The following is a 57,671-nucleotide window of genomic DNA, read 5'->3' as shown; positions in this document are numbered from 1 at the left end:
TGGGACCCGTCGATCCGCTACCTCACTGAACTGCCGTCCAAGACCGATCCGGTCGAGATCGTCGTGATCGCGTCGATGGCGCTCGTCTTCTCTTTCCTCGCCACGCTCTACCCCGCCTGGAAGGCGGCGAGCACGGACCCGGTTCAGGTGCTGCGCTATGAATGATCCGATCATCCGTATGGGAACGATGGCCCAGCCCCACGCCGCCGAGCCGGTGCTCGCGACCCGAGGATTGTCGCGCAGCTTCACGCAGGGCGGCCAGACGATCGAGGTACTGCGCGGCGTCGACCTGGCCATCGCGCCGGGCGAGATCGTGGCGCTGCTCGGGCCGTCGGGTTCGGGCAAGTCGACCCTGCTTCAGGCGGTTGGCCTGTTGGAGGGCGGCTTCTCCGGTTCGATCCGGATCGCGGGCGAGGAGGTGTCGAAGCTCGACTCGCACGGGCGGACCATCGCGCGGCGCGACCATCTGGGCTTCGTCTATCAGTTCCACCATTTGCTGCCCGATTTCAACGCGATCGAGAATGTCGTCCTGCCGCAACTCGTGCAGGGCAAACTGCCCGCCGAGGCCGAGGCGCGCGCCAAGGGACTGCTGACCGCGCTGGGACTGGGCCACCGGCTGACCCACCGGCCGAGCCAGCTGTCGGGCGGCGAGCAGCAGCGTGTCGCCGTCGCCCGCGCGCTCGCCAACCAGCCGCCTCTGGTGCTGGCCGACGAGCCGACTGGCAATCTGGACGAGCATACCTCCGAAATCGTGCTCGCCGAGTTCCTGCGGCTGGTGCGCGGCGAGGGCTCGGCGGCGCTGGTCGCGACGCATAACGAGCGGCTGGCGCTCAAGATGGACCGGGTGGTTCGCCTGCACGAAGGCCGCCTGCAATGAGCGTCTGGACCGAGACGCCGACGCTGACCGGCCGACATGCGACGTTGCGCCCCTTTGTCGAGGCGGACCTGCCTGCGCTGGTCGAAGCGGCGCGCGAGGGCGATCTCTGGAACATATTCTACGCCAATGTTTCGATGATGAAGGCTCCCGAGCGCTGGCTGGCGGCGGCGTTGAAGGAGCGAGATGTGGGCCGCGCGCTGCTCTTCACGGTCGAGACGCCGGATGGTGAGGTGGTCGGCACGACGCGCTACATGCGTATCGCGCCGCAGCATCGGCGGCTGGAGATCGGCGGCACCTTCTACGCCACCCGGGTCCAGCGGACCGGCGTCAATACCGAGGCGAAGCGGATGCTGCTGGCCCATGCCTTCGAGGTGATGGAGTGCCAGGCGATCCAGATCCGCACCGATGCGCTCAACAAGCGCAGCCAGACGGCAATCGAGCGGCTTGGCGCGAAGAAGGACGGTGTGCTGCGTGGGCATCAGGTGATGGCCGACGGGCGCATCCGCGACAGCGTGGTCTATTCGATCATCGACCGCGAATGGCCGGGCGTCCGCGCCAATCTCGACTATCTGCTGGGGAAGCACGCATGAGCGGTATCGCGGATTTCACCGTCAAGGCGGCGGATGGCTCGCCGGTCGACTTGGCGGCTTTTTCGGGACGCGTGCTGCTGATCGTCAACACCGCGTCCAAATGCGGCTTCACCCCGCAATATGAGGGGCTGGAGGCGCTGTACCGCCGTTTTGAAGGGCAGGGGCTGACCGTGCTGGGCTTTCCGTGCAACCAGTTCGGCGCGCAGGAGCCGGGCGATGCGGCGGAGATCGCGAACTTTTGTTCGCTGACCTATGATGTCAGCTTCCCCGTCATGGCAAAGATCGACGTCAATGGCGAAGACGCCGATCCGCTGTTCCAGTGGCTCAAGTCGGAAGCGCCGGGCGTGCTGGGGACGAAGGCTATCAAGTGGAACTTCACCAAGTTTCTGGTCGGTCGGAATGGGCAGGTGGTCGGTCGCTATGCGCCGACGACCAAGCCCGAGGATATAGTGAAGGATATCGAGGGGTTGCTTCGATAGGTCGAAGCATGCGCTTCGGCCTTACTCGGTATGAACGGAGCGAGGTATCAGGCCTAACCTCCGTTCAGCCTGAGCGAAGTCGAAGGCCAAGGGCAGCGGTGCCCTATTGGCGGATGTCGGGGCGTGGGCTTCGACTACGCTCAGCCTGAACGGGACTTTGCTCCCTTCTCAAACCGAAAACGCACTCGCCCCCTTCTTGTGGTCCAGCGCCGAGGCGATGGCGGTGATCCCGCCGAACAGGAAGCTCAGTCCCAGGATGAAGCCCGGCAGCGTCATCGCGCTCCACGGCAGGGTCGCGAGCACGAACAGCGCCAGAATGATGTTCAGCACACCCAGCGCGATCATCAGTCCGCGCCGCCGCCGCATCCGCGCACCCAGCCCGATCTCCAGCGCGCCGCGAAGCCCCAGCCACACCGCGACCAGCAGCGTGATCGAAATGGCCCCCGTCGCAGGCTCGAACGCCATGACGAGGCCGATAATGAGCGACACCAGCCCGAACCCGATCGCATAGCCACGGCCTTCATGCCCCTTGCCGAAAATGCCTGCGCCGATCGAGACGATGCCCGACGCGATGAAGAAGGCCCCGATCACCAGGGTCGCGGCCAAGGTGGCGGGTACGGGAAACAGGAAGGCCGCCAGCCCCAGCAGCGCCGACAAAATGCCATAGGCGAGGATCCATCCCCAGCCCGCGCCGGGACGGAGAGAGGTGGCAAAGGAACGGTCGGTGTCGGTCATCGTCGTTCGCCCTGATCTCGATTGGTCCTTCTGTTGGCGTAACGACTAGCTTTTGACCGGGTTCCGAGGCGGGCTTCCGCACTGGTCGAATCACGCACGGTCGGGTAGGGATGGGTGATGCATTCCGGATATGTGCCGCTTCGCATCTTTTCCTCCTTCACGATGCTCGACGGCGCGATCGATCCCAAGGCGATTGCGGCGCAGGCCAAGGCGAATGCCTTTCCCGCCGCCGGGTTGACCGATCGCAACGGTCTTTATGCTGCGATGGCCTTTTCGGACGCCGCGAAGAAGGCGGGCGTGCAGCCGGTCATCGGCACGATGCTGGGCATCGCGCGTCCCGACATGCCTGATAATGTCGGCGCGGTGGTCGACTGGATCGCGCTCTATGCGCAGGACGTGACCGGTTATGACAATCTGTGCGCGCTGGTGTCGGCGGCGCATCTGGATCGCCCGATCGAACTCGCCGCGCATGTCGGCTTCGACACGCTGGAGACGTTCAGCAAGGGCCTGATCGCGCTGACCGCCGGTGGCGAGGGCGGCATCGCCCGCCTGTTCGCCGAGGGGCAGCCGGATCGGGCAAAGGCCTATGCCGACCGGCTTCAGGCGATTTTCGGCGACCGGCTCTATGTCGAACTCGCCCGTCGCGACGATCCCATCGAGATGGCGGCCGAACAGGACCTGATCGACCTGGCCTATGATCGCGACCTGCCCCTGGTCGCGACCAACCCCTGCTGTTTCACCGATAGCGGTTTCCGCGACGCGCATGACGCCATGCTGTGCATCGCCAATTCGACCTATGTAGAAATGGACGATCGCCCCAAAAGCTGTCCCGAGGCATGGCTCAAGCCCGCCGAGATGATGAAGCAGCTGTTCGCCGATCTGCCCGAAGCGATCGAGAACACGTTGGTCGTCGCCCAGCGCTGCGCGGTGATGGCGCCGTGGCGCAAGCCCATCCTCCCCAGTCTTGCGGGCGACCGCGAGGGCGAGGCGGCAATGCTCCGCCGCGACGCGACCGCAGGGCTGAACGCCCGGCTCGACCGCATCGCCGAGCTGGAAGGGGAGGGCGAACCCGGCTGGCGCGAGGCCTATCACGAACGCCTGACGTTCGAGGTCGACATCATCATCCAGATGGGCTTCCCCGGCTACTTCCTGATCGTCGCCGACTTCATCAAATGGGCCAAGGATCACGACATTCCCGTCGGTCCGGGGCGTGGTTCGGGTGCAGGCTCGGTCGTCGCCTGGGCGCTGACCATTACCGATCTCGATCCCCTGAAGCTGGGCCTGCTGTTCGAGCGCTTCCTCAATCCGGAACGCGTGTCGATGCCCGACTTCGACATCGACTTTTGCGAAACCCGGCGTGGCGAGGTCATCCGCTACGTCCAGGAGAAGTACGGCCGCGATCAGGTCGCGCAGATCATCACCTTCGGTAAGCTGAAGGCGCGCGCCGTGCTCAAGGACACCGGCCGCGTGCTCCAGATGAGCTATGGCCAGGTCGACCGCCTTGCCAAGCTGGTGCCCAACCACCCGACCGACCCCTGGGACCTGAAGCGTGCGCTGAACGGCGTGCCGGAGTTGGCAAAGGAGTACGCCAACGACAACCAGGTCCGCCGCCTGCTCGACCTCGCCACCAAGCTGGAGGGCCTGCCGCGCCACAGCTCGACCCACGCCGCCGGTGTGGTGATCGGCGACCGGCCGCTGGCGCAGCTGGTGCCGCTCTATCGCGATCCGCGCTCGGACATGCCGGTCACGCAGTTCGACATGAAGTTCGTCGAAGGCGCGGGGCTGGTGAAGTTCGACTTCCTTGGCCTGAAGACGCTGTCCGTCCTGCAAAAGGCGGTGCAGCTGCTCGCTAAGCGCGGGGTCGAGGTCGATCTGGGCGCGCTCGCCTGGGACGATGAAGCGACCTATGCGCTGCTCCAGAAGGGTGACACGGTCGGCGTGTTCCAGCTGGAATCCGAAGGCATGCGGCGCACCCTATCGGCCGTGCGGCCGTCGAACTTCGGCGACATCATCGCGCTCGTGTCGCTGTACCGACCGGGTCCGATGGACAATATCCCCAGCTTCGGCCGCCGCAAGCAGGGCACCGAGGAGATCATCTACCCGCATCCCCTGCTCGAACAGATCCTGTCCGAAACCTACGGCATCTTTGTCTATCAGGAACAGGTGATGCAGGCCGCCCAGATATTGGCGGGCTATTCGCTGGGCGGCGCCGATCTTCTTCGCCGCGCGATGGGCAAGAAGGTCAAGGCGGAGATGGACGCGCAGCGCGCCATCTTCGTGAAGGGATGCCAGGAGGTGAACGGCATCCCCGCGCAAAAGGCTAATGAGCTATTCGACTTGATCGACAAGTTCGCAGGCTATGGCTTCAACAAGAGCCACGCGGCCGCCTATGCGCTGCTCGCCTATCAGACCGCATGGCTGAAGGCGCATCACCCGCATGAATTCTACGCCGCGTCGATGTGCTACGACATGGCGCTGACCGACAAGCTGGCCATCTTCGTCGACGACGCGCGGCGTCTGAGCGTGACGATGCTGCCGCCCTGCATCAACGCCAGCCAGGCCGAATTCGATGTCGAGGCGCATGAGGATGGCCTGGCTGTCCGCTACGCGCTGGGCGCGCTGAAGTCGGTGGGCGAAGGCGCGATGGAGAAGCTGGTCGTCGAGCGACAGGCGGGCGGTGCCTTCGCCTCGCTCGATGCGCTGGCCAAGCGGGTTGATCCGCGATTAATGAACAAGCGGCAGTTGGAGACGCTGGCCTCGGCGGGCGCTTTCGACGGCATCGAGCCCAACCGGGCGGGTGTCCATGCGGTGGCCGAAACCGTGCTCGCCATCGCCGCGCGCACCCATGAGGGGCGGACGAGCGGGCAGGGCGGCCTGTTCGGCGAGACCGAGGTGGCGGGCGACGCGATCAAGATGCCGACCGGCACCCGCTGGACCCTGTCGCAGCGAATGGAGCAGGAGAAGGAGGCGTTCGGCTTCTATTTCTCGGCGCACCCGGTCGATCGCCACGCGCATATCGCTAAGATGCACGGCGCGCGCACCTATACCTCGCTGACCGAGCTGATCATCCCCGATGACGGGGCGCGGATTGGCGCGACCATGGCGGCGCTGGTCGAGGATGCGCGCTGGCGGACCTCGGCACGCGGCAAGCGCTACATGATGGCGCAGCTATCGGATGCGACCGGGCAGTTTCTGGCAACCTGTTTCGACGATTCGGTGGCGGCCGATCTGGAAAAGGCGGCCAAGGAGGGGCATTGCGCGCTCATCACCGTCGAGCTGGATCGCCGACCGGGCGAGGAAGCGCCGCGCGTCAGCATCAAGCGCGTCCAGCTGTTCGACGGCCTGGCCAGCACCGCCAAGTTCGTGGTGGAAGTGACGGTGACCGACAAGGTGGCGTTCAAGGCGTTGCATGCGATGCTGGACCCGCTGCGCAACGGCCGGGGCGAAGTACGCGCGCGGATCGAGGGGCAGGACGGCGAGACCTTGCTGACGCTCGGCCGTAACTTCCTGTTCGACGCCGAACTGGCCAGCCATATCGAGGATCTGCCCGGCGTGAAGGCGGTAGCGATGAAGTCGTCCGAGGCGCGGTTGGCCTTGGTGGGGTAAAGAGGCGGAGGTTCCGCAAGCCCGTTACAGCAAAACCTTGACTCCATTCCTGCGAAGGCCGGGATGGAGTTGGGGCAGGTGTCGCCAAACAATTCCAGCCGCGTCGCAACTGGACCCCGGCCTTCGCCGGGGTGGTATGGATGGGGGAGCCGACTTTTGCGATTACGCGATCCGTGTGCGGCGATAATGTCAGCCGCCGACTTCGCGGCGATCCTGTTCCTCTTCGCCGGCCTCACCGTGGTTGCCGTAGCCGCCGCCGGAGGTGTCGGCCTCGTCCTCATTGGGCAGGTTTTCCGAGTTGGTCTGTTCGGGATCGGTCATCATGGCATCTCTCCTTCCATCGCATAACGCCTTGGATAGGCTGGGCGATCCTCAGAATAGCTCACCCTGCGGGCCTCTGGGCGGACGGAACAGGCTTGTATCGAGCCGGGGCCGATCCAAGTTCAGCCCATGCAGCCGACAGGCGCGGTGAAAGCGGACCCGAAGCAACTCCGCCCATGGCCCTTGCCCCTTCATGCGGGTGAAGAAATCGGGATCATTGTCCCGCCCGCCCCGCAAGGACCGGATGATCGCCATCACCTTGCCCGCCCGCTCGGGATAGTGGGTGTCGAGCCAGGCGCGGAACAGCGGGGCGACCTCGTGCGGCAGGCGTATGGGGATGAAGAAGGCGTGCCGGGCACCCGCCTGCGCCGCGCGGGCGACCAGATGTTCGATCTCATGATCGGTGATCGCGGGAATGACGGGCGCGATCGAGACATAGGTGGGGATACCCGCCGCCGCCAGCGTCGCCACGGCCGCCAGCCGCCGCTCGGGCGTGGGCGCACGCGGTTCCATCGTCCGCGCGACCTTGGCGTCGAGCGAGGTGACCGAGACGCAGACGGTTGCCAACCCCTTCGCCGCCATCTGCCCCAGGATATCGATATCGCGCACTACCCGGTCCGATTTGGTCGTGATCGCCACCGGATGATCCGTCTCCGCAAGTACCTCCAAGATCGAGCGGGTGATCCGCCACTCACCCTCAATCGGCTGATAGGGGTCGGTGTTGGTGCCCAGCGCGATTGGCGCGACCCGATAGCCGGGCTTGGCCAACTCGGCGCGAAGCAAGGCGGCGGCATCGGGCTTGGCAAATAACCGGCTCTCGAAATCCAGTCCCGGCGACAGGTCGTGATAGGCATGGGTCGGCCGGGCAAAGCAGTAGATACAGCCATGCTCACACCCGGCGTAAGCGTTGATCGACTGGCTGAACGGCACGTCGGGCGAGGTGTTGCGGGTCAGGATCGTTCGTGGCGTCAAGACGGCCACGCTGGTTCGCAGCGGCGGCGGCGCGCCGTCGACCAGCGACTGGGCGTCGAGCCAGTCGCCGTCCATCTCGCGCTCCGGCAGGGCGAAGCGTCGGCTCGTCGCGTTATGGGTGGCTCCTCGGGACGCGATCTTCGACATGGCTGGAATGGAACATAAATGGAACAAATAGGCAAGCAGAGGACGCTTGCTACGCCGCAGCCATTCGATCATTATCGGAACGTATTAAGAACGGAGGGTCGAATGGCGCGTCTGGAATATCTCGAATTGCCGGTCGGCGATCGGGCGGCGGCGAAGCATTTTTATGCAGAGGCGTTTGGCTGGACCTTCACCGACTTCGGGCCGGATTATGCCGCGACGATGAGCGGTGATACTGATGTCGGACTCGATGCCGCATCGGACAAGGTGAAGGCCCCGCTGCCGGTCATCCGTGTCGACGATCTTGAGGCGACGCTTTCCGCCGTGGAGGCGGCGGGCGGGTCGATCGTGGTGCCGATTTTTGCTTTTCCCGGTGGGCGGCGCTTTCACTTCCGCGATGTCGACGGGCATGAACTGGCGGCGATGCAGGCGGACTGATCAGCGCTCCAGCAGGCGGGGCATCAGCTCGACGAAGTTGCAGGGGCGGTGGCGGTTGTCGAGCTGGTCGCGCAAGATGCCGTTCCAGGCGTCCTTGACCGCGCCGGTCGAGCCCGGCAGCGCGAAGATATAGGTGCCGCGTGCGACGCAGGCGCAGGCGCGCGACTGGATGGTCGAGGTGCCGATCGTCTGGAAGCTCAGCCAGCGGAACAGTTCGCCAAAGCCGGGGATCATCTTGGTCGCGACCCGCTCGACCGCCTCGGGGGTGACGTCGCGACCGGTCACGCCGGTGCCGCCGGTGGTCAGAATGCAGTCGATGCTGGCGTCGTCGATCCAGCGGTTGAGTTGGGCGACGATCTCGTCCGCGTCGTCGCGCAGGATGGTGCGGTCGGCCAGTTCATGACCCGCCTCGGTGAGCAGGCCGACCAGCGTGTCGCCGGACCGGTCCTCGGCCAGCGAGCGCGTGTCGGAGACGGTCAGCACGGCGATGCGGACGGGAGTGAAGCTGCGGGTCGTGTCGATGGGCATGGTTGGTGGAACGTCCGATCGCGGGTTTCGGGGGCGGCTTGGCCGGTGGTGGGGCGTGGCCTTCGACTTCGCTCAGGCGGAACGGGGCAGGGAGTTGTTATGCGGCCGGGCGCGTCTCGCATTCAACTGCCGCTGGGGCGTGCGCTTCGACTTCGCTCAGCGTGAACGGAGGTTGCGGTACGGCCAAATCTCCATCCGCCGTTCAGCCTGAGCGAAGTCGAAGGCCAAGGGAATGCCCTGGCTTCGATCAGTTCGCCTGAGGCATCGTCGTATTCGACTGCGGGCTGACCGTCGCATTCAGAGCGATGGTGGTCTTGGGCGTCACGCTCACCTGTGCGACGTTCGGCCGTTGCAGGCGGATCGCGGAAGCACCCGGCAGGCCCGGGAAGCGCGGCCACAGCCCTTGCGCCAATGCCGCGCGGCTGGGCGACTTCGGCTTGCCGGTCTGGCTCTCGTACATCCAATAGTTGCGCAGGACCATGGTGACGTAACCGCGCGTCTCCCAATAGGGAATGCTTTCGATATAGAGCAGCGGATCGCCATTGTCGCGGACCAGGCTGTTCCATTCGCCGACCGGCTTCGGCCCGGCATTATAGGCCGCGATCACCTTGGGCAGCAGGCCGCCGGTCACGCCGGTCATGTCGCGCAGGCGCTCCAGATGGCGCTGGCCGATGTCCATATTGGTCGACGGCTTGGTCAGCGCGCTGCGATCGATCGACACGCCACGCTCGCGCGCGAAATCGGTCGCGGCGGCGGGCATGATCTGCATCAGGCCATAGGCGCCCGCCGGGCTGACCACCTTGTTGCGGAAGCCGCTTTCCTGAAGCGTATGGGCATAGACCAGTGCCTTTTCGACGCGCCAGCCGCTGTCGGGCGCCCAGTTTGGCGTCGGATAGCGTGCCTCGGCGGTGGCGGTCACGCCTGCCGGGCAATTGTGCGCCAGCCAGACCGTGGTCGCGGGCAGGTCCAGCGATTCGGCGAGGCGGACGAGGCTACGGAACTCGGTCGGCTGGCCGATCCGCGCCTGTTGGCGGATGACCTGATCGGCGAGGTCGGTCTCGCCGACTTCGACCAGCGCGGCGGCGACCAGGATATTGGGGCGGCGATCCAGCGCGGCCCAATCGGTGGCGACCAGCTGTCCCTTGGGCTCGCGATCGCCGCGCATCCCCAGCGCCTGGCGGGCGAGCTGGCCATAAAAGCTCTCGCGGAATTGCGAGGCGGAGCGCAGGCGGCCCTCGATCTTGTCGGGACGGCCGCAGACCATGTCGGCGCGCGCGGCCCAATAGAGCGCGGCGGCGCGCAGATCGACATCGGTGGCGCGCGCCGCCGTGCCCTCGAAAGCGGTCGCGGCGGCCTGGCAGTCATTCTGTCGCCATGCGGACAGGGCGACGGTCCAACGACCTTGTACGGCCCAGTCGCCCGATCCTTCGGCGGCCTGCGCCGCCAGCATGCGGGCATTGGCGTCGTCGCCGCTGAGGAAATAGATCCAGGCGACCTTCTGCTGCCACTCGGTCAGCGCCTCGGGCGACAGACCTTGCGTCGATTCGAGCAGCGCGCGCGCGGAGGGGCCGTCATCCGCTTTGACGAAGGGCTGCATCTTGGCGGCCAGATCGGCGGCGATCTGGTCGCTGCGCACACTCTTGGCGCGGGTGCGGCGGGGGGCGCCATCCTGCCAGATCAGCGTGTGCGCCTCGGGCAGCGGCGGCAGGTCATGCGCGCCGCGCGAGCGGGCGAGGCGGGCCAGCTGCTCGGCCTGGGGCAATTCGGGCGCTTCGTTCAGCAGGGCGACCAGCCGCTCGACCTCCACCTTGGGCGAACCCTTGGCGGTGTAGAGTTCGGCGCGCGCGATGGCGTGGAGCGGACCGGGCTTGAGCGCGTCGAGTTCGAGTTGCGCGTCGGTCCAACGGCTATCCCGGATCGCCGCGAAGACGCGCATATAGCCCGCTTTCTGATCGGCATCGAGCAGTGCGGGGATGGCGGGTGGAGCCTTGAGCGCGGCGGGGCTGCGGACGTCGGCGTTTGGGACGGGCTCGGCGGCAAGGGCTGCACCGCTAACGACCGTCAACAAAGCCCCGATGGTAGTGCCCTTCGCGATCGTCCGGCCCAGCTTCATGCGCGCAAATCCCCCATGACCCTTTGCAAGTCTTTCCAGCTTTCCGCCTTCGCCATCGGCTTCTCGATCAGGAAGCGCGGGTGGAACGTGGCGACGACGTTCGTTTTTCCGCTTTTATGGTCAATGACATGTGAATGTCCGCGCGCGTCGGTCAATTCGGTCCCGAGCACGGCACGGCTCGCCGCATTGCCGAGCAGCAACAGGCCGCGCGGGGCGACCAGACCCACATGGTGCAGCGCGATCTCGGCCAGCCGCGTCTCCACCCCGGCGGGCGTTCTTCCCGCGATCGGCCGCCGCGCGCAGACCGAGGCGACATGGACGGTCTCGCGCGACAGGCCCATGGCGGCCAGCATCCGGTCGAACAGCCGCCCCGGCGCACCCGACAGAATCTGACCGGCATCGCCGTCATCGCGGTCGGGACAGTCGACCAGCACCATCAGCGCGGCATCGGCGGGCCCGGTCGCGGTGAGCGAAATGCCGTCCCATGTTGCCTCCGGCGCGGCATCGGACAGCCGCCAGGCCAGGAACGCCTCCAGCGTGTCGGGCAGCGATGTTGCCGGAGCCGGGATGGGCAGGGCGGCGGCGGGCGCCTGGCCAGGCATGACGAGCGGCGCGCGCACCGGCTCCGGCGCCATCCAGTCGCGGGGGTCGTCCTCGACCAGCACGTCGACGCCCGCATCATGCCACCAGTCCAGGGCACTGGCGGCCAGGGCACCGTTGAGCGGTACTGTGTCGAACGTTGAGAGAGCCCCCATATGGGGTAAGCCCATGCTGCAAGGTTGACGTGCGCGTCAATCTGTCGGATCGACGGTCGGGACAAGATGTTTCCCGTCCGCGCCCGGACGAACCCGCCAGGCGGGACGCTACGGCAGCGGCGCGGTCAAAAAGCGAGGGTGCCATGAGCGAACGCGAATCGATGCCTTATGACGTGGTGATCGTCGGCGCGGGTCCGGCGGGCCTGTCGGCGGCGATCCGCCTGAAACAGCTTGCGGTCGAGCAGGGCGGCGAACTGGCCGTCTGTGTCCTCGAAAAGGGATCGGAGGTCGGCGCGCATATCCTGTCGGGCGCGGTGATCGATCCGATCGCGCTCGATGAGTTGCTGCCCGACTGGCGCGAGGATGGCTGTCCGCTGGCCGAGGTGCCGGTGACGGAGAATCTCCACTGGATTCTGAGCGCCACCAAGCAGCGCAATCTGCCGCACGCTCTGACCCCGCCCTTCATGCACAACAAGGGCACCTATACCGGAAGCCTCGGCAATCTGTGTCGCTGGCTGGCGGGAAAGGCCGAGGAGCTGGGCGTCGAAATTTTCCCCGGCTTCGCCGCCGCCGAGATCCTGTTTCATGAGGATGGTCGGGTAAAGGGCGTCGCGACCGGCGACATGGGCGTAGCGCGCGACGGCACGCACAAGCCCGATTACCAGCCGGGCCTGGAGCTGCACGCCAAATACACCTTCTTCGCCGAAGGTGTTCGCGGGCATCTGTCCAAGGAAATCATCCGCCAGTTCGATCTGGCCCGCGACAGCGATCCGCAGGTCTATGGTCTCGGCATCAAGGAGCTGTGGGACATCGATCCCGCCAAGCATGTGCCGGGCCGCGTGATCCATACCCAGGGCTGGCCGCTGGGGCATGACGCCAATGGCGGCGGCTTCATCTATCACCAGGCGGGGGGCCAAGTCGCGCTCGGCTTCGTGACGTGGCTCAACTACACCAACCCCTATATCTCCCCGTTCCAGGAGATGCAGAAGTGGAAGACCCACCCGGTCATCGCCGAGTTGCTCAAGGGCGGCAAGCGCGTCTCCTATGGCGCACGCGCGATCAATGACGGCGGGCTTCAGGCGATCCCGAAGCTCACCTTCCCGGGCGGCGTGCTGGTCGGCTGTTCAGCTGGCTTCCTGAATGTGCCGCGAATCAAGGGCACGCACGGCGCAATGAAGTCAGCAATGCTGGCGGCCGAGGCGGCCTTCGCCGCCGTGCAGGCCGGGCGGGAGGGTGACGAACTGACCGATTATCCGGAGGCGTTCCGTGCGTCCTGGCTTCACAAGGAGCTGTCGACCGTCCGCAACGTCGTGCCGCTGGTCAAGAAATATGGCGACACGCTGGGCTCGGGTCTGGCGGGCGCGACCATGTGGGCCGAGCATTTCGGCCTGAAGATGCCCTTCACCATGAAGCACAAGCCCGATCACGAAAGCCTGTGGCGCAAGGATCAGGTGAAGAAGCCGGACTATCCCAAGCCCGACGGCGTGCTGACCTTCGACCGCCTGTCCTCGGTGTTCCTGTCGAACACCAATCACGAGGAGGACCAGCCGGTCCATCTGACGCTGAAGAACGCGGATGTGCCGATCGCGCACAACCTGCCCTTGTTCGACGAGCCCGCGCAACGCTACTGTCCCGCCGGTGTTTACGAGGTGGTGGGCGTGGAAGAGGGCGATCCGAAATTCGTGATCAACGCCCAGAACTGCGTCCACTGCAAGACGTGCGACATCAAGGACCCGACCCAGAACATCAACTGGGTGGTGCCGGAAGGTGGCGGAGGACCCAATTATCCCAATATGTAAGCGTCCGTTTTCCCGTGCCCTGACCGGAGTGATGCTGGTCGGGGCCTGCTGGTCCGCGCCTGCGCTGGCGGCAGTCGAGATACCCCGCTCGCCGCTCTCGGCCTATCTGGCGGCGCGGGTCGCAGCGTCGGAGGGGCGATCGGCGGCGGCCAGTGACGATTATGCCGTTGCGCTGGCCGGATGGCCCGACGACCCCGCCGTCGCGGTGCGCGCCTATCGCGAGGCGATGATCAGCGGCGACGTGCCGCTGGCGCTGAAAGCCGCGCGCGTCATGGAAGCGGAGAATGTCGCGCCGATCGACGTGGCGCTGCTCGATCTGGCGATCGCGGCGCGTAAGGGCGATCGGGCGGGCTATGACGCCGCGCTGAAGCGGATCGACGGCGGCGCTTTGCGCATCCTGTCGCCGACCTTGCGTGCCTGGGCGGCCTGGGACCGCAAGCAGCCGGTCGAACCGGGCCTGGAGAGTGCGGGCAAGGAACCGGTGGCCAAGCGGCTGGCCGACGAGCATCGCATCCTGCTGGCGCTCGCGAGCAAGCGGATCGATCCAGCCTCGGCCCGCGTCCTGCTCGAGACGATGCGCGCTGCCCCCGATACCCGGATCGCGGCGGCGGAGATGATCGCCGGGCGTGGCGACGAGGCCAATGCCCGCGCGCTGCTCAGTGATCCGCTGGTGTCGTCCGACCGCAAGGCGCTGGGGGCCAAGCCCGATCTCGGTTTCGGGGTGTCGCAACTGCTGGTGCGGATCGGCGGCGAGCTGGCGAGCGAGGGGCCGCGCCCGCTGGTCATCGCGCTGACCCGAACCGCGCTGATCGCCGACCCGGACAATGACCGCGCGCGGCTCATTATGGCCGAGGCCCTGTCGAAGGACGAGGCCTGGGACGCTGCGATCGCCGCCATCAAGGACGTGCGTCCGCGCGGCGCCTTTGCGCACCGCGCCGCGATCGTTCGCATCGGTCTGCTCGCCGCAGCCGATCGCAGCGGAGAAGCGCTGATGCTGGCGCAGGGTCTGGCGACCGCGAAGGACTCCGGCATCGACGATTGGCAGGTCTATGCCGACCAGTTGATCGCCGCCAAGCGTCCGGCCGACGCCGTGCCCTGGTATGAACGCGTCACCCGCGCCGACCCGGCGCTGCCCCGGGGGGCATGGCTGCAATATGGCGGGGCGCTGGATCAGGCGGGCCGCAAGGACGAGGCCGACGTGGCGCTGGCCAAGGCGGTCGAACTCGGTCCCGACGAACCGCTGGCGCTCAACTATCTGGGCTATGCGCGGATCGAGCGGGGCAAGGACGTTCCCGGCTCGCTCGCGCTCCTCGAAAAGGCGAGCAAGCTGGCGCCCGACGATGCCTCGATCACCGATTCGCTGGGTTGGGCCTATTTCAAGGCCGGGCAGACCAAGCGCGGCCTGCCGCTGGTCGAGCGCGCCGCCATGGCCGAACCCGCCAACGCTGAGATCAATGATCATCTTGGTGACATCTATTCGGCCCTCGGGCGGCATTACGAGGCGCGCTATGCCTGGCGGGCGGCGGCGCTGACGGCGGACGATAGCGAACAGGCGAGGTTGGCGGCGAAGATTGCGGGCTGACCCGCCTTGCCGTGTCGGGCGGCGCGACGCATGGGATGGGCATGACCGTTATCGTCGAAACCGCCCCGGCCAAGATCAACCTGGCGCTCCATGTCCGCCGCCGTCGCGATGACGGCTATCACGAGCTGGAGACGCTGTTCGCCTTTTGCCGCGATGGCGATGTCGTGACGGTGGAGCGGGCGGACAAACCCAGCCTCACGCTGACCGGCCCGTTCGCCAGCGTGCTGGCGGGCGAGTCGCAGGACGATAATCTCGTCATGCGCGCGGCGCGTGGTTTTGGCGCTCGGTTCGGGGTGAGCGCTGCCCATGCGATCACTCTCGACAAGCATCTGCCGGTCGCTTCGGGCATCGGCGGCGGATCGGCGGATGCGGCGGCGACGTTGCGGGCGTTGGCGCGCTTGCACGGCGTTGCGACCGACGATCCCGCATTGTTCAGGCTGGCGGCCGAACTGGGCGCGGATGTTCCGGCCTGCCTGCTCGGCCGGACCGCTCGCGGCGAAGGAAAAGGCGATGCGCTTCAGCCGCTCGAGCCGCTGGGGGAGAAACCCGTCTTGCTGGTCAATCCAGGGGTTGGCGTTTCGACGGCGGCGGTGTTCGGGCGGTGGGACGGTGTCGACTGGGGCGCGCTGGAGCAGGGTGACGCGATGGCGGTCGCGGCGGCGGGGCGCAACGACCTGGAGCCGCCCGCGCGCGCCATCGCGCCGCAGATCGATGCGGTGCTCGCGTTGCTTGCGCAGGCGCCGGGCGTGGAACTGGCGCGGATGTCGGGATCGGGGGCGACCTGCTTTGCGATTTTCGGCGATACCGGGACGCGCGATGCGGCGGCGCAAGCGGCGAGAGAACAGGGCTGGTGGGCGCTGCCGACTTTTTTGCGATAGGCTTTGTTCGCATCTTGTTCTCATAGAACAAAACACATACATTGCAGATGCGTTGAATGGACCACAAGGTTGGTCTAGCGAGGGAAGCATCTGATGGCCGCCAATCTGAAAGTGATCGAAACAGGCATGGCAACCGCAAACGCAGACCGGCAAAAGGCGCTGGACGCCGCACTCGCCCAGATCGACCGGGCATTCGGCAAGGGCTCGGCGATGAAGCTGGGCCAGAAGGAAGCGATGCAGGTCGAGGCGATCTCGACCGGCTCGCTCGGCCTCGACATCGCGCTCGGTGTCGGCGGCCTGCCGCGCGGCCGCGTGATCGAGGTCTATGGCCCTGAATCCTCGGGCAAGACCACGCTGGCGCTGCACGTCATCGCCGAGGCGCAGAAGATGGGCGGCACCGCTGCCTTTGTCGACGCCGAACACGCGCTCGACCCCGTCTATGCCAAGAAGCTGGGCGTCAATATCGACGAACTGATCGTGTCGCAGCCGGATACCGGCGAGCAGGCGCTGGAGATCACCGATACGCTGGTCCGTTCGAATGCGATCGACGTGCTGGTGGTCGACTCGGTGGCCGCCCTTGTACCGCGCGCGGAAATCGAGGGCGAGATGGGCGACAGCCATGTCGGCCTTCAGGCCCGTCTGATGTCGCAGTCGCTTCGCAAGCTGACCGGCTCCATCAGCCGTTCGCGCTGCATGGTGATCTTCATCAACCAGCTGCGCATGAAGATCGGCGTGATGTACGGCAACCCGGAGACGACGACGGGCGGCAACGCGCTGAAATTCTATGCCTCGGTCCGGCTCGACATCCGTCGCACCGGCGCGATCAAGGATCGCGAGGAAGTGACCGGCAACGCGACCCGTGTGAAGGTCGTGAAGAACAAGGTTGCACCGCCGTTCAAGCAGGTCGAATTCGACATCATGTACGGCGAAGGCATTTCCAAGATCGGCGAAATCCTCGACCTGGGCGTCAAGGCGGGTCTGGTCGAGAAGTCGGGCAGCTGGTTCTCCTACGACTCGGTCCGCATCGGGCAGGGGCGTGAGAATGCCAAGAATTACCTGCGCGACAATCCCGACATGGCCGATCGTCTGGAACGGGCGATCCGCCAGCGGACCGAAAAGGTCGCCGAGGAAATGATGACCGGCCCGGATGCCGAGGACGACATCTGACGACACACGGCCCGTCAGCAATGGCGGGCCGTTTTGTATCAAGGTGGCGTGATTGGACGAGGCGGGCAATGACGTGCGGAATGGATTGGCGCGGCCGCGTCGGAGATGTCTGGGCGGCGGAATGGCGTCGCACCGATCGCAGTCTGGCGGATATTTCTCGGCACCTCGATGCGGCGATCACCTCGGTCGCGCCGGAAACGGGCCATGCGCTGGACATCGGTAGCGGCGCGGGTGCGACGAGCCTGGCGTTACGGGCGGTCCGGCCGGGGCTGCGTGTGACGGGTGTCGACCTGTCGTCGGAGCTGGTGGCGGTGGCGCAACGGCGGGCAGTCGAGGATGCGGGTGATGCTCTGCGCTTCCGATGCGGCGATGCGCTGGCCGTGGCGGCTGACGAAGGACCACTCGATCTGTTGTGCTCGCGTCACGGCGTGATGTTCTTTCCCGATCCGGTGGTGGCTCTGGCCAGCTTGCGGCGGGCCGTGCGTGATGGGGCGCGGCTGGTCTTCTCCTGTTTTGCGGAGCGAGCCGCCAATGGTTTCGCGACGCTGGCCGACTCGGCGATCGGCCTCGCGCCGCCGCAGGACGAGGGCTATGCACCCGGTCCCTTCGCCTTTGCCGATATGGACCAGGTCGGGGCGTGGCTTACGGAAAGCGGATGGCACCCCGACAACGTCGCGCGCGTGCCCTTCGACTATATGGTGGGAGAAGGGGACAACCCGGTCGAGGACGCATTGTCCTTTCTGTCGCAAATCGGCCCCGCCGCGCGCGCGATGGCGCAGGCCGCCCCGCCGGAGCGCCAGCGCATCGAAGACGCCCTACGCATGGCTCTGGAGAAATACCGTGCGGGGAACCGGATCGCACTTCCCGCAACAGCATGGATTTGGCGGGCGACGACTTAGCGCCATCGACGTTCAGCCGTTCCTTTCCTCTGGGGTTTGATCCAGCCATGCTGAAGCACCACCCCGGCGGAAGCCGGGGTCCAGTTGTCAAGGCTTTATCATTGGAGCACGTTGGATCATCACGACCGTACCCCCAACTGGACCCCCGCCTCCACCGGGGTGGTAGGACATTAGTTCAGGTCAGGTGGATCAAACTCTAGGGGCTTCGTGTGCGAAACTCCCCTTTACCATCCCGGCGAAGGCCGGGATCCAGTTGCGGGGCCATCGTAAGTTACTCTAATCGCTTTCCAGCAGGATCCGGCCTCCGCCGGGGTGATGCATGGTCTCAGGCGACTTGCTAAGTTTCGCAGAGCAGGCCTTACAGGGATGTAACAGGCCCGATGGGGGCGTATCAAAAGATCGAACTGGCTAAATGATCGTCGGTTCAGAGCCTCTCCGGCCATGACGAGAGTATCGCTTCAGCGCTATCCAGTCCCCTGATCTCTCACAGTAAAACACGCTGCCCCCACACACGGACGGCAGCCACGCTGCACCCCGACCCGCGCCTGACGCGTTGTCGCGCCCGAATATGGGGAACAGCCATGACGATCATCGTCCATCATCTCGAAAACAGCCGGTCACAGCGCATTCTATGGATGCTTGAGGAACTCGGCCTGCCCTATGAGGTCAAGCGCTACAAACGCGACCCGAAGACCATGCTCGCTCCGCGCGAGCTGCGTGCCGTGCATCCGCTCGGCAAGTCGCCGGTGATCGAGGATGACGGGCTGGTGATCGCAGAGACGGGTGCGATCATCGAATATCTGGTCGGCAAGGGCGATGGCCGTCTTGGCCCGCCCGCGCACCGGGAGGCGATGCAGCGCTGGCGCTTCTGGCTGCATTATGCCGAAGGCTCGCTGATGCCGCCGCTGTTCGTCACGTTGGTGCTCAGTCGTATTCCGGTCATGGGCAAGGTGGCGATGAAGCGCTTCCAGCCGATGGTCGACCGGCATCTCGATTATGTCGAAAGCGAACTGGCGCGCTCGCCCTGGTTCGCGGGCGAGCAGATGACGGCGGCCGACATCATCATGAGCTTCCCGCTGGAGGCCGCGCGGTCCCGCGCCGGTCTGGACGAGCGCCGCCCCGCCACCATCGCCTGGTTGGAGCGTATCCATGCCCGCCCGGCCTATCAGGCGGCGCTCGCCAAGGGCGGACCCTATGCCTATGCGTGAGGCATAGGGTCCGACGGTCAATGCCCCCCGATCTGGCGGAAGCTGTCGGGGGCATCCTTCGGAGGCGTGCCCGAGGGAGCGTGGAGCGACGCCACATCCACCGGCTCGGGCGGATCGAGCGGACCTTCCCACTTGGCAATGACCGCACTCGCCACCGCATTGCCGATCACGTTGGTCGCCGAACGCCCCATGTCGAGGAAATGGTCGACCGCCAGGATGAGGAGCAACCCGGCCTCGGGAATGTTGAACATCGGCATGGTCGCCGCGATCACCACCAGCGAGGCGCGGGGCACGCCCGCAATCCCCTTCGACGTGACCATCAGGACCAGCAGCATCGTGATCTGCTGCCCGATCGATAGATCGATGCCGTACGCCTGCGCGATGAACAGCGACGCGAAGGTCATGTACATCATCGAGCCGTCGAGGTTGAACGAATAGCCCAGCGGCAGCACGAAGCTGGCGATGCGCGGCGGCACGCCGAACCGGTCCAGCCCCTCCAGAATGCGGGGATAGGCGGCCTCCGACGAAGCGGTCGAGAAGGCGAGGATCAGCGGCGCGCGGATATGCGCGATCAGGTCGCGAACGCGCGGGCCGATGAACAGCGCGGCGATGCCGAGCAGCACGCACCACAGCAGGATCAGGCCGAGATAGAAGCTGCCCATGAAGATGGCGAGCTTGCCGATCACCGACGGCCCCTGCTCGGTCAGCGTGCCCGCGACCGCGGCAAACACCGCGATCGGGGCGACGCGCATCACATAGTCCGTCACCTGCAACATCACCGCGACCAGCGCATCGACCGCGCGGACCAGCGGCGCGGCACGCTCGCCGACCGCGGTAATCGCGACGCCCAGGAACAGCGATCCGATGACGATCTGGAGCACTTCGTTGGTCGCCATCGCCTCGATCAGCGAGGCGGGGACGAGATGGGTGACGAACTTCTGCAGATCGAACCCGGCCTTCACCACCCCGCTATCGGCGGTGACGGCGGGCAGCGGCAGGTTCAGGCCGACGCCGGGCTGGAGCAGGTTGACAAGCAACATGCCCAGGCTGAGCGAGACGAGGCTGGCCGAGATGAACCAGGCGAGCGAGCGCACCCCGATCCGCCCCAGCGCCCTGGTATCGCCCATCTGTGCGATTCCCGACACCAGGGTCGCGAAGACCAACGGCGCGATGATCATCTTGATCAGGCGCAGGAACAGGCCGGTGACGATCGCGAAATAACTTGCGATCGTCTTGAGTTGCGCGGTCGCTTCCGCGCTGCCGTCATTCAGCGAGAGGTTGAGCGAGAGGCCCACGATCAGCCCCAGGACGAGGCCGATGAAGATGTACAAGGTCAGCCGCTTGGCCATGCATACCCCAAATTAAAATCCTCGGGCGAGCCAAGGGCATTGCGGCGCTCAGGTCAAGAATTCTATCGTACCCGTCATGCAGACCCTGTTGTCCCGCCGCGCGATGATCGCGGCCGCCGCCCTGCCGTTTCTCGTCCGGCCGGGCCTGCTGCGCGCGGCGGAACCGGACCTGTCGGCGCTGTCCGACATCACCGGCGGGGCGGTGCCGATCGGCCCGGAGGAACGCGCGCGGCGGCTTGCACGGGCGCAGGCTTTGATGAAGGCGAACGGGATCGGCGCGATCCTGATCGAGCCCGGCTCGACCATGGTCTATTTCACTGGTGTCCAATGGTGGCGCAGCGAGCGGCTGACCGCCGTGGTCATCCCGGTTGAGGGCCAGCCGTGCATCGTCACGCCGTTTTTCGAGGAGCCTTCGGTCCGTGAGACGCTGGCCGTGCCCGCCGAGGTGCGGGTGTGGCAGGAGGACGAGAACCCGCTGGCCGTCGTCGCGGGGTTCGTGCGCGACCGCAAACTGGCGAACCGCGCCGTCGGGGTCGAGGAGACGGCGCGCTTCTTCGCATTCGACGGCATGCGAAAGCTGTTGCCCGACATGCGACTGGTGTCGGCCAATCCGGTGGTGCGCGGATGCCGGATGGAGAAGAGCCCGGCCGAGATCGCGCTGATGCAATTGGCGACCGACGTAACTCTGGCGGCCTATCGCTGGGTCTACCCCCGCGTCGAGGCGGGCATGACCGGCGCGGAGGTCGGCGCGCTGATGAGCGCCGCAACCCGCAAACTCGGCGGCGCGCCGGAGTTCAGCATGGCGCTGATCGGCGAAGCCTCGGCCTATCCGCATGGCAGCAAGCAGGTGCACCGGGTTGCGGAAGGCCAGGTGGTGCTGATGGATTGCGGCTGCACGGTGCAGGGCTATCAGTCGGACGTATCGCGAAGCTGGGTGCACGGCCAGGCGAGCGCGGAGCAGCGCAAGGTCTGGGACACGGTGGCGAAGGGGCAGCAGGTCGCGCGCTCGGCAGCGCGGATCGGCGCGCCCGCGGGCAGCATCGACGATGCCGTGCGGCGTTTCTACGAAGGCCAGGGCTATGGTCCCGGCTATCGCTTGCCCGGCCTGTCGCATCGGACCGGGCACGGCATCGGCATGGATGGGCATGAGCCGGTCAATCTCGTGCATGGCGAAGCGACGCCGCTGGCCGCCGGCATGTGTTTCTCCAACGAGCCCGGGCTGTATCTGCCGGGCAAGTTCGGCATCCGGATCGAGGATTGTTTCCACATGACCGATAGCGGTCCGCTCTGGTTCTCGACGCCACCCAAGGGGATCGAGGCGCCGATCGGATGATCGCCGAGCTGGACTCGCGCGGCTATGCCCTGTGGCCCTCGCGGCTGGACGACGGAGGGTTGGTCGAGCTGGCGGCGCTGTTCGGCGACTGGCCCGACGGTCGTCCGGGATGGCGGATCGATCCGGCCCGCGCCGCCAGATTGTCCGCCGTGGACCGGCTCTGCACCGCGATGAAGCCGGTCGTCGGCGAAGGCGTGCGGCCGGTCCGCGCGATCCTGTTCGACAAGCAGGACGATGCGAACTGGGCATTGGGGTGGCATTAGGACCGAACCATCGAGGTGGTCGAGCGACGCGAGGTTGCAGGGTTCGGACCATGGACCGTTAAGCAGGGGCGCGTCCACGTCGCGCCGCCGGTGTCGGCGCTGGAGCGCATGGTCACGGTCCGCCTCCTTCTCGATCCCGTCGATGCGGACAATGCGCCGCTGTTGGTCGCACCGGGATCGCCCCGGCTGGGCCTGATCGCCGAGGATGCGATTGAGGGCGTCGTCGGTCAGCTGGGCGAGGCGGTTTGCCTGGCCGAGGCGGGCGAGGTTCGGCTGTACCGCACGCTGATCCTTCACGCCTCGGCCCGCGCCGGACCGGGGCGGCACCGGCGGGTCTTGCAGATCGATCTCTCGGCGGATGACTTACCGGGTGGTTTGCGCTGGGGCACGGACGGGCAGGGGAGACTATCATGACCATCGATCTCGTGATTGAACTGCTGGTTGGCTTTGCCAACGGCCTGCTGAATGCCGTCATCATCTGTGGGCTGGCCTATTGGCTCCTTGGCCGTGTTTTCGGCGTGACCGAGCCGCGATTGCCCGCCATTCTGTTCGCCCTGGGCCTGACGCTGGGGCGGTTCGAACATGCCGCCGACATGGTCGGGCATCCCGTCGGCCGGTTGGTTGGCGATGGCCTGGGGTTCGTCCTGATCCGGTATCTCTGGTGGCGTCGTCCCGCTGCTCACGACGATGCGACGGAACGAGCCGAACGCGCGGGCGCTTGAGCGCGCGCGAAACCTCGCCTAAGCCCGCGCTTATGACCTCGACCAACGACATCCGCCGCGGCTTTCTCGACTATTTCGGAAGCGAAGGGCACCAGATCGTGCCCTCCGCGCCGCTCGTGCCGCAGAACGACCCGACGCTGATGTTCGTGAATGCGGGCATGGTGCCGTTCAAGAACGTGTTCACCGGCCTGGAATCGCGCCCCTATTCCACCGCGACCAGCTCGCAGAAGTGCGTACGCGCGGGCGGCAAGCATAACGATCTCGACAATGTCGGCTATACCGCGCGCCACCATACCTTCTTTGAAATGCTCGGCAATTTCTCGTTCGGCGACTATTTTAAGGAACAGGCGATCACCCATGCCTGGACCCTGCTGACCAAGATCTGGGGCATCAATCCGGAGAAGCTGACCGCCACCGTCTATCACACCGATGACGAGGCGTTCGACCTGTGGAAGAAGATCGCAGGCCTGCCCGAGCACAAGATCATCCGCATCCCGACCAAGGACAATTTCTGGGCGATGGGCGAGAATGGGCCGTGCGGTCCGTGCTCCGAAATCTTCTACGATCACGGCGACCATATCTATGGCGGTCCTCCCGGCAGCCCGGAGGAGGATGGCGACCGATTCGTCGAGATCTGGAACCTGGTCTTCATGCAGTTCGAGCAGGAAGCCAATGAGATCGTCGGCGAACTGCCCAAGAAGTCGATCGACACGGGCATGGGGCTGGAGCGGATCGCCGCCGTCCTTCAGGGCGTGCACGACAATTACGACACCGACACCTTCAAGGCGCTGATCGCCGCCTCGTGCGAACTGACCCATACCAAGGCGGAGGACGGCCAGAAGGCGTCGCACCGGGTCATCGCCGACCATCTGCGCTCGGCCGGGTTCCTGGTCGCGGACGGGGTGCTGCCTGCCAATGAGGGGCGCGGCTATGTGCTTCGTCGCATCATGCGCCGCGCGATGCGGCATGCGCATCTGCTGGGCGCCAAGGAGCCGTTGATGCACCGGCTGGTCCCGGCGCTGGTCGCCGAGATGGGTGCGGCCTATCCCGAGCTGGTCCGTGCGCAGCCGCTGATCGAAGCGACCCTCCGCCAAGAAGAAACCCGCTTCCGCCAGACGCTCGACAAGGGCCTGAAGCTGCTCGATGAGGCGACGGCGGGCATGGCACCCGGCGCGACGCTGGCAGGTGAGACGGCGTTCAAGCTCTATGACACCTATGGCTTCCCCTATGACCTGACCGAAGACGCGCTGCGCGCGCAGAACCTGTCGGTCGACCGCGCAGGCTTCGACGCCGCCATGGCCGAGCAGAAGCGCGCTGCACGCGCCGCCTGGAAGGGCTCGGGCGCGAAGGCGTCGGACGATGTGTGGTTCGACATCGCGGAAGAGACGGGCTCGACCGAATTCCTCGGCTATGCCTCCGACACCGGCGAGGGCGAAGTGCTCGCGCTGGTCAAGGACGGGGCGCGGGTCGACAGCGCTGCCGCTGGCGATACGGTATCGGTCATCGTCAACCAGACGCCCTTTTATGGCGAGAGCGGCGGCCAGGTCGGCGACAGCGGCACCATCTCCAGCGATACGGGTCTGAAGGCGGTCGTCACCGACACCTCCAAGCAGCTCGGCCGCGTGTTCGTGCACAATGCCGAGATCCAGGAAGGCGGCATCAAGGTCGGCGACAGCGTCAAGCTGGCCATCGACACCGCGCGCCGCGCCGCGATCCGCGCCAACCATTCGGCGACGCACCTGTTGCATGAGGCGCTGCGTCAGCGGCTGGGCACCCATGTCGCGCAGAAGGGGTCGATGGTCGCCCCCGAACGCCTGCGCTTCGACTTCTCGCAGCCGGTCGGCATGACTGCCGACGACATTGCCGAGGTCGAGACGAAGGTGAACGAGCAGGTGCGCGGCAACGGCTCGGTCGTCACTCGTCTGATGACGCCGGACGAAGCGATCGAAATGGGCGCGATGGCGCTGTTCGGCGAGAAATATGGCGACGAGGTGCGCGTCGTGTCGATGGGTGAGGATGCCGACGGCACCTACTCCCTCGAACTCTGCGGCGGCACCCATGTGAATGCGCTGGGCGAGATCGGCGTGTTCAAGATCGTGTCGGAAGGCGCGGTGTCGAGCGGCGTGCGCCGTGTCGAGGCGCTGACCGGTGAGGGCGCACGCGCCTATCTGTCGCACCGTGACGACATGCTGAAGGCCGCCGCCGCGACGCTCAAGACTACCCCCGACGAAGTGCCCGCGCGCATCGCCGCGCTGGTCGAGGATCGTCGCCGTCTGGAGCGCGAACTGGCCGAGGCGAAGAAGGCGCTCGCCATGGGCGGCGGGGCCGGTGGTGCGGCGGCCGGGCCGGAGCAGATCGGCGACGTGGCGTTCATCGGCCAGGTGCTCGACGGCTTCGAGGCCAAGGGGCTGCGCGGCGCGGTGGACGATGCCAAGCAGCGTCTGGGCGGATCGGGCGTGGCGGTGATGGTCGCGGTCAATGACGGCCGCGCCTCGGTCGCGGTCGGCGTCACGGACGATCTGACGGCCAAGCACAATGCGGTCGAACTGCTGCGCAAGGCGGTGGCGGCGCTGGGCGGGCAGGGCGGCGGTGGTCGTCCCGACATGGCTCAGGGCGGCGGCCCCGACGGCACCAAGGGCGCCGAAGCGCTCCAGGCGGTACGGGACGCGCTGGCGGGCTGATCTTATCGACGAAAAAGGGGGCGAGCGATGCGAGGAACGGTTGTTACGGCTTTGGCATTGCTCGCGTCTTTCGGCGTCGGTCAGGCCGCGTCGGCGCAGGCGGGGGCCTCTTCTCCGTCCGACCCGATCGTGGTCACGGCGCGCCCGCTGCCCCCCAAGCGGGAGACGCTTCGCTGGTTCCGCGGAATCTCCGGCTATCCCGATGGCAACGAGCCGCTCTCCCGCATGACACAGCCGCTTTGCATCGGCGGTGTCGGCCTGCCCCGTGACACGATTCTCGGGATCGCCGACCGGATCATGGGCAATGCGGTCCGCCTGGGGATCAGCCTCGGCGGTGAGAAATGCCGCCCCAATGTGCTGGTCCTGTTCGTCGACAACGGGGCCGATCAGGTGAAGTGGCTGGCAGATCATCGACCCGGCATTTTCGGTCGCCTGCAATCCGCCGACGTCACTGCGATGATCCGCGACAAGGGACCGGTCCATGTCTGGCACATGACCGCCATCACCAGCCGGGACGGCGATCAGATCATGCAGTTCGGCAACGAGCTGCCGACGCTCACCATCCCCAGCGCCAGCCGCATCAACCTGCCGATCAAGTCGCAGATCGCCGCCGCCGTCCTGCTGATCGATCGCAACGCGGTGTTGGGCAAGTCGATCAACCAGATCGGCGACTATGCCTCGATGCGCCTGCTGGCCGAGGTCCGCCCAAGGAAGAACGAGGCCGTGTCGAGCATCCTGTCGCTGTTCGATCCGGAGGGCGGTGCGCCCGAGGCTTTGACGCCGTTCGACTGGGGCTATCTGCGTGGGCTGTACGCCGGGCAGGGTAACAAGCCGCCCGCATTTCAATTTGCGGACATGGCGAAGTTCGCCGACGAGGAGATCATGAGCAAGGCGGCCAAGCCATGAAGGCTCCAAATGGCCGTCGTGATCTCACTGCCGGTCCGATCGGAAAGACGCTGTTGCTGTTCGCGCTGCCGACCCTGGGGTCGAGCGTGCTGCAATCGCTTAACGGGTCGATCAACGCGATCTGGATCGGCCAGTTTCTGGGCGAGCGGGCGCTGGCGGCGACGACCAACGCCAATATCATCATGTTCCTGCTGGTTGCCGCGACCTTCGGCTTTGGCATGGCGGCGACCATTCTGATCGGTCAGGCGATGGGACGGCGCGACGTGGAGGCGGTGCGCCGGGTTCTGGGATCGGCACTGGGGCTGTTCGCGGTGATTTCGACCGCGACCGTCGGCGTCGGCTGGCTGGCGGCGCCCGCGATCCTGCGCGCGCTGGCGACCCCGGCCGAGGTGTTTCCGCTTGCGCTGGCCTATCTGCGGGTGATCTTCGCCGCGATGCCGCCGGGATTTGTCTCAGTGCTGCTGACCATGGCGCTGCGCGGGGTGGGCGACTCGATCACGCCGTTGAAGTTCATGGCGTTGGGTTCGGTCCTCGACGTAGCGTTGAACCCGCTCTTCATCCTAGGGCTGGGACCTGTCCCTGCGCTGGGGATCGAGGGGTCGGCGATCGCGACGCTGATTGCCAATACCGGCTCGCTGCTGGCGCTTGTCACCTATCTCTATGCCAAGGATCTGGTCATCCGGCTGCGGGGGGCGGAGTGGCGCTATCTGTTCCCCACTGCCGAGTTGCTCAAGACCATCGTGGTGAAGGGCTTTCCGATGGGCCTCCAGATGCTGGTCGTCTCCACCTCGGCGCTGGCGATGATGGGGCTGGTCAACCGGCACGGTACCTCGACCACGGCGGCGTACGGCGCGGCGAACCAGCTTTGGACCTATATCCAGATGCCCGCCATGGCGGTCGGCGCGGCGGTCAGCGCGATGGCGGCGCAGAATATCGGTGCCGGACAGTGGGACCGGGTCGACCGGATCACCCGTGCCGGTCTGCGCATGAACCTGTTGCTGACCGGCGTGCTGGTGCTGGCGGTGACGCTGCTCGACCGGCATGTGCTGTGGCTGTTCCTGGGGAACGAAGCGGGGGCGATCGACATTGCGGCCAAGATCAACCTGATCGGCGGGTGGAGCTTCATGCTGTTCGGCGTGTCGATGGTGTTGGCGGCGACGGTACGTGCGAACGGCGCGGTGGTGGGGCCGCTGGTGATCCTAGCGATCTCGATGTTTCCGGTGCGCTTCGGCCTCGCCAATCTCTTGGAGCCGAGCCTGGGCGCGGATGCCATCTGGTGGAGCTTTCCGGCGGGATCGCTCGCCTCGATGCTGATGACGATCGGCTATTACCGGCATGGCGGCTGGCGCAAGGGGCGGATGGCCCCGGCGGCGGGTAAGGAGGAATGCGAGGAACAGGCGCTGGCCGAGGGGCAGCCGACGAACAAGGCGATGCCGGTCGGGTAGGTGCGGTTGAGCGTGGCCGAGCCGCCCGACGCCTGACTACCCTCACCCTTCCGGCACTGTGCGCCTCCCTCCCTCTCCCGGTGGGAGAGGGAAGGGGCCCGCCCGCTGCAAGCGGGTGGGAAGGGTGAGGGCGGTCTAGGCGGGCGCGATGACCTCAATGATCCCCGGTGCAATTCGCGCGGTTACCGGCGTCCGCGCCAAAACCTCGCCGTCGATCGAGATGGGCAGCGGCGGAATGGTGGTCAGCTTGATCTCGCGCCCCCGGAAGTCACGGACCTTTTCCTTGCGATAGTCGCTGCGCAGGATGCTGGCCGCCCAGTTGACGATCAGGCGGCGCTTCACATGGCCACACACCGCTTGGACGACGATCTCACCGGAGTCGACCGCGGCTGCGTCCACCAGCTCGGTGCCGCCATGATAGGGGCCGTTGGAGATGCGGACTTCTACCACGCGCAGCCGTTCGCGCTTGCCGTCCTGCTCGACGATCAGCGTGAAGGGGCGGAAGCGCAGGAACTGATAGGCAGCCCAGGCCAGATAGCCCAGCCGTCCGCCCACGCGCTTCAGCCCGTGCGGGACCGTCTCGGCGATCTTGGGGCTGATCCCCATCGCGGCGCAATTGGCGTAATAGTCCTTGTCGATCATACCCAGGTCGATGCGGCGCGGACGACCGTTGCGGATGACGTCCACCGCCCCCTCGACGGTCAGCGGGATGCCGAGAGATCGGGCAAAGCTGTTCGCGGTGCCGAGCGGCAGGACGCCCAGCATTACGTCATGCCCGACCATCAGATCGACCAGCCCGCTGATCGTGCCGTCGCCGCCGCCCAGGATCAACAGGTCGGGCTTGGCCGCCAGCAGCTCGCGGACGGTCGGCTCCAGATCCTTCGGGTCCTCCACTGCGCGGGCGTCGACCGGAAAGGGAAGGTCGGACATCGCCGCACAGGCCTGCTGAAACAAAGCCTGTCCGCGCCGCGATTTGGCGTTCACCACCATCGCTGCCGATCGAATTACTCGCACCCGTTAATTCCTTTCGCCCCCGGAACGCTTTGCACGCAACGCTTGGCAAGCGCGGTACGATCCCGCAAAAGCCCTTTTGATGACCGCATCTTATCCAGCACTTCGCCTTCGTCGTACTCGCGCCTCGCAGTGGAGCCGTCGACTCCATGCCGAAACGGTGCTGACCCCGGCCGATTTGATCTGGCCGCTGTTCGTGACCGAGGGGCAGGGTGTAGAGGAACCGATCGCCAGCCTGCCCGGCGTGTCGCGCTGGTCGCTGGACGGCATCGTTGCGCGCGCCAAGGAAGCCGCCGATCTGGGTATTCCCTGTCTGGCGCTGTTCCCCAACACGCCCTCGCACCTGCGCACCGATGACGGGCGCGAGGCGATGAACCCCGACAATCTGATGTGCCGGGCGATCCGCGCGATCAAGGATGCGGTGCCGGACATCGGCGTGCTGACCGATGTGGCGCTCGATCCCTATACGACGCACGGCCATGACGGGCTGGTCGATGCGGCGGGTTATGTCGTGAACGACGACACCGCTGATGCACTGGTCGAGCAGGCGCTGACCCAGGCGCGAGCCGGGTCGGACGTGATCGCACCGTCGGACATGATGGACGGCCGTATCGGCATGATCCGCGCCGCGCTGGAGGCCGAGGGGTTCGTCAACGTCCAGATCATGGCCTATGCCGCCAAGTACGCCAGCGCCTTCTACGGGCCGTTCCGCGACGCGGTGAACACGCGCGGGCTGCTGAAGGGCGACAAGCGCACCTATCAGATGGACCACGCCAATGCCGAGGAGGCGCTGCGCGAGGTCGCGCTCGACCTTGCCGAGGGCGCGGACAGCGTGATGGTGAAGCCGGGCCTGCCCTATCTCGATATCATCCGCCGGGTGAAGGACGAGTTCCGCGTGCCGACCTTCGCCTATCAGGTGTCGGGGGAGTATGCGATGATCGAGACGGCGGTCGCGGCGGGCGCGGCGGACCGCGACGCGATGGTGCTGGAGACGCTGATGGCGTTCAAGCGCGCCGGATGCTCGGGCGTGCTGACCTATCATGCTGCCCATGCCGCGCGATTGCTGAACGCCTGACCTCCATTCCCGTGACACGCCGTATCCCCGACCTGGCGGCGCGCGCGCTGTTCGTGGCGACGATCCTGACCGGATCGTTCCTGCTGTTCCTGGTCCAGCCGCTGGTCGCGCGTATGGCGCTTCCCCGGCTGGGTGGCGCGCCCGCCGTCTGGAACTCGGCGATGTTCGTCTATCAGGCGCTGCTGCTGGGCGGCTATGCCTATGCCCATGCGCTCGGGCGGTGGCGGCCCAAAGTGCAGGCGGGGGTGCATATCCTGGTGCTGGCGGCGGCGGCGCTGTGGCTGCCGATCGGGTTGATGGCGGTGGATCTGCCGCCCGATGCCGAACCGGCGCTGTGGGTGCCATGGCTCCTCGGCCTGTCCATCGGACCGCTCTTCTTCGCGGTGTCCGCGCAGGCGCCGCTGATCCAGCGCTGGTTCGCGCTCGCCCAGCCGGGGCGTAACCCTTACGCCCTTTATGCGGCGTCCAACCTAGGCAGTTTTGCCGGGCTGATCGCCTATCCGCTGCTGGTCGAACCGGCGATGACGCTTCACGGTCAGAGCCGGTTGTGGAGCCTGGGCTATGGCCTGCTCGGGCTGCTGGTCGTGGGGTGTGCGACGCGGCTACCGGCGTCGAGCGATCCCACAGCCGATCCTGCACCCAGTTCGGCCGCGCCGGGCTGGCGGCGGATCGGCTATTGGGTGGCGCTGGCGGCGGTGCCCTCGGGGCTGGTGCTGGCGACTTCGACCTACATCACGACCGACATCGTCGCGATGCCGCTGCTCTGGGTGTTGCCGCTGGGGCTGTATCTGGCGAGCTTCATCATCGCCTTCGCCACCCGGCGGGGTGCGGCAGATACGCTGACCCGGATCGCGCCGGTGACACTGCTGCTGTTCGGCGGGGTCATCATGGGCGGCTATCCGGAGCGGCCCTATTCCAACGTCGCCGTCGCGCTGCTGCTGTTGTTCATGGTGTCGGTGGCGCTGCACACCGCCATGTACCGCGCGCGGCCTGCGGTGGATCGGCTGACCGGCTTTTATTTGTGGATGGCGGTCGGCGGCGCGCTGGGTGGGGTGTTCGCAGGTATACTGGCGCCGGTGCTGTTCGACTGGACGTACGAGTATCCGCTGCTGATCCTGGCGGCGGGCATGCTGATCCCTCAGCAATTCATCCTGCCGGTGATCCGCGACCTGTGGTGGCGGCATCCCCGCGCGATGCTGGTCGCGCTGGCGGTGGTGATCGGGCTGCTCCTCGACCTGCGGCTGGTCGGGCCTGCGGCGTGGTTCGGCGAGGAGCGGCAGGGGACAGTGTTCTTGGTCATCGCCGCGCTGGGTTTCCTGACCATCGGGGCGCGAGCCGGTTTCGTGCTGCTGCTGGCGGGTGCGCTCGTGCTGTTCGGCGGCTATCGTGCGCTGTCGCTGTCGATGGAGCGTGACGCGCGGATGCGCAGTTATTTCGGTGTCTACACGGTTCGCGACGGCGCGGGTTATCGCGAACTGGACCATGGCTCGACGGTCCACGGCATCCAGCTTCGCGGTTCGGCGGCGCGCGAGCGGACGCCGACCACCTATTACGCGCCCTATTCCGGCGTCGGCCGGGCGATGCGCGCCGCGCCGATGCTGTACGGACCATCCGCGCGGATCGGTGTGGTCGGGCTGGGGACGGGGACGCTCGCCTGCTACGCACAGCCGGGCCAAAGCTGGCGCTTCTACGAGATCGATCCGGTCATCGTCCGCATTGCGCGCGATACCGGCCAGTTCAGCTATCTGCGCCGCTGCCAGCCTGATCCGCTCATTCGCATCGGCGACGCGCGCATCCGCCTCGCCGCCGAAGCCCCCGCCAGTCTCGACCTGCTGGCGCTTGATGCCTTTTCGTCGGACGCGGTTCCGGCGCATCTGCTGACCCGCGAGGCGTTCGCGACCTATGCCCGTGTCCTGTCCCCGCGCGGGTTGCTGTTGGTCCATATCTCCAACCGCTTCGTCGATTTGGAGCCGCTGGTCGCCGCCGCCGCGCGCGAAGGGGGCTGGGCGATTTCGCGGATGAGCTATGTGCCGACCGATCGGGATCGCGAGGCGCAGGCCTCCGCCTCGGTCTGGCTGGCGCTGTCGCGGGACGCGCGTGTGCTCAAGACACTGGAGGCGCAGGGCGGTGACTGGACCCCGGCGGTGGCGCCGCCGGGTCTCGCCGCCTGGACCGATGATTATTCCAGCATCCTGCCCTTTATCCGCCAATTCTGAGCATCAGGCGGCGGGCAGGCTGTCGTTGATCGCCTTGATCTGCGCCGCCTGCCGCGCGACTGCTGCCGACGCCCGCTCACGCAAGCCGGTCAGCGTCGGATAGTCCGGCTCCAGCGCGGTGGCCCGCTGGATCGCGCGATCATCCGCTTCGGTCAGCAAGGACGATGTCCGTGCGCGGATTTCGTCCAGCGTCGCCAGTTCGGTCTGCGCGGTCAGCCATGCCTCGCTGCCGACCGCCGCCCCGCGCGCCTTGGCGGCGTCGGTGCGGGCCTGGTCATGCGCCTTGGTGAATTCCTGCTCGATCCCCGTCAGGCGGCGGGTCAGGTCGGCGATCTGCGCATCGAGCGTGGGGTCGGGACGCAGCACGACCGGCTTGGCGGCGGGTTCGGCAAAGCCCTGCTTCTCGACCGGCCGGACCGCCAGCGACGGGTAAGGTGTCGTATCGCGATCCCGCGCACAGCCCGCCAGGCTCAGCCCGACAAGCAGGACACAGGCGCGCACGATATGGGCAGGCCGGGCGAACGGGGCGGGGCGATAGGATGTCATCGCGATCTTCCTAGCCGTAACAGGGGGCCTGCACCAAATACCGCAAACCACCCTCCGGGTCCGACCTGACAAAAAATGTGGATAACCTTTGCAAAGGGGTTGCCAAGATTCGGAAGCGCTTCTATCAGCCCACCTCCACAGCGCGCCCGTAGCTCAGCTGGATAGAGCATCAGACTACGAATCTGAGGGTCGGACGTTCGAATCGTTCCGGGCGCGCCAGTGGATCAAAATCAGGTCTCGATAAGAGGCCCTGTGCGCGCCCGTAGCTCAGCTGGATAGAGCATCAGACTACGAATCTGAGGGTCGGACGTTCGAATCGTTCCGGGCGCGCCATTTCTTCCACATCACCGGCAGCATGGGCTTCGGCCCCGACCATGGCCGGGGCCTGTCCCGTCGTCAGCGCCAGCCGAGCGTGGGCGCGATGTGGCGCATGATGTTTTCGATGACATGCGCATTGTAATCGACGCCCAGCTGATTGGGCACGGTCAGCAGCAGCGTGTCGGCCGCCGCGATCGCTTCGTCGGCGCGCAGCTGTTCGATCAGCTTTTCCGGCTCGGCGGCATAGGAGCGGCCGAAGACGGCGCGCATATTGTCGATGATCCCGACCTGATCCTGACTGTCGTCGCGGCCAAAATAGGCGCGGTCCTGATCGGTGGTCAGCGCGAAGATCGAGCGTGAGACGGAGACGCGCGGTGCACGGTCATGCCCCGCCGCCGCCCATGCCTCGCGATAGGCGCGAATCTGCTTGGCCTGCTGGACATGGAAAGGTTCGCCGCTCTCGTCGGCCTTCAGGGTCGAGCTTTGCAGGTTCATGCCCTGCTTGGCGGCCCAGATCGCCGTGGCGTCGGAGGCGGATCCCCACCAGATACGCTCGCGCAGCCCCGCCGAATGCGGCTCCAGCCGGAGCAGGCCCGGCGGGTTGGGGAACATCGGGCGGGGATTGGGCTTGGCGAAGCCCTGGCCCTTCAGCAGGTGCAGGAACACTTCGGCATGGCGGCGGCCCATATCGGCGTCCGTCTCCCCCTGTGCGGGGCCATAGCCGAAATGGCGCCAGCCATCGATCACCTGTTCGGGCGAGCCCCGGCTGATTCCGAGTTGCAGGCGCCCGCCGCTGATCAGGTCGGCCGATCCGGCATCTTCGACCATGTAGAACGGATTTTCGTAGCGCATGTCGATCACGCCGGTCCCGATCTCGATCCGGCTGGTCCGCGCTCCGACGGCGGCGAGGAGCGGAAAGGGCGAAGCAAGCTGCTGCGCGAAGTGATGGACCCGGTAATAGGCCCCGTCCGCGCCCAGCTCTTCGGCGGCGACGGCAAGGTCGATCGACTGGAGCAGCACGTCCTGCGCCGAGCGCGTGGCGGACTGGGGCGAGGGCGACCAATGGCCGAAGGAGAGGAAACCGATCTTTTTCATGAGGACAAGATAGGGCGGTTGCGCGTTCGGTCCACCGGGCGTGATGGAAACGATCGCTTTCCGAAATCACCGGTCAGCGCGTGCGCCAGTGACCCGCAATCGCTTTTTTCTCGCCTGCCGCATCCAGCGGCATGTCCGCCATCATGTCCTGCGCCGCCGCCATCAGTTCGGCATCCGACGATCCCGCCTGGACATAGCCGCCGCCTGCATCGGGCGCGCTGCCCGGCATGGTCCGGCGCAGCGACCAGCCCTTCGGATCGCGGCAGGCGATGCCGTCCGCCTCCGCCGACTGAAAGACACGACAAAAGCCGTTGTCCTGCGCGCGGAAGCTGACCGCGATGCGTACCGGCCCCTTCGCGCCACTCGCCTGATCGTCGAGCGCCCTGGCGAGCGAACCGGCGGCGTAAAGGCCGTGGTCGGTGGCTGTGACAGGTCCTTCCTGCTGTACGCCGCGCCCGACCAGAACGCCGACGACAAGACACGCGGCCATCGCCGCCGCCGAACGCCAGGCGGCCGAGACTCGAGGCGCGCGGGGCAGGCGCTTCGGCATCTGCACCACATTGCTGGTCAGCATCGCGGCGAGCCGGTCGGGCACGGGATCGGCGGCGATCGGCGCATAGGCGGCGGCCAGCTTCGCCTTCAGGTGACGATGACGCGCGACCTGTTCGGCCAGGGCGGGATCGGCGGCGATGGCGCGCTCGACGCGCTTGGTCGTCAGCGGATCGAGTGCGCCATCGGCATAGGCCATCAGCATTTCGGGTTCGATCGTCATGCCGCTTCTCCCAGCCGCGCCATCAGCGCCTGTCGCCCACGCACTAGGCGCGAGGTCAGGGTGCCCATCGGAATATCCAGTATCTCGGCGGCTTCCTTATAGGCGAGGCCCTCCACCAGCACGAGCGCCACCGCCTCGCGCTGTTCGTCGGGCAGAGTGCGCATGGCGGCGTCCACCTCGTTCAGGGCCACCCGCGCCTCGGCATTGCCCGCGCCGCCGACACCCAGCCCCGCCTCTTCGGCGACGAAGGTCTCCGCCGCGCGCGACCGGGCGCGGGCGGTGTCGATCCAGGCATTGCGCATGATCCGGTACATCCAGCTATCCAATCGTGTCCCTGCCTGCCACGAGCCGCGCGCCAACAGCGCTTTCTCGATCGTGACCTGGCACAGATCGTCCGCATCCGCCCCGTCATGGGTGAGCGATCGCGCGAACCGCCGCAGTCGCGGAAGCAGCGCCAACAACTCGTTCTCGAAAGCGGCCAAACCTATTTCCTTGTTGCAGGGATGAAACGGATGAGGTTCATCGTTTAATCCATGTCAGCATGAATTTTGACAATGGATGAACGGCGATGAAGCGGACGACCCGCTATCTGGCAGTATCGATGGCGGCGGCGGGGCTCGCGCTTGGCGTGACGGCGGGGCGGGCGCAACTCGTGCCCTCGCTGCCCGGAATGCCTTCGCTTCCCGGCGGGTTTCCCTCGGTCGGGCGAGGGATTTCGTCGCTCGCCGACCCTGTCATCGACCGGGTGGACGCCGCGTCGCGCGCGACCGTGCAGCAGCTGGAACAGGTCCGCCGCGCGACCTTCGCGCAACTGGTCCGCGATCACCCGGACGCCATCGCGCTGGACCCGATGGGATTTCCGGCGCGCGCGGGCGAGGTGGTGGTTGATGCCCCCAGCGATGCGTTGTTGGCGACGGTCGGGCGGCTGGGCTTTACGGTGATCGAGCGCGACGATGTGCTGGGCGTCGGCTTCGTCCGGCTGCGCGTGCCGCCGGGCCAGTCGTTGAAGACCGCACTGGGCATTCTTCAGAAGCTGGGCGGAGAGGTGAGCGCGGATCAGCTTCACCTGCCGAGTGGCGCGGGGACACCGGCCGTCCCGACGGCGGCGCAAGGCGGCACGGCACGCGGCACCATGGTCGGCGTGATCGACGGCGGTGCCGAGGGCGCGGCGGTGACCAAGGGGTTCGCCACGGGGGCCCCGCGCGCCAATGACCATGGCACGGCGGTCGCCTCGCTGATTGCGGGGGGCAACGATATCCGGGGCTCGCTGCCCGGTGCGCGGATCGCCTCGGCCGATGTTTATGGCAGCGATCCGGCGGGCGGCAACGCGACCGCCATCGCCAAGGCGCTGGGCTGGCTGGTCGAACAGCGCGTGTCGGTGGCGACGATCAGCCTGGTCGGCCCCGCCAACCCGCTGCTCGCGCGTGTCGTCGCGGCGGCGCAGAAGCGGGGCCTCATCATCGTCGCGGCGGTCGGCAATAACGGCCCTGCCGCGCCGCCTGCCTATCCCGCCTCCTATCCCGGCGTCATCGCCGTGACTGGCGTCGACGGACGCGGGCGTCCGCTGATCGAGGCGGGGCGGGCGAGCCATGTCGATTATGCCGCACCGGGCGCGGACATGCTCGCCACCGGGGTCGGGGGGCGGCGTTTCAAGGTACGCGGAACGTCCTTCGCCGCGCCTTTTGTCGCCGGTCGGGTGGCGGCCGCCTATCCCTCGCTCGATCCCGCTCGCATCCGGGCCGCACTGGCCGAAGTCGATGCCGAAGCGAAAAAAATTGGGCGTAAGGGCGAAGAAAAATTCATCGGCCGTGGAATGGTTTGCGCTGATTGCCGTACCCCGGTGCAGTAAATCGCGAATTTTTTCGGGATTAAATTGCGGGGGTACTTCGTTGTCTCTCCAGAAGTTAAGGAGAACGATGATGAAGAACCTTCTTTCCGGCACCGCGATCCTTGCTGCGGCGCTTGTTGCGATGCCTGCTTCGGCCCAGCTGCTTGGTGGCGGTGGTGGCCTGGTCGGTGGCGGCGGGCTGGGCGGTCAGCTCGGCGGCGTCACCGGTGGTCTGACCGGCGGTGCGAACGGTACGTTGAGCGGCGCGAGCCAGACCGGTCGTACCGCCACCGAGGCGGCGACCCGGACGCGCGGTTCGGTCCGTGGCGATCGTGCTGTAGACCTGCGCCGTGGCCGCGTGGCGGCTTCGGGTGAAGCGACCGGCGGCTCGACGCTGGACAGCGCGACGCGGGTCGGCAACCAGTCGGGCGGGGCCAATGGCTCGGCCTCGGGTACGGTCGGCGGCGGTGTGGATGCCCAGCTGGTCGGCACCGATGCGGTGCGCGATGTCGCGGGGCGCGGCGTGAATACCGTCGGCAACGTCGCCGGGCGGGCGCGTGACACCGCCGGAGCGGTCGGCAACCGGGCGCGGGGCACCGTCTCCAACCTGATTAATCGCGCCGCCAATGCGGGTGGCAGCGTGGCAGGCTCGGGTTCGGGCGCCGCATCGGCCTCGGGTGGCAACGGTTCGCTGGCGGGCAATCTGGCGCTGGCCGGTAGCGGCGCGGCGCGGGGCGGGGCCTTCCCAGTCAACACCGGCATGGTCGTCAACGATGCGCAGGGCCGGGCGATCGGCGCGGTGCAGTCGGTCCGCTCCAATGCGCAGGGCGCGGTCGAGCGGGTGCTGGTGAAGGTGGGTGCCAAGGTCGCCAACCTGCCCGCCGCCAACTTTTCCGGCTCGGGCAATGTCTTGGTCTCGGCCATGGGCCAGGGCGATGTGAGCAACGCGGCCAAGTAACGGCTGACCGAGGAATGCGCCCGACCTGCCATGGTCGGGCGCATTTTCGCGTTTAACGGGCGGCGAAATAGCGTTCCAGTCGCATGGCTTCGGCCGGGCTGATCGCGATAACCGCGCCGTGCTTGGGCTTGGTGAAGTTGGTCGCCTTCATCGGCGATCCGGGCTCGTTGAAGCGGCCGATATTCCGATAGGTTACGAAGTCGGTCGTTTCGGAAAAGCCCATATTGTTCGGCTTGATACCGAACACATCGTACATCAGCACATAGGTATTGGTGCCGCTCCGCCGCCACAGGGTCGGCGCCTCCGACGCGGCGGTTTCGGGATCGACCTTGCGCAGGTCCTTGGTCCAGCCGCTGTTGATCCGGGACGATTCCGAGTGGCGGATATTGCCTGGCGCCTGATGCGCGACATAGAACATGTGATATTTGCCGCCGACCTTGGTGATGTCGGCATCGATCACGTTCACCTTGGGATCGGGATAGTCGAACAGCTTCTTCGGCTCTTCGGTCAGCGTGGTGAAATCCTTGTCCGCATAGGAATAGACCAGATAATTTGGTCCGTTGCCATCGCGGGTGGTGAAGTAGACCATCAGCGCCTTTCGCTGCGGATCATAGATCGTCTCGGGCGCCCACATATTGCCCGCGTCGCGATAGCGCGGGAACAGTGCCGACGGCGTGACCCGCGACTGGGTCCAGTGGATCAGGTCATAGGACTTCATGAAGATCATGTTGCGGTTGTTGCCCCAGCCATATTGGGGATCGGGCCGCTCCCACTCGGTATCGCGCAGCCCCTCGCGCTTGGCGAAAATATGGAGGTCGGTCATCGACATGTAGAAGCCGCCATCCGGTCCACGCATGATATGCGGATCGCGAATGCCCTTCTGCTCGGCCACGTCCCGCCCGAGCATGACCGGCTGCCCGCCATTGACGTCGGTAAAGCTGTAGCCGTCGCGTGAGGTCGCGAAGTGCAGCGAATGATCCTCGTCAGTGAAGAAGGTCATCAGATAGGCCGTCCGCGCATCACGCGGCGCGGGCGGCTTGGGCAGGCTGCCCTTCGCGACAATCTCCAGATGGCGAGGCGCGTTGGCGGGGGCCTGCCCGCTGGCGTGGATGGCGGTGGTAGCCAGAAGCGCGCCGATAACGGCGCAGGTATGGATCAACGTCTTCACGAAACCTCTCCCTTTTTCGGGAGAGGTTAGGTCAACTGTCCGACAAATACCAGGAGGTCAGGCCGGAACACCCTGAGCCGACGGCAGCTCTACGATGTCGGAGGATTCGGCCCAGAGGTTGATGCCGCCATCCTCCGCCGCCTGATCGATCGCGGCCAGTTCTTGCGGGGTGAAGTCCAACCGCGCAACGGCATCCAGCGAATCGTCCAACTGTTCGACCGTCCGCGCGCCGATCAGCGCCGAGGTGACACGCGGATCGCGCAAGACCCAGGCGATGGCCATCTGCGCCAACGTCTGCCCGCGTGCCTGTGCGATGTCGTTGAGCGTCCGGATCGCGGCCAGGTTCTGCTCGGTCAGCAGCGACTGCGACAGCGACCCGCCCCGGCTGGCGCGCGCGTCCTGCGGCACGCCGTCCAGATATTTGCCGGTCAGCATCCCCTGCGCCAGCGGCGAAAAGGCGATGCAGCCCGTGCCCAGTTCCTCCAGCGTCGCGAGCAGGTCGCGTTCGATCCAGCGGTTCAGGATCGAATAGCTCGGCTGGTGGATGAACAGCGGCACCTTCTCCTCCGCCAGGATCTCCGCCGCGCGCCGCGTCAGCCCCGCGTCATAGGAGGAGATGCCGACATAGAGCGCCTTGCCCTGCCGATGGAGCTGAACCAGTGCGCCCATCGTTTCTTCCAGCGGCGTCGTGGGATCGACACGGTGCGAATAGAAGATGTCGACATAATCGACGCCCATCCGCTTCAGGCTCTGGTCGCAACTGGCGATCAGGTACTTCCTCGACGAACCGATGTCGCCGTAAGGCCCCGGCCACATGTCCCAGCCCGCCTTGGTCGACAGGATCAGTTCGTCGCGGTGGCCGGCAAAGTCGCTCGCCATCACCCGCCCGAAATTCTCCTCGGCCGAGCCGTAAGGCGGCCCGTAATTGTTCGCTAGGTCGAAATGGGTGACGCCCCGGTCAAATGCCCGGCGCAGGATCGCGCGACCCGTCTCGAACACGTCGGTCCCGCCGAAATTCTGCCACAGCCCCAGGCTGATCGCGGGCAGCTTGAGCCCGCTGCGTCCGGTCCGGCGATAGGGCATCCGGCCGTCATAGCGCGCAGGGTCGGCGGTATAGGGATCGGGGAAAGCCATGACGAATATCCTCTCTGTTCGGTGCGGGGCTCTACGCCGCGCAAGCGCTGCCGCCAATCGCCTGGGTCAAGCCAGCAGGTCGCCCAGCCGCGCGAGCCGCTCGGCGGGATTGTCGAGGCGCTCCTTCAGCAAATAGCGGCCGTCTTTTTCCTCCAGCCCATCGATTTGGCCAAGGTCGGTGTCGCGGCCATGCGGGGTGAGCGCGATAGCGGCAGGCCCGGCGTCGATCCGCGCGATGCCCATCGCCCGCATCCGTTCGCGCAGCCGGGCGAGGATCAGCAGCGTGGTGGCATCCTCGGGCAGTTCGCCGAACCGGTCCTCCAGTTCCGCCTCGAACGCATCGAGCGCGGCATCGTCGCGCAGTCGCCCCAGCCGGGCATAGAGCGAGATGCGCAAATCCTCATCGGGTATCCAGGCCTCGGGCAAGCGACCTTCGACCCCGATGCGCAGTTCGGGCGTCCAGCGCTCGACCGTTTCGCCGCGTGCGGTGCGGAGTGCGTCCTCCAGTAGCTGCTGGTAAAGCTCGACACCGATCAGTCGCATATGGCCGGCTTGGGTATCGCCCAGCAAATCGCCCGCGCCGCGCATATCGAGATCGCGGGCGCTGATCGCGAACCCTGCGCCCAGCCTGTCGAATGCCTCCAGCGTACGCAGCCGCTTCAGGGTGCGCGGTGCGATGGCGTCCTCTCCCTTGGCGAAGAGCAGCACTTGTCCCCGTCGATGCCCGCGCCCGACGCGGCCGCGCAACTGGTGCAGCTGCGCCAGACCGAAACGGTCAGCATGGACGATCGCCATGGTGTTGGCGCGCGGCACATCCAGCCCCGCCTCGATGATGTTGGTCGCCAGCAGGACATCGCCTTCGCCTCGGCCGAAACGGACCATGACGTCGTCGATTTCAGCGGCGGGCAGCTTGCCATGCGCCTGCATCACCTCCAGCTCCGGCACGATGCGGGCGAGTTTCTCAGCGAGCGGCGCCATGTCGGCGATGCGCGGCACCACAACGAAGCTTTGCCCGCCTCGCGACCGCTCGCGCAGCAGGGCGGCGCGCAGCGTTTCGGGCGAGAAGGTGGAGACGGCGGTACGGATCGGTTGCCGCCGGGCGGGCGGGGTGGCGATCATCGACAGCTGGCGTAAGCCCACCAGCGCGGCCTGGAGCGTGCGCGGGATCGGAGTGGCGGACAGGGTCAGGACATGGCCGGACGACAGCGCCTGGAGCCGGGCCTTGTCGGCGGCACCGAAACGCTGTTCCTCGTCGACGATGACCAGCGCCAAATCCTTATAGGTCACGCCCTTGGCCGCCACCGCGCCGGTGCCGATGACGATGCGGATGCTGCCATCCGCCAGACCCGCCTTGACCTTGCGCTTTTCCGCGGCCGTGGACAGGCGGGATAGACCGGCAACCACGATGCCCGCTTCCTCGAAACGCGCGGCGAAGCTGTCGAGATGCTGGCGGGCCAACACGGTGGTCGGCGCGGCGACCACCACCTGTTTCCCGGCAAGTGCGGCGATGGCGGCGGCGCGCAGGGCGACCTCGGTCTTGCCGAAGCCGACATCGCCGACGACCAACCGATCCATCGGCCGCCCCGAGGCGAGATCGGCGCGCACCGCCTCGATGGCGGCCAACTGATCCGGCGTCTCGCTATACGGGAACCCCGCCGCGAAGCGCTCATAATCCGCGACGGGAGGGTCGAGCACGGGAGCATGGCGCTCGGCACGCTCCGCGGCCATATCGGTCAGCTGACGCGCGGTGGTCGCGATCGCCTCGTCGATGCCGCGCCGCCGTTCGTGCCAGCTCTTGCCGTCGAGTGTGTCGAGGCGAACCGCGTCATCCTCTCCGCCGTAGCGCCACAGCCGGTCGGCCTCGGCCACCGGGACGAGCCGGGTCGCATCGCGTGCATATTCCAGCTTGACCGCATCGCCCGACACGCCGTCTTGGCCGTCGATCGTCTCCAGCCCGATGACGGTGGCGATGCCGTGATCTTCGTGGATGACGGTGTCGCCGACCCGGATTTCGGCGGTCTGCATCAGCGACAGGTCGACATGTGGGGCGGCCCCGTCCTCGCGCTCGGCCCGGCTGCCCAGCAGATCGGCGGCGCTGACCGCGAGGATAGCGTCGCGCGCGAAGCCGCGTTCGGCGGGTGCCACAAGCGTCAGGAGTGCTCCTGCCTTGGCCTTCGATATAGCCTGCCAGCTTTCGGCCCGCTTTGCGGTCTTGCTCAGGACATTGTCGACCCGCTTGCCCAGGAAGCGCAGGTCGCGTTCGCTACCGATCAGGACGACGCGCGTGCCTTCCTTCATCGCGGCGCGCGCGGTGACGGCGAAATCGCGCAGAGGCGAACGGCTCTCCACGAAGCGCGGCGGGGGCTCGGCGATGCGGGCGATCTCGGCGGTTTGGCGCTGATCGAGCGCCTTCTTCCAGTGACGCTCGGCGATCATGTCGCGGGCGGCGCGCTTCGATCCGCGCTTGGCGACATCGGCGCTCAGCAGCAACAGGCGACGGCGACGCTCATCGGCGGCGGGCTCGATGATGATACAGGCGCCGGGGAGGTGATCGAGCAGGCTGGTCTGCGTCTGCCCGAGCGGTGGTTCGGCCACACGGCCCAGTTCGCGGCGTTCGATCTCGCCGGTGCTCCGCTGGTCGGCGGGGTCGTAGGATCGGATCGCGATGATCCGGCCGTCCGCGACCTCAATGCGCAAGGGCTGTTCGGCGTCGGCGGGAAACACGTCCAGCACATGGCCACGCAACGCGACTTCGCCGGGCTCGTCCACCCGTTCGTCGGCGATATATCCCAGGTCGAGCAGCATCGCGTGGAGATCCGCCAGATCGCACGCGTCGTTGATCGCGACGCAGGGCGGTTCGGTGGCGAAGGTTTCGGGCGGCGGCAGCGCGCGGGCCAGCGCTTCGCCGGAGGTGACGAGGGCGATTCGACCCCGGTCCTTCGCCGCCAATGTCATCTGCGCGCGATGCAGCGCCGACACGCGCTGCCCCACATTGGCTGGTGAGGCGGGGGCGTCGTCCCCCGGCAGCGCGTCCGAACCGGGGCAGAACAGGATGGTCGCGTCGGGGGCCATCGCCTCCAGCATCCGCGTCACGCCCAGCGCGCGCGTCTCATCGGTGACGGCCAGGATGATGTCGGATCGCTCGAGGATTTCCGCCGCACCCGCCGCCAGTTCGGCAATGCCCGGCAACGGTAGGGGGCCGTCTCCGGTGGGAGGCATGGTGGCGATCTCGGCTTCGGACAACATGCGCAACGACCGGCACTCCAGCAAAGATGGCGGGGCTTTTCGAACGGGTGGGGGCGTAACGCGTTCCGCTGGAGATCAAAGACTTATCGGCGCCAATTGGCGGAACCCTATCGGGCCTCGGCACTTCATGGCCGGGACGGTTGATCCATATCGATGATCGACATCAGCACGCGCCGCCGGCCGTACTATCCAAAGGAGAATGACGATGGATCTGGGTATCAAGGGGCGCATCGCGCTCATCAGCGGCGCGGACTCCGGCATGGGCAAGGAAACCGCTCGCCTGCTGCTGGAGGCGGGCGTCCGCGTCGCGCTGACCGACAAGCCGGACGGTACGTTGGAGGAGGCGGTCGAGGAATTGTCGCCGCTGGGCGAGGTGATCGCGGTCACGGGCGACGTCACCCAGGCTGAGGCGGTGCGAGCCATCTGGGCCGAAGTCCGCGAGCGGCTGGGCGACCCCGATATCTATGTCAACGCAGCGGGCGTGACCGGGGCGACGGGCGATTTCCTGGAGATCGACGACAAGGGCTGGCAGGAGACCATCGATATCGACCTGATGGGCGCGGTGCGCATGTGTCGAGAGGCGATCCCGGGGATGCGCAGCAAAGGCTGGGGCCGGATCGTGCTGTTCGCCTCCGAGGATGCGGTGCAGCCCTATATCGACGAACTGCCCTATTGCGCGGCGAAGGCGGGTATCCTCAGCCTCGCCAAGGGGCTGTCCAAGGCGTACGGCCCCGACAATGTGCTGGTGAACACCGTCTCGCCGGCCTTTATCGCGACGCCGATGACCGACAAGATGATGGAGAAGCGCGCCGAGGAAAAGGGCGTCAGCTTCGACGAGGCGATCGAGACGTTCCTCGACGAGGAACGCCCCGGCATGGCGCTGAAGCGGCGTGGTCGCCCCGAAGAGGTCGCCGCCGCCGTCGCCTTCCTGGTGTCGGAACGGGCGAGCTTCATCAACGGGGCTGGCATCAGGGTGGACTCGGGTTCGGTCTTCACCATCGCGGGCTGATCCGGCGCGACTTGGCGTCGGCTCGCCGATCGGCTTATACCTCTCAAAAGCTGAGAGGGGATGGCAATGAAAAGAAGGACTTGGTGGCTGGCAGGCGTCACTTTGCTGGCCACCGGGGCTTCCGCCCAACAGGTCGAGGCCCCGTCGCTCGGTGCGACCAACTATGCCTATGACGGCGCCATGGCGGCCCCCGCCACGCGGCCGAGTTTCGGCGACGAGTTCAACGGGGCGATCGACCAGCGGCGCTGGCGCTGGGACACGGGCCAAAACAAGACCGGTTGGCCCAATCACGAACTGCAATATTATGCCGGTCCCGACCGGACCAACGCCCGCATCGAGAAAGGCGCGTTGGTCATCGAGGCGCGGGCGGAGGCGCTGCGCAACGAGCCGGATTGGGGTGGCCAGCGCTATAGCTCGGCCAAGTTGGTGACGCAGAAGCCGCTCGGTTACGGCTTTTACGAGGTGCGCGCGCAGCTGCCCTGCGGTCGGGGCATGTGGCCCGCTATCTGGCTGCTGCCGATGGACGGCTCGCGCTGGCCCGATGGCGGCGAGATCGACATCATGGAGATGGTCGGCTTCAACCCAGACGTGATTCACGCGACTGTTCATTCCGCCGCCTTTAATCACCGGCTCAAGACCCAGCGTGGCGCCGAGGTGCGCGTAGGCGGGGCGTGTACCGACTATCACCGCTATCAGCTGGAATGGACGCCGGAGACAATCACGATTGGCGTCGACGGGCGAGCCTATATGCGCGTGAAGAACGACCAACCGGGCGGCGCGGCGGCGTGGCCGTTCACGCGGCCCTATTCGCTGATCCTGAACCTGGCGGTCGGGGGCGACTGGGGCGGGCAGAAAGGCGTGGACGATGCCGCGCTGCCGCAGGCGATGAAGGTCGATTATGTGCGCTATTGGAAGCGGTAAGCCCATTCCTCCCCTGTAAGGGGAGGGGGACCAGCGAAGCTGGTGGAGGGGTGTCGACCTATCGAAAGCGGGACACCCCTCCGTCAGGCCTGACGGCCTGCCACCTACCCTGCAAGGGGAGGAATTAGAGGAGTGTCCCCGACAGGATGGCCAGCGCGATACTGAAATAGATCACCAGCCCGGTCACATCGACCAAGGTCGCGACGAAGGGCGCAGAGGCGCTGGCCGGGTCGAAGCCCATGCGTTGCAGCAGGAAGGGCAGCATAGACCCGGCCAGCGAGCCGAAGGTCACGATGCCGACCAGCCCGGTGCCGACCGTGGTCGCCACAAGCACCCAGTGCGGGCCGTAATCGTAGAAGCCGAGCGTCTGCCATATCGCGATCCGCGCCATGCCGAGCAGTCCCAGGATCGCCCCCAGCGTCATCCCCGCCGGAAGCTCGCGCAAAGCGACTCGCCACCAGTCGCGCAGGCGGACCTGCCCCAGCGCCAGTGCGCGGATGATGAGCGAGGTCGCCTGGCTGCCGCTATTGCCGCCCGAGCTCATGATCAGCGGGATGAACAGGGTCAGCACGACCGCACGCTCCAGCTCGGATTCGAAATGCTGCATCGCGCTGGCGGTCAGCATTTCCGAAAAGAACAGGATGCTGAGCCACCCGGCGCGCTTGCGGATCATCGCGAGGAAGCCGGTTTCCAGATAGGGGCCGTCCAGCGCCTCGACGCCGCCGAACTTCTGCGTGTCCTCGGTATGTGCAGCGACCAGCGCGTCGAGCACGTCGTCGACCGTGACGATGCCCATCGGGCGGCCCTGTTCGTCGACGACGGGCAGCGCCAGCAGGTCGTGGCGGCGGATCAGATGCGCGACCTCTTCGCGATCGGTGCTCGGCGCGACGGTGATGGGGTCGTGCCCGCGCGCCAGATCGATCGCGCGCGATGTCGGCTCGGCGGCGATCAACTGGCGCAGCGAGACGGTGGCGACCAGGCGCCCCTGCGGCTCCAGCAGGAAGACGGAATAGACCGTTTCGCGGCTCCGCTCGACGGTGCGGATATGCGCCAGCACCTCGGCGACGGTCGCGTCGGCGGCCGAGGCGACATATTCGGTCGTCATCATCCCGCCCGCGCTGTCGGGCGGCCAGCGGAGCAGCGTATCGATCGACGCGACGACGGGGGCGGGCAGCTCGGCACGGATCGCGAGGGCGTCATCCTCGTCCATGTCGGTCAGCACGTCGGCGGCGCGGTCCTCGGCCATCTGCGACAGCAGGGCGGCGGCGCGCGCCGGGGTCAGGTGCGCAAGGATATCGGCGGCCGAGCGCAGTTCGGGACTGTCGAGCACGGCGACGGCGCGCGCGTCGGGCATTTGCGTCAGGGCGTCGGCCGCTTCCTCGACGGAGAGCGACTGCAGCGTATCGACGAGATCGGCGATGGACAGGCCGCGCCGGGAGGAACGGAAACCGGCGGCGACACCGGCAATCAGATCGTTGACCATTTCAAACCTTTCGTCCGCACGACCCGGGGCGGACGAAAGCCAGTTGCGAAACTAGCGGACGACCCCGAGGCGTGCGGCGCTACTGGAACTGTCGCTGGACATGTTCTCGCTTTCTGGAACGACGCGGGGGCTCCCGCGCCTGAGCCGCCCTCTGATCCTCAAGGCTGCAATCGTCAACACCTGCGAGCTGCGTGACGAAATTTTAATCCGGGCACCAAGGGATCGGCCGGGCGGCTCCGTCTGGAGGGGCAAAGGCACATAAAGGGGACCTTATTCGTGCATCGCCTGCTCTTCGCCTCAACCGCCACGCTCGCGCTGGCGGCAGGGACGGCCGCCTCGGCCCAGACCGTGATCGATACCAAGCGGACCACGCCCGTCCGTACCGCCACCGTTAACAACGGGGCCGCCGCTGACATCAGCATCGTCGCGGCGGGCAGCGTGGTGACGACAGGCAGCGGCACCGCCGTCACGCTCGACAGCAACAACAAGCTGAGCAACGCCGGGACGATCCAGACGACCGACGCCAATGACACGGTCGGCATCGGCGCGGCGGCAGGTGTGACGGGTGAGATCACGAACACCGGCAAGATCGTCATCGACGAGACCTATACCCCGGTCGATATCGACAAAGACGGCGATTTGGACGGCCCCTTCGCGCAAGGGGCGCGGCGGACCGGCATCCGCACCGCCGGCGCCTTTACCGGCAATATCACCAATGGCGGTGAGATCACCATCGAGGGGAACGACTCGGCGGCGATCTTCCTGAACGGCCCGCTGACCGGCAATCTGGTCCAGTCGGGCAAGGTCAATGTGCTGGGCGACCGCTCGGTCGGCGTCCGCACGGGGGCCGTGTCGGGCAATGTCACCATCGGCGGATCGATCGTCGCGGTCGGCGAAGGCGCGGTCGGCGCGCGGATCGATGGGGATATCGGCGGCGCGCTGACTATCGAGGGCGGGATCGGCTCGACCGGCTATCGCTACACCACGCCGCCCGCCGACGTGTCGAAGCTCGACCCCGACGACCTGCTCCAGGGCGGATCGGCGCTGGTCGTGGGCGGCAATGTCGCGGGCGGCATCACGCTGGGCAATGCGACGGGCAAGGCGGCGGACCTCATCACCAACGGCGCCGCACCGACGATGCAGATCGGATCGGCGACCCGCGCGGTCGTGATCGGCGCGACCGGCGGCGCGACGCCCGCGCCAGGGTTGGTCGTCAATGGCCGCATCACCTCGGCCGGAGTCTATAGCGGCGTGCGCTCGACGGCACTGGCGATCGGCGGACTGGGCGGCAACGTCCAGATCGCGCAAGGCGTCGCTATCGGCGGCACGGTGCAGGCGACCGCCAATGGTGCGGAAGCGACCGCGATCCGCTTCGGCACGGGAGCCTCGACGCCCGAGTTGCGCAATGGCGGCACCATATCGGCGACCGGCGGCGGTGCGCCGGGGGTACTGACCACTGCCGTTCTGATCGAGGCGGGGGCTTCACTGCCGACGATCCGGAATACCGGGTCGATCCGGGCGGCGTCTACCTCTGCCAATGCGACCGCGATCCTTGACCGCACCGGCGGCCTGACGCTGGTCGAGAATTCGGGCATCATCACGGGCGCAGGGGCGGACAGCTCGCGCAGTGTCGCCATCGACCTGTCGGCCAACACCAGCGGCGCGGTCGTGCGCCAGATCGCGCCCGCCACGGGGGCCGCCGCGCCCAGCATCACCGGCGCGATCCGTTTCGGCAGCGGCGATGACCGGCTTCAGATCGGCGCGGGATCGGTCAGCGGCGATGTCAGCTTCGGCATCGGCAACAATCGGCTGGAGATGAGCGGCACCGGCACCTATGCGGGCACCGCGACCTTCGGCACCGGCGCGGACACGCTGACCATCGGCGACACTGCGCGTTTCGACGGCGTGGCGGACTTTGCCGGGCGGGGGCAGGATCTGCTGGCGATCACCGGCAAGGGCATCTTCGCCGGGCGGCTGGCCAACGCGTCGCATGTGGCGGTCACCGTCGCGAATGGCGGCGGCACCTTTGCGGCGAACGGCGTGACCAACATCGCCTCGCTCAGCCTGGGCGACCAGTCGATCCTCAGCGTCGCGCTCGACAAGGCGAACCCGACCGGTAACCTGATCCAGGTCGGCGGCGCGACGACGATCGGGGCGAACAGCCAGCTTGCCTTGCGCGTGTCGGGCGGGACTGACGTGACCGGCCGCTATGTCGTGTTGCGCTCCGGCACGTTGACCGGCGCGAACAACCTGACGCTCGCCCCCTCGGCCATGCCCTTCCTCTACAAGGGCGCGATCGTCGCGGCCCAGCCCAACGAGATCGCGGTCGATGTCAGCCGCAAGGCCAAGACCGAACTGGGCCTCAGCAACGCGGGCGTCAGCGCCTTTGACGCGATCGACGCCGCGATCGGCAGCGACGCCAAGCTGTCCGACTCGATCCGGGGCATCTATGACGGTGCGGCTTTCCGGGGCGCGGTCGAACAGATGCTGCCCAATTACACCGGCAGCGTGTTCGAGGGCGTGACCCTCGCCTCGCGCGCGGCGGCAGCGCAGCTTCGCGAACCGGCGGGCGAGTTCAGCGAGGAAGGCAAATGGGGCTATTGGCTGACCCCGCTAGGGTGGGACGCATCCAAGGGCACGCGTTCGACCCGCAGCTATGACGTGCGCGGCTGGGGCATCAGCGGCGGTATCGAGCACAAGACCGATGCGGGCAATTTCGGCGCCTCGCTCTCCTATATGAGCGGTCGCGACAACGAGGGTTCGGCGGTCAACCGCGTCAACCACAGCCAATATGAGCTGGCCGGTTTCTGGCGCGCCCGCTGGGGCGCCCTGGCGGCGCAGGCGCGTGGCTCGGCGGCCTTCCTGTCCTTCGATTCGCAGCGCCAGTTTGATGGCGTGATCGGTACCGAGGCCGTGCAACGTCGCGCGACCGGCGACTGGAAGGGCATGCTCTATTCCGGCTCCGGCTCGGTGTCGTGGGAGCATTGGGTCGGCCAGTTCAACGTGAGGCCGATCCTGGCGGTCGACTATTACCGGTTGAACGAGGATGCCTATCGCGAGACGGGCGGCGGCACCGGCTATGACCTGACGGTGCGCAAGCGGACCAGCGACGAACTGGCGCTGACCGCCAGTGTCGCGGCGGGCATCAATTTCGGTGGCAATGACCGCTATTCGCAGTGGAGCCGCTTGGAGGTCGAGGGCGGTCGGCGTGAGCGGATCGCCGGGACCTTGGGCCGCACGGTCGCCAGCTTCGGCGACGGCACGCCCTTCATCCTCGATCCCGAGGCCCGTGACGGCGGCTGGGTCGGGCGGGTTCGTGCGATCACCGGAACCAGCGAAATCCGCCTGAGCGGCGAAGTGAATGCCGAACAGCGGCTGGGCAATGTCGCGCTGTCGGCGCGCGCCGCCCTGCAATTCGCCTTCTGACGGGGTTCGTCCGCGTGCATCCCCCCTGTAGCGTGCGCGGGCGACGGGAGCCCCACCTTGCGTCCCGGTGGGGCTCCTTTTCACGGGAGCCTGCTTCGTCTAAACGACGGCACTCCCACTTGATTTTGCCGGTTTCCACCATGCCGCCCACCGGGCTTGAGGCCGTTTTCCTTGCCAATCGCGACAAGCTCGTCCGTTTCCTGACGGCGCGCGGGGCGGGCGATGCGGCGGAGGATCTGGTACAGGATTTGTGGGTGAAGGTCGCGGTCCGGATGGACGGGCCGATCGCCAATCCGCTGGCCTATCTCTACCGCGCGGCCGACATGCTGATGATCGATCGTTATCGGTCACGGCGACAGGCCGCGTTGCGCGAACAGGATTGGGTGGAGGGCGAAGGCCCGGAGTCGCCCCCCGGCGCCGAACGCGCAGTGGTTGCGCGCCAGACCGCCGAACAGGTCGCCGCCACGCTGGCGGGCCTGGGGGAGCGACCCGCGACCGTCTTTCGCCGCGTTCGGGTCGACGGTATTCCCCAGCGTCAGGTGGCGGCCGAACTGGGTGTCAGTATCAGCACCGTCGAAAGCGATCTCCGTATGGCGGCCCATGCGCTGGCCGCGCTGAAGGAACGGATCGAATGAGCCAGGACCGTCTTTCCCCCGCGCACGGCGTCGATACGGTCGCGCTCGACTGGGCGCTGCGCATGGCCGATCCGGCGCGCGCCGACTGGGACGCCTTTACCGACTGGCTGGAGGCGGACCCCGGCCATGCCGAGCGCTACGACCGGGCGGCCGCGACCCTGCTGGACGCTGAGGAGGCGCTGTCGGTGCAGCCCGAGGTCGCGGCGCCCGTCGCGATCGCGCCGGAGCCGGAGCTCGTGCAACGGCATCCGCTGCGCTGGATCGGCGGGGCCATGGCGGCGGCGCTGATCGGTGCGATCGGCGTGAGCGCCTGGCAGGATCGGCCCCAACCCTATGCGGTCGAGACGGCCGCCGGGGAGACCCGCCGCATCCCGCTATCGGATGGCAGCAGCGTCACCCTGGCGGGGCTGAGCCGGGTCGAGTTGGACCACGCCGAACCGCGTCGGGCGGTGCTGGCTCGCGGCGAGGCGCTGTTCCAGGTGCGGCATGATGCGCAGCACCCCTTTGCGGTTCAGGCCGGGACGCTGGCCCTGATCGATCTGGGCACGGTATTCGACGTGCGAATGGGCGGGCAAACTCGTGTCGCCGTGGCCGAGGGTGCGGTGATGATCGACCCCAAGGGGGCCGCGCTCCGCCTCGACGCCGGGCAGGCGGTGACGGTCGATGGCAGCCAACTGACCCGATCGGCCGTGGAGCCCGAAGAGGTCGGCGGCTGGCGCGAGGGCAGGCTGGCCTTTGACGGCACACCGCTGGGCATGGTGGCGGAAGATGTGTCGCGCTTCCTGGCCCGGCCGGTGACGGTCGCGCCCGCCATCGCCGCGCGGCCTTTCCGGGGGACGATCGACCTGGAAGCGGTCCGGCGCGATCCGGCGGTGCTGGGGCCGCTGATGGATGTGAGGGTGCGACAAGCTGCGACCGGCTGGATGCTGGAACCGCGCGAGTGAGATCCATCGGGGGCGGGATCGGATGTCTGGTGGCGGTGGTGGCGGCGATGCCCGCGACCGCCGCCGATCGCGTTTCGCTCGACCTGCCCGCCGGAACCGTGGGGGCCCAGGTGATGGCGCTGGGTCGCGTGGCGCGCGTCAATATCGTGGTCCCTGATGCCGGGCTATGGCGCCGCCCGGTGCCCGCCTTACGCGGGGCCTTGTCGGTCGAACAGGCGCTGGTCGCCATCGCGCGCGGCAGCGGCGCGCGGGTCGAAGCGCTAGGACCCGGAAGCTGGCGATTGACCCCGCGCCTCCGCTCGCCCGCGCCGAAGCCGAAACCGCGCCCCCGGCCGCCAGCGGACGTACAAGGCGAGGATGTCGTCGTCACCGCCAGCAAGCGCGACACGACCCGCGACCACTTTGCAGGGCAGGTGGTGCAGGTGGCGGGGGCCGATCTGGAGCTGGGCGGGGCGGGCGGCACGTCGAAGCTGGCTGACCGGATGACCGCTATCGCCTCCACCTATCTGGGTGCAGGGCGGAACAAGCTGTTTATCCGGGGCATTGCCGATTCCAGCTTCACCGGCCCTACCCAGGCGACCGTGGGCCAGTATTTCGGCGATCTGCGCCTCAGCTACAATGCGCCCGATCCCGATCTGCGGCTCGCGGATCTCGCGGCGGTCGAGGTGCTGGAGGGGCCGCAGGGCACCCTGTATGGCGCGGGATCGCTGGGCGGTTTGATCCGGCTGGTGCCCCATGCGCCTGACCCGACGCGCTTCGGAGGTTCGGCGATGCTGGGCGGTTCGGCCACCACCAACGGCGCGCCGGGCGCGGATGCGCAGGCGGTGCTGAACGTGCCCGTCATCGCCGACCGGCTGGCGATCCGGCTGGTCGCCGACAGCGCGAGCGAGGGCGGCTATATCAACAAGCCGCTGCTCGGCCGTACCGACGTCAACCGCACCCGGATCGCAGGCGGTCGCGCGGCGGTGAAGGCCGATCTGGGCGGCGGCTGGAGCATCGAGGCGGTCGGCATCGGGCAGCGTATTCGCGGCGCCGACAGCCAATATGCCGATCGTGAAGGCCCGCCGCTGACCCGCTCGGCACCCGTCACCGAAGGTTTCTCCGCCGATTTCGGGCAGGCGCAGCTGATCCTGTCCGGCCGGATCGGGCAGGTGCGTTTCCGCACCAGCAGCGGCATCACGGCGCACGACCTGATGGAGCGTTATGACGCGACCCCGCCGGGTGGTCCGGTCCAGCTGTTCGCTCAGGCCAATGCCACCCGGATGCAGGCCAACGAAACCCGCGCCTGGCACTCCGCGCCCGACGGATCGGGTTGGCTCGCGGGGGTCAGCTATGTCCACAACCGCACCCGCCTGACCCGGCTGTTCGGCGAGCCGGGCGACTTGCTGCCGCGCACCGGCGTCGTCAACACGGTGGAGGAGGCCACGCTCTATGGCGAGGCCAGCTTGCGGTTGCTTCCGGGTCTCCTCACCACCGGTGGCCTGCGCGTCACCCGGTCGGTGCTGGACGGGGCGGGCGAGGATTTGCCGCTCGCCTTGTCGTTCCAGGCGCTGGCCAGGCTGCGTGAAGTAACCGCGCGGCGGGCGCAGACGATCCTGCTTCCCTCCGCTTCGGCGCTGATCGACCTGACGCCCGGCGCACAGCTGTTCCTGCGCTATCAGCAGGGGTTTCGTCCCGGCGGGTTGACGATCGAGGGGCCGCTGGTCCGCCGGTTCCGCAACGACCGGGTCGCGACGATCGAGGCGGGCTTGCGAACGGGACAGCCGGTGCGGGACCGCTTCGACGGATCGCTGACCCTGGCGCACACCTCATGGCGCGACATCCAGGCCGACTTCATCGACGCGACCGGCTTGCCGAGCACCGCCAACATCGGCGACGGCCAGCTCTGGACCCTCGAGGCGCTGGCGGGCTTCCGTATCGCCGAGGGGCTGAGGGTGGAGGGCGCGGTGTCCTATAACGACAGCCGCATCGACGAGCCGTCGAGCGCGCAGGCCTTTGCCCTGATGGACGGACTGAGCGCCGACCGGGCGACGATCCTCGCGAGGCTCAGCCAGATCCCCAATATCGCGCGCTTTACCGGCCGGGCGGGGGCAGTCTATCGCCGGATGCTGGCGGGCGGGCGTGACCTGCGGATCGACGGCTGGCTCCGTTATGTCGGATCGTCGCGGCTTGGCGTCGGGCCGATCCTGGGCGAGCGGCAGGGCAGCTATCTCGACAGCGGCGTCACCGCCCGACTGGGGCTGGGCCGCTACGGGTTGACCGCCGGTATCACCAACTTGGCCGATGTGCGCGGCAATCGCTTCGCCTTGGGCACGCCCTTTACGACGGGGCGCGATCAGGTGACGCCGCTGCGGCCCCGCACGCTCCGGATCGGGCTGGACGCCGCCTTCTGATCAACGGCGGGTGAACAGCGACAGCGGAATGGCGTCCGCCATGGCGCGATAGCCCGCCATGCTGGGGTGCAGGTGATCGCCGGTGTCATAGGCGGGGAGCAGCCGGTCGGGCTTGGCCGGATCGCGCACCACCCGGTCGAAATCGACCACGCCGTCGAAAATGCCCGCCGTGCGGATGAAGCGGTTGATCGCCTGCCGATCGGCCTCGCTCTCCGGGCCGGGATGGTAATAGTCGTTGCCCTGGAACGGCGTGATCGTGCCGACGATCAGCTTGATGCCATGGGCATGTGCGCGCTCGGCCAATTGGCGATAGGCCTGGGTGATCCGCTTCACCATCGCCTGGTGCGTGGCGGCGTCGACCGGCTGCTCGCGGGTCATGACGCCCAGATCGTTGACGCCCTCCAGCAGGATCGCATGGGTCACGCCCGGCCGCGCGATCACGTCGCGGTCGAAGCGGGCCATGAGATTGGGGCCAAGCCGGTCGAGCAGCACCCGGTTGCCGCCGATCCCGGCATTGACGACGGAAAAGCTCCGCGTGGCAGGCGAGGCGGCCAGCCGTCGCGCCAGATCGTCGGGCCAGCGAGTATTGCTGTCGTCGGTGATGCCGTAGCCGTCGGTGATCGAGTCGCCGATCGTCACGACCGTCTGCTTCTGGACGGCGTCGCGGACTTCGATATCCGACAATGCCCACCATCCGCCGATGACCTGCGCATCGGGCAGGGCGGTTCGTGCGGTGGCATCGCCCGCGATCAGGAAGGTCTTCGAGCGCGCGCCCGAATGGCCGGTCGGGGTGGTGACGGCTTCGGGGAAATAGAGGCTGACCGCCACGTCGCGCCCCGTCTCGACCGGCAGCGTGACGGGGTCGGAATAGAGTTCGGCCCCCGGCGGCACGATCATGTCCGTGGCACCGTCGAACCGCACCGGTAGGATCGTGGACACGTCCGAGCGGCCCGGTGTCGCCAGCCCGATGGTCGCCGCCCCGATCTTGAGCGGTGTCGCGCCTGCGATGTTGGACAGGCGCAGGCGGAGAGTCTTGCCGCTGGCGGTCAGGTGGACGATCTGGCGGATGGTGGCGGGGCCTGCCTTGGCCAGCTTGTCGGCGTTCGGCCCGTCGATCCGCATCTGAGACGATCCCCAGGCCGGGGTCCAGCGCTTACCCTGCATCGGCGCGGCGGCGGTCATCGCCGTGGCGATCGCGATCAGCCCTGCGGCCCGGTAAAACTGGCTGAACGGCGTCATGCGCATCCTCTCTCTCAACGATCCGCGCTTGCGGCTTTGCTGGATGGTAGCGATAACGGGCAGGAAATCCAATGAAGAACGCCCCGCTTATCAAGGACGGGGCGAGGAGAGAGATGATGCGCCATTTGTTCCTGTCCGCCGCGCTGACGGCGCTGATCCCCGGTGCCGCCTGGGCCGCGCCGGATTGTAGCGGCGCGGTCGCGGCTTGCGAGCGTGCGACGCCGGGAGCGTTGTCGCTGCTGGCACCGGGGCGGGTGGCGACGGTCGTCGTCGATGCGGGCGACGAGCCGGGCGTGGCGCGGGCCGCCAGCGATCTGGTCGCCGATCTGAAAGCGGTCGGCGGCGGTGAGGTCAGGTTTGCCCGCGACGTTTCGAGCGGGGCGACGGTGATCGCGGGGACGCTGGGCCATAGTGCGGTGATCGATGCGCTGGTGAAGGCGGGCAAGCTCGATGTCGCGGGTCTGGCGGGCCAATGGGAAGGTTATGTCGAGCAGGTGGTCGACAATCCTGCGCCCGGTGTCGCGCGTGCGCTCGTCATCGCCGGGTCGGATCGGCGTGGCACGATCTTCGGCCTGTACGACATCAGCGCAAAGGCGGGCGTCAGCCCCTGGACCTGGTGGGCGGACGTGCCCGCGCAGGCGCATCCAACCCTCTATCTGACGGCGGGGCGCGTCGCGGATCATCCGGCGGTCAAGTATCGCGGCATCTTCATCAACGACGAGGAACCGGGCTTCGGCAACTGGGCGCGGACCAAGTTCGGCGGCGTCAATCACCTGGCCTATGAGAAGGTGTTCAACCTGCTGCTGCGGTCCAAGGCCAATTTCATCTGGCCCGCCATGTGGGGCAAGTCGCTATGGGAGGACGATCCCGCCTCTGCTCCGCTGGCGCAGGAGATGGGGGTGCTGCTCGGCACGTCGCATCACGAACCGATGCAGCGGGCGCAGGCCGACTGGAAGCGTGAGGGCACCGGGCCTTGGGATTACACGAAGAACGCCCCTGCGCTTCGGTCCTTCTGGCGGAAAGGCATCGAGCGGCGCGGCAAGGCCGAGGACCCCATAACCATCGGCATGCGCGGCGACGGCGACGAGCCGATGACCGAGGGCACGGCGACCGACCTGTTAGAGCGGATCGTCCGCGACCAGCGCCAGATCATCGCCGACGTGACCAAGCGCCCGGCGGCAGAGACGCCGCAGGTCTGGGCGCTCTACAAGGAGGTGCAGGATTATTACGACAAGGGGATGCGCGTCCCCGACGACGTGACCCTGCTGTTCGCCGACGACAATTGGGGGAATATCCGCCGCCTGCCCCCGATCGGCGAGCGCCGTGCGGGTGGGGCGGGCGTCTATTACCACTTCGATTATGTCGGCGGGCCGCGCAACTATAAGTGGCTCGACACCAACGCCATCCCCCGCGTCTGGCAGCAGATGCGGATGGCGGACAACTATGGCGCGGATCGGCTCTGGATCGTCAATGTCGGCGACCTGAAGCCGATGGAATATCCGACCAGCTTCTTCCTCGACATGGCCTGGAACCCCAGGCGGATGGATCTGGCCGCGATGCAGGCCTATCCCGCGAAATGGGCGGCCGCGCAGTTCGGTGCGGCGCATGGGGGCGAGATCGGTGCGCTCCTGACCCGCTATGGCCAACTGGCCAGCCGTCGCAAGCCCGAGCTGATCGATGCGACGACCTATGGCTATGCCGACGGCGAATGGAAGCGGGTGCTGGGCGAGTGGAACGTCTTGGATGCGCAAGCGCGCCGGGTCGGGACGATGCTGCCCGCCAATTTGCGCGACGCCTATTATGAGCTGGTCCTCCACCGGGTCGAGGCGATGACCAACCTCCACCGACTGTACGAGGCGGTGGCCGCTAACCGCGCGGCGGCGCAGGCGGGGGATGCGGCCAAGGCGAAGCGCTTCGCGGACGCCGCGCGCGGTTATTTCGCGCAGGATGCGGCGATCCGCCGCCGCTACGAGGTGGATACGGCGGGCGGCAAATGGACCAGCATGATGGCCCAGACCCATATCGGCTATACCGGCTGGCAGCAGCCCGATGCCGATGTGATGCCCGCGCTGGCGACGGTCGAAAAGCCTTTGCCGCTGCCGCCGGTCACGCCGAAACCGCTAGTCCGGATCGCCGCCGATGCCGGTCGCGCGGTCGACGGGCGGGGTATTCGGTGGCAGCGTGTCGCGGGCTTCACCGCCGAAGGCGCCGCCATGGTCGCGACGCCGACCACCGCGACCGTGATCGAACGGCCGGGCGGCGACAGCCCGCATATCGTCTATGACGTGAACTGGGCCAAAGCCGGACTGGTGACGCTGGGCGTGCTCGCGGCACCGGGCCTCGACGTGCGGGGTGGGGGCAAGCACCGGATCGCGGTGTCGGTCGATGACGGTGCGCCGGTCGTCCTGAACCTGATGGCGGGCGAGACGGAAGAGACGTGGGGCCGTTCCGTGATCGAGAATCG

The 57,671-nt window shown here is 67.1% G+C and carries 47 protein-coding genes and 2 tRNA genes (2 of these 49 running past the window's edge); 32 read left to right on the top strand and 17 right to left on the bottom strand.

What is annotated here, in order from left to right:
* The 4 genes in view from KV697_RS03425 to KV697_RS03410 are tightly spaced (each overlapping or abutting the next) and all read left to right on the top strand, a layout consistent with a single transcriptional unit that may run on beyond the window.
* On the top strand, positions 1-165 hold the final stretch of the coding sequence (locus KV697_RS03425; RefSeq protein ID WP_219020114.1) for a lipoprotein-releasing ABC transporter permease subunit. It extends 1,086 nt beyond the left edge of the window; only the last 165 of its 1,251 coding nucleotides appear in the window; its start codon lies off the left edge, out of view; the stop codon is at positions 163-165.
* On the top strand, positions 158-877 hold the full coding sequence (locus tag KV697_RS03420) for an ABC transporter ATP-binding protein (RefSeq protein ID WP_374011385.1): 720 nt from the start codon (positions 158-160) through the stop codon (positions 875-877). Before KV697_RS03425 ends, KV697_RS03420 begins: the two co-directional genes overlap by 8 nt.
* Positions 874-1,467: a GNAT family N-acetyltransferase gene (locus KV697_RS03415; RefSeq protein ID WP_219020113.1), complete on the top strand. Its 594-nt coding sequence runs from the start codon at positions 874-876 to the stop codon at positions 1,465-1,467. Before KV697_RS03420 ends, KV697_RS03415 begins: the two co-directional genes overlap by 4 nt.
* The gene (locus tag KV697_RS03410) at positions 1,464-1,946 is read left to right on the top strand and encodes a glutathione peroxidase (RefSeq protein ID WP_219020112.1); all 483 of its coding nucleotides are present in this window, start codon (positions 1,464-1,466) and stop codon (positions 1,944-1,946) included. The genes KV697_RS03415 and KV697_RS03410 overlap by 4 nt, the downstream gene beginning before the upstream one ends.
* Positions 1,947-2,114: 168 nt before the next feature.
* On the opposite strand, the gene KV697_RS03405 is transcribed toward KV697_RS03410, so the two are convergent.
* Positions 2,115-2,681: an HdeD family acid-resistance protein gene (locus tag KV697_RS03405; RefSeq protein WP_219020111.1), complete on the bottom strand. Its 567-nt coding sequence runs from the start codon at positions 2,679-2,681 to the stop codon at positions 2,115-2,117.
* Positions 2,682-2,795: 114 nt separating this feature from the next.
* Here KV697_RS03405 and dnaE point away from each other — a divergent pair, with 114 nt between their 5' ends.
* On the top strand, positions 2,796-6,287 hold the full coding sequence (dnaE, locus tag KV697_RS03400; protein ID WP_219020110.1) for a DNA polymerase III subunit alpha: 3,492 nt from the start codon (positions 2,796-2,798) through the stop codon (positions 6,285-6,287).
* Positions 6,288-6,476: 189 nt separating this feature from the next.
* Here dnaE and KV697_RS20055 read toward each other — a convergent pair whose 3' ends face one another.
* Positions 6,477-6,611, bottom strand: a complete 135-nt coding sequence (locus KV697_RS20055; RefSeq protein WP_257575586.1) for a hypothetical protein — start codon at positions 6,609-6,611, stop codon at positions 6,477-6,479.
* A gap of 48 nt (positions 6,612-6,659) precedes the next feature.
* Positions 6,660-7,727, bottom strand: coding sequence for a PA0069 family radical SAM protein (locus KV697_RS03395; protein ID WP_219020109.1), 1,068 nt, complete (start codon positions 7,725-7,727; stop codon positions 6,660-6,662).
* 102 nt (positions 7,728-7,829) lie between these two features.
* Between KV697_RS03395 and KV697_RS03390 the strand changes: the two genes are divergently transcribed.
* The gene (locus KV697_RS03390; protein WP_056437508.1) at positions 7,830-8,162 is read left to right on the top strand and encodes a VOC family protein; all 333 of its coding nucleotides are present in this window, start codon (positions 7,830-7,832) and stop codon (positions 8,160-8,162) included.
* Here KV697_RS03390 and moaB read toward each other — a convergent pair whose 3' ends face one another.
* From moaB to KV697_RS03375, 3 genes are all read right to left on the bottom strand, one after another.
* Positions 8,163-8,690: a molybdenum cofactor biosynthesis protein B gene (moaB, locus tag KV697_RS03385; RefSeq protein ID WP_219020108.1), complete on the bottom strand. Its 528-nt coding sequence runs from the start codon at positions 8,688-8,690 to the stop codon at positions 8,163-8,165. It lies immediately after the preceding gene.
* Positions 8,691-8,937: 247 nt separating this feature from the next.
* Positions 8,938-10,803, bottom strand: a complete 1,866-nt coding sequence (locus KV697_RS03380; protein WP_219020107.1) for a lytic transglycosylase domain-containing protein — start codon at positions 10,801-10,803, stop codon at positions 8,938-8,940.
* Positions 10,800-11,558, bottom strand: a complete 759-nt coding sequence (locus KV697_RS03375; RefSeq protein WP_219020106.1) for a uracil-DNA glycosylase — start codon at positions 11,556-11,558, stop codon at positions 10,800-10,802. Before KV697_RS03375 ends, KV697_RS03380 begins: the two co-directional genes overlap by 4 nt.
* A 143-nt stretch (positions 11,559-11,701) precedes the next feature.
* On the opposite strand from KV697_RS03375, the gene KV697_RS03370 reads away from it, so the two are divergent.
* From KV697_RS03370 to KV697_RS03345, 6 genes are all read left to right on the top strand, one after another.
* On the top strand, positions 11,702-13,357 hold the full coding sequence (locus KV697_RS03370) for an electron transfer flavoprotein-ubiquinone oxidoreductase (protein ID WP_219020105.1): 1,656 nt from the start codon (positions 11,702-11,704) through the stop codon (positions 13,355-13,357).
* A gap of 31 nt (positions 13,358-13,388) precedes the next feature.
* Positions 13,389-14,939 (top strand): hypothetical protein, encoded by a 1,551-nt coding sequence (locus KV697_RS03365; protein WP_219020104.1) that lies wholly within the window; start codon positions 13,389-13,391, stop codon positions 14,937-14,939.
* Between the two features lie 41 nt (positions 14,940-14,980).
* On the top strand, positions 14,981-15,817 hold the full coding sequence (locus KV697_RS03360) for a 4-(cytidine 5'-diphospho)-2-C-methyl-D-erythritol kinase (RefSeq protein ID WP_219020103.1): 837 nt from the start codon (positions 14,981-14,983) through the stop codon (positions 15,815-15,817).
* A 93-nt stretch (positions 15,818-15,910) separates the two neighbouring features.
* Positions 15,911-16,984 (top strand): recombinase RecA, encoded by a 1,074-nt coding sequence (recA, locus tag KV697_RS03355; RefSeq protein ID WP_042482753.1) that lies wholly within the window; start codon positions 15,911-15,913, stop codon positions 16,982-16,984.
* An 80-nt stretch (positions 16,985-17,064) separates the two neighbouring features.
* Positions 17,065-17,883, top strand: a complete 819-nt coding sequence (locus KV697_RS03350) for a class I SAM-dependent methyltransferase (protein WP_257575585.1) — start codon at positions 17,065-17,067, stop codon at positions 17,881-17,883.
* Between the two features lie 581 nt (positions 17,884-18,464).
* Positions 18,465-19,091, top strand: coding sequence for a glutathione S-transferase family protein (locus KV697_RS03345; protein ID WP_219020101.1), 627 nt, complete (start codon positions 18,465-18,467; stop codon positions 19,089-19,091).
* Between the two features lie 17 nt (positions 19,092-19,108).
* On the opposite strand, the gene KV697_RS03340 is transcribed toward KV697_RS03345, so the two are convergent.
* Entirely contained in the window at positions 19,109-20,440 is a 1,332-nt protein-coding gene (locus KV697_RS03340) for a dicarboxylate/amino acid:cation symporter (protein WP_219020100.1), read from the bottom strand.
* 76 nt (positions 20,441-20,516) lie between these two features.
* On the opposite strand from KV697_RS03340, the gene KV697_RS03335 reads away from it, so the two are divergent.
* Genes KV697_RS03335 through KV697_RS03310 form a run of 7 tightly spaced genes read left to right on the top strand, consistent with a single transcriptional unit; the run spans position 20,517 to position 27,790 of the window.
* On the top strand, positions 20,517-21,773 hold the full coding sequence (locus KV697_RS03335) for a M24 family metallopeptidase (RefSeq protein WP_219020099.1): 1,257 nt from the start codon (positions 20,517-20,519) through the stop codon (positions 21,771-21,773).
* Entirely contained in the window at positions 21,770-22,036 is a 267-nt protein-coding gene (locus KV697_RS20260) for a hypothetical protein (protein ID WP_306822680.1), read from the top strand. Before KV697_RS03335 ends, KV697_RS20260 begins: the two co-directional genes overlap by 4 nt.
* Before the next feature lie 15 nt (positions 22,037-22,051).
* Positions 22,052-22,450: a phytanoyl-CoA dioxygenase gene (locus KV697_RS20255; protein WP_306822679.1), complete on the top strand. Its 399-nt coding sequence runs from the start codon at positions 22,052-22,054 to the stop codon at positions 22,448-22,450.
* Positions 22,447-22,758: a hypothetical protein gene (locus tag KV697_RS03325; RefSeq protein ID WP_219020098.1), complete on the top strand. Its 312-nt coding sequence runs from the start codon at positions 22,447-22,449 to the stop codon at positions 22,756-22,758. Before KV697_RS20255 ends, KV697_RS03325 begins: the two co-directional genes overlap by 4 nt.
* Positions 22,759-22,790: 32 nt before the next feature.
* Positions 22,791-25,439 carry an alanine--tRNA ligase gene (alaS, locus tag KV697_RS03320; RefSeq protein ID WP_219020097.1) on the top strand — a complete coding sequence of 883 codons (2,649 nt, stop codon included), beginning with the start codon at positions 22,791-22,793 and terminating at the stop codon, positions 25,437-25,439.
* Between the two features lie 27 nt (positions 25,440-25,466).
* Positions 25,467-26,345 carry a hypothetical protein gene (locus tag KV697_RS03315; protein WP_219020096.1) on the top strand — a complete coding sequence of 293 codons (879 nt, stop codon included), beginning with the start codon at positions 25,467-25,469 and terminating at the stop codon, positions 26,343-26,345.
* The gene (locus KV697_RS03310) at positions 26,342-27,790 is read left to right on the top strand and encodes an MATE family efflux transporter (RefSeq protein WP_219020095.1); all 1,449 of its coding nucleotides are present in this window, start codon (positions 26,342-26,344) and stop codon (positions 27,788-27,790) included. Before KV697_RS03315 ends, KV697_RS03310 begins: the two co-directional genes overlap by 4 nt.
* A gap of 135 nt (positions 27,791-27,925) precedes the next feature.
* Here KV697_RS03310 and KV697_RS03305 read toward each other — a convergent pair whose 3' ends face one another.
* Complete coding sequence (locus KV697_RS03305; RefSeq protein ID WP_219021216.1) at positions 27,926-28,780, bottom strand: diacylglycerol/lipid kinase family protein; 855 nt, start codon at positions 28,778-28,780, stop codon at positions 27,926-27,928.
* Positions 28,781-28,883: 103 nt separating this feature from the next.
* On the opposite strand from KV697_RS03305, the gene hemB reads away from it, so the two are divergent.
* On the top strand, positions 28,884-29,876 hold the full coding sequence (gene hemB, locus KV697_RS03300) for a porphobilinogen synthase (protein WP_219020094.1): 993 nt from the start codon (positions 28,884-28,886) through the stop codon (positions 29,874-29,876).
* Positions 29,877-29,887: 11 nt separating this feature from the next.
* Positions 29,888-32,092 (top strand): spermidine synthase, encoded by a 2,205-nt coding sequence (locus tag KV697_RS03295; protein WP_257575584.1) that lies wholly within the window; start codon positions 29,888-29,890, stop codon positions 32,090-32,092.
* Positions 32,093-32,095: 3 nt separating this feature from the next.
* Here KV697_RS03295 and KV697_RS03290 read toward each other — a convergent pair whose 3' ends face one another.
* A complete protein-coding gene (locus tag KV697_RS03290) occupies positions 32,096-32,638 on the bottom strand; it encodes a hypothetical protein (protein WP_219020092.1) in 543 nt (180 codons plus the stop codon).
* A gap of 142 nt (positions 32,639-32,780) precedes the next feature.
* Between KV697_RS03290 and KV697_RS03285 the strand changes: the two genes are divergently transcribed.
* Both KV697_RS03285 and KV697_RS03280 read left to right on the top strand, forming a co-directional pair.
* A tRNA-Arg gene (locus KV697_RS03285) sits at positions 32,781-32,857 on the top strand.
* A 37-nt stretch (positions 32,858-32,894) separates the two neighbouring features.
* A tRNA-Arg gene (locus tag KV697_RS03280) sits at positions 32,895-32,971 on the top strand.
* A 63-nt stretch (positions 32,972-33,034) separates the two neighbouring features.
* Here the strand turns inward: KV697_RS03280 and KV697_RS03275 are convergent.
* The 3 genes from KV697_RS03275 to KV697_RS03265 form a co-directional block, all read right to left on the bottom strand.
* The gene (locus KV697_RS03275) at positions 33,035-34,051 is read right to left on the bottom strand and encodes an LLM class flavin-dependent oxidoreductase (protein ID WP_219020091.1); all 1,017 of its coding nucleotides are present in this window, start codon (positions 34,049-34,051) and stop codon (positions 33,035-33,037) included.
* 73 nt (positions 34,052-34,124) lie between these two features.
* Positions 34,125-34,823 (bottom strand): anti-sigma factor family protein, encoded by a 699-nt coding sequence (locus tag KV697_RS03270; RefSeq protein ID WP_219020090.1) that lies wholly within the window; start codon positions 34,821-34,823, stop codon positions 34,125-34,127.
* Positions 34,820-35,311, bottom strand: coding sequence for an RNA polymerase sigma factor (locus KV697_RS03265; protein ID WP_374011404.1), 492 nt, complete (start codon positions 35,309-35,311; stop codon positions 34,820-34,822). Before KV697_RS03265 ends, KV697_RS03270 begins: the two co-directional genes overlap by 4 nt.
* An 80-nt stretch (positions 35,312-35,391) precedes the next feature.
* Between KV697_RS03265 and KV697_RS03260 the strand changes: the two genes are divergently transcribed.
* Positions 35,392-36,672 carry a S8 family serine peptidase gene (locus KV697_RS03260; RefSeq protein WP_257575583.1) on the top strand — a complete coding sequence of 427 codons (1,281 nt, stop codon included), beginning with the start codon at positions 35,392-35,394 and terminating at the stop codon, positions 36,670-36,672.
* Positions 36,673-36,742: 70 nt separating this feature from the next.
* Positions 36,743-37,609 (top strand): hypothetical protein, encoded by an 867-nt coding sequence (locus KV697_RS03255; protein WP_219020088.1) that lies wholly within the window; start codon positions 36,743-36,745, stop codon positions 37,607-37,609.
* A 52-nt stretch (positions 37,610-37,661) separates the two neighbouring features.
* Here KV697_RS03255 and KV697_RS03250 read toward each other — a convergent pair whose 3' ends face one another.
* The 3 genes from KV697_RS03250 to KV697_RS03240 form a co-directional block, all read right to left on the bottom strand.
* On the bottom strand, positions 37,662-38,777 hold the full coding sequence (locus tag KV697_RS03250; RefSeq protein WP_257575582.1) for a glycoside hydrolase family 43 protein: 1,116 nt from the start codon (positions 38,775-38,777) through the stop codon (positions 37,662-37,664).
* A 57-nt stretch (positions 38,778-38,834) separates the two neighbouring features.
* The gene (gene mgrA / locus KV697_RS03245; RefSeq protein ID WP_219020087.1) at positions 38,835-39,911 is read right to left on the bottom strand and encodes an L-glyceraldehyde 3-phosphate reductase; all 1,077 of its coding nucleotides are present in this window, start codon (positions 39,909-39,911) and stop codon (positions 38,835-38,837) included.
* Between the two features lie 66 nt (positions 39,912-39,977).
* The gene (locus tag KV697_RS03240) at positions 39,978-43,157 is read right to left on the bottom strand and encodes a helicase-related protein (RefSeq protein WP_257575822.1); all 3,180 of its coding nucleotides are present in this window, start codon (positions 43,155-43,157) and stop codon (positions 39,978-39,980) included.
* A gap of 205 nt (positions 43,158-43,362) precedes the next feature.
* On the opposite strand from KV697_RS03240, the gene KV697_RS03235 reads away from it, so the two are divergent.
* Positions 43,363-44,166, top strand: a complete 804-nt coding sequence (locus KV697_RS03235) for an SDR family NAD(P)-dependent oxidoreductase (RefSeq protein ID WP_219020085.1) — start codon at positions 43,363-43,365, stop codon at positions 44,164-44,166.
* Between the two features lie 66 nt (positions 44,167-44,232).
* Complete coding sequence (locus KV697_RS03230) at positions 44,233-45,087, top strand: glycoside hydrolase family 16 protein (protein ID WP_219020084.1); 855 nt, start codon at positions 44,233-44,235, stop codon at positions 45,085-45,087.
* 124 nt (positions 45,088-45,211) lie between these two features.
* Here the strand turns inward: KV697_RS03230 and mgtE are convergent, their stop codons facing one another.
* Positions 45,212-46,570, bottom strand: coding sequence for a magnesium transporter (gene mgtE / locus KV697_RS03225; RefSeq protein ID WP_219020083.1), 1,359 nt, complete (start codon positions 46,568-46,570; stop codon positions 45,212-45,214).
* 276 nt (positions 46,571-46,846) lie between these two features.
* On the opposite strand from mgtE, the gene KV697_RS03220 reads away from it, so the two are divergent.
* The 4 genes from KV697_RS03220 to KV697_RS03205 all read left to right on the top strand — a co-directional run bounded on the left by KV697_RS03220 (position 46,847) and on the right by KV697_RS03205 (position 53,968).
* Entirely contained in the window at positions 46,847-49,996 is a 3,150-nt protein-coding gene (locus KV697_RS03220; RefSeq protein WP_219020082.1) for an autotransporter outer membrane beta-barrel domain-containing protein, read from the top strand.
* Positions 49,997-50,136: 140 nt separating this feature from the next.
* Entirely contained in the window at positions 50,137-50,631 is a 495-nt protein-coding gene (locus KV697_RS03215) for an RNA polymerase sigma factor (protein ID WP_219020081.1), read from the top strand.
* Entirely contained in the window at positions 50,628-51,575 is a 948-nt protein-coding gene (locus KV697_RS03210) for a FecR family protein (protein ID WP_219020080.1), read from the top strand. Before KV697_RS03215 ends, KV697_RS03210 begins: the two co-directional genes overlap by 4 nt.
* Before the next feature lie 47 nt (positions 51,576-51,622).
* Positions 51,623-53,968, top strand: a complete 2,346-nt coding sequence (locus tag KV697_RS03205; protein WP_219021213.1) for a TonB-dependent receptor domain-containing protein — start codon at positions 51,623-51,625, stop codon at positions 53,966-53,968.
* Here KV697_RS03205 and KV697_RS03200 read toward each other — a convergent pair whose 3' ends face one another.
* A complete protein-coding gene (locus KV697_RS03200; protein WP_257575581.1) occupies positions 53,969-55,207 on the bottom strand; it encodes an SGNH/GDSL hydrolase family protein in 1,239 nt (412 codons plus the stop codon).
* 116 nt (positions 55,208-55,323) lie between these two features.
* Here KV697_RS03200 and KV697_RS03195 point away from each other — a divergent pair, with 116 nt between their 5' ends.
* Positions 55,324-57,671 carry the 5' portion of a glycosyl hydrolase 115 family protein gene (locus tag KV697_RS03195; protein WP_257575580.1) on the top strand. It continues 112 nt past the right edge of the window, so only the first 2,348 of its 2,460 coding nucleotides appear in the window; the start codon lies at positions 55,324-55,326; its stop codon lies off the right edge, out of view.

The organism is Sphingomonas sanguinis, assembly GCF_019297835.1.
Classification (GTDB): Bacteria; Pseudomonadota; Alphaproteobacteria; order Sphingomonadales; family Sphingomonadaceae; genus Sphingomonas; species Sphingomonas sanguinis_D.
This window is presented reverse-complemented; position numbering and strand designations above follow the sequence as displayed.

What these genes read in the sequence shown, in the direction of transcription:
- KV697_RS03420 (WP_374011385.1), top strand. Translation starts at nt 158, where the DNA reads ATGAATGATCCGATCATCCGTATGGGAACGATGGCCCAGCCCCACGCC.
- mgtE (WP_219020083.1), bottom strand. Translation starts at nt 46,570, where the DNA reads ATGGTCAACGATCTGATTGCCGGTGTCGCCGCCGGTTTCCGTTCCTCC.
- KV697_RS20055 (WP_257575586.1), bottom strand. Translation starts at nt 6,611, where the DNA reads ATGATGACCGATCCCGAACAGACCAACTCGGAAAACCTGCCCAATGAG.
- KV697_RS03255 (WP_219020088.1), top strand. Translation starts at nt 36,743, where the DNA reads ATGAAGAACCTTCTTTCCGGCACCGCGATCCTTGCTGCGGCGCTTGTT.
- KV697_RS03235 (WP_219020085.1), top strand. Translation starts at nt 43,363, where the DNA reads ATGGATCTGGGTATCAAGGGGCGCATCGCGCTCATCAGCGGCGCGGAC.
- KV697_RS03240 (WP_257575822.1), bottom strand. Translation starts at nt 43,157, where the DNA reads ATGTTGTCCGAAGCCGAGATCGCCACCATGCCTCCCACCGGAGACGGC.
- KV697_RS03270 (WP_219020090.1), bottom strand. Translation starts at nt 34,823, where the DNA reads ATGACGATCGAACCCGAAATGCTGATGGCCTATGCCGATGGCGCACTC.
- mgrA (WP_219020087.1), bottom strand. Translation starts at nt 39,911, where the DNA reads ATGGCTTTCCCCGATCCCTATACCGCCGACCCTGCGCGCTATGACGGC.
- KV697_RS03375 (WP_219020106.1), bottom strand. Translation starts at nt 11,558, where the DNA reads ATGGGGGCTCTCTCAACGTTCGACACAGTACCGCTCAACGGTGCCCTG.
- KV697_RS03415 (WP_219020113.1), top strand. Translation starts at nt 874, where the DNA reads ATGAGCGTCTGGACCGAGACGCCGACGCTGACCGGCCGACATGCGACG.
- alaS (WP_219020097.1), top strand. Translation starts at nt 22,791, where the DNA reads ATGACCTCGACCAACGACATCCGCCGCGGCTTTCTCGACTATTTCGGA.
- KV697_RS03205 (WP_219021213.1), top strand. Translation starts at nt 51,623, where the DNA reads ATGCCCGCGACCGCCGCCGATCGCGTTTCGCTCGACCTGCCCGCCGGA.
- KV697_RS03350 (WP_257575585.1), top strand. Translation starts at nt 17,065, where the DNA reads ATGGATTGGCGCGGCCGCGTCGGAGATGTCTGGGCGGCGGAATGGCGT.
- KV697_RS03405 (WP_219020111.1), bottom strand. Translation starts at nt 2,681, where the DNA reads ATGACCGACACCGACCGTTCCTTTGCCACCTCTCTCCGTCCCGGCGCG.
- KV697_RS03200 (WP_257575581.1), bottom strand. Translation starts at nt 55,207, where the DNA reads ATGACGCCGTTCAGCCAGTTTTACCGGGCCGCAGGGCTGATCGCGATC.
- KV697_RS03340 (WP_219020100.1), bottom strand. Translation starts at nt 20,440, where the DNA reads ATGGCCAAGCGGCTGACCTTGTACATCTTCATCGGCCTCGTCCTGGGG.
- KV697_RS03215 (WP_219020081.1), top strand. Translation starts at nt 50,137, where the DNA reads ATGCCGCCCACCGGGCTTGAGGCCGTTTTCCTTGCCAATCGCGACAAG.
- KV697_RS03305 (WP_219021216.1), bottom strand. Translation starts at nt 28,780, where the DNA reads ATGGTGGTGAACGCCAAATCGCGGCGCGGACAGGCTTTGTTTCAGCAG.
- KV697_RS03230 (WP_219020084.1), top strand. Translation starts at nt 44,233, where the DNA reads ATGAAAAGAAGGACTTGGTGGCTGGCAGGCGTCACTTTGCTGGCCACC.
- KV697_RS03310 (WP_219020095.1), top strand. Translation starts at nt 26,342, where the DNA reads ATGAAGGCTCCAAATGGCCGTCGTGATCTCACTGCCGGTCCGATCGGA.
- recA (WP_042482753.1), top strand. Translation starts at nt 15,911, where the DNA reads ATGGCCGCCAATCTGAAAGTGATCGAAACAGGCATGGCAACCGCAAAC.
- KV697_RS03390 (WP_056437508.1), top strand. Translation starts at nt 7,830, where the DNA reads ATGGCGCGTCTGGAATATCTCGAATTGCCGGTCGGCGATCGGGCGGCG.
- KV697_RS03335 (WP_219020099.1), top strand. Translation starts at nt 20,517, where the DNA reads ATGCAGACCCTGTTGTCCCGCCGCGCGATGATCGCGGCCGCCGCCCTG.
- KV697_RS03325 (WP_219020098.1), top strand. Translation starts at nt 22,447, where the DNA reads ATGACCATCGATCTCGTGATTGAACTGCTGGTTGGCTTTGCCAACGGC.
- hemB (WP_219020094.1), top strand. Translation starts at nt 28,884, where the DNA reads ATGACCGCATCTTATCCAGCACTTCGCCTTCGTCGTACTCGCGCCTCG.
- KV697_RS03290 (WP_219020092.1), bottom strand. Translation starts at nt 32,638, where the DNA reads ATGACATCCTATCGCCCCGCCCCGTTCGCCCGGCCTGCCCATATCGTG.
- KV697_RS03410 (WP_219020112.1), top strand. Translation starts at nt 1,464, where the DNA reads ATGAGCGGTATCGCGGATTTCACCGTCAAGGCGGCGGATGGCTCGCCG.
- KV697_RS03380 (WP_219020107.1), bottom strand. Translation starts at nt 10,803, where the DNA reads ATGAAGCTGGGCCGGACGATCGCGAAGGGCACTACCATCGGGGCTTTG.
- KV697_RS03370 (WP_219020105.1), top strand. Translation starts at nt 11,702, where the DNA reads ATGAGCGAACGCGAATCGATGCCTTATGACGTGGTGATCGTCGGCGCG.
- KV697_RS03315 (WP_219020096.1), top strand. Translation starts at nt 25,467, where the DNA reads ATGCGAGGAACGGTTGTTACGGCTTTGGCATTGCTCGCGTCTTTCGGC.
- moaB (WP_219020108.1), bottom strand. Translation starts at nt 8,690, where the DNA reads ATGCCCATCGACACGACCCGCAGCTTCACTCCCGTCCGCATCGCCGTG.
- KV697_RS03345 (WP_219020101.1), top strand. Translation starts at nt 18,465, where the DNA reads ATGACGATCATCGTCCATCATCTCGAAAACAGCCGGTCACAGCGCATT.
- KV697_RS03360 (WP_219020103.1), top strand. Translation starts at nt 14,981, where the DNA reads ATGACCGTTATCGTCGAAACCGCCCCGGCCAAGATCAACCTGGCGCTC.
- KV697_RS03395 (WP_219020109.1), bottom strand. Translation starts at nt 7,727, where the DNA reads ATGTCGAAGATCGCGTCCCGAGGAGCCACCCATAACGCGACGAGCCGA.
- KV697_RS03210 (WP_219020080.1), top strand. Translation starts at nt 50,628, where the DNA reads ATGAGCCAGGACCGTCTTTCCCCCGCGCACGGCGTCGATACGGTCGCG.
- KV697_RS03275 (WP_219020091.1), bottom strand. Translation starts at nt 34,051, where the DNA reads ATGAAAAAGATCGGTTTCCTCTCCTTCGGCCATTGGTCGCCCTCGCCC.
- KV697_RS20260 (WP_306822680.1), top strand. Translation starts at nt 21,770, where the DNA reads ATGATCGCCGAGCTGGACTCGCGCGGCTATGCCCTGTGGCCCTCGCGG.
- KV697_RS03260 (WP_257575583.1), top strand. Translation starts at nt 35,392, where the DNA reads ATGAAGCGGACGACCCGCTATCTGGCAGTATCGATGGCGGCGGCGGGG.
- KV697_RS03365 (WP_219020104.1), top strand. Translation starts at nt 13,389, where the DNA reads ATGCTGGTCGGGGCCTGCTGGTCCGCGCCTGCGCTGGCGGCAGTCGAG.